This is a genomic window from Methylomonas sp. EFPC1, assembly GCF_016925515.1.
In the GTDB taxonomy this organism is placed as follows: domain Bacteria; phylum Pseudomonadota; class Gammaproteobacteria; order Methylococcales; family Methylomonadaceae; genus Methylomonas; species Methylomonas defluvii.
In genome coordinates, this window is sequence record NZ_CP070494.1 from 1,203,312 (window position 1) to 1,259,478 (window position 56,167).

57 protein-coding genes, 3 tRNA genes and 1 pseudogene (2 of these 61 only partly in view) are annotated in these 56,167 nt (G+C 48.6%); 36 read left to right on the forward strand and 25 right to left on the reverse strand.

From position 1 onward, the window contains the following. The 7 genes from JWZ98_RS05685 to JWZ98_RS05715 form a co-directional block, all read left to right on the forward strand. Positions 1-13: the end of a DUF2282 domain-containing protein gene (locus JWZ98_RS05685; protein WP_205453588.1), read on the forward strand. Its footprint begins 266 nt before the window's first position; the window shows 13 of its 279 coding nt (coding positions 267-279); its start codon lies off the left edge, out of view; it ends in the stop codon at positions 11-13. A gap of 134 nt (positions 14-147) precedes the next feature. Beyond that, complete coding sequence (locus tag JWZ98_RS05690) at positions 148-1,029, forward strand: DUF692 domain-containing protein (protein ID WP_205453589.1); 882 nt, start codon at positions 148-150, stop codon at positions 1,027-1,029. Beyond that, positions 1,013-1,789: a putative DNA-binding domain-containing protein gene (locus JWZ98_RS05695; RefSeq protein ID WP_205453590.1), complete on the forward strand. Its 777-nt coding sequence runs from the start codon at positions 1,013-1,015 to the stop codon at positions 1,787-1,789. Before JWZ98_RS05690 ends, JWZ98_RS05695 begins: the two co-directional genes overlap by 17 nt. 3 nt (positions 1,790-1,792) lie before the next feature. Beyond that, positions 1,793-2,314: a DoxX family protein gene (locus JWZ98_RS05700; protein WP_205453591.1), complete on the forward strand. Its 522-nt coding sequence runs from the start codon at positions 1,793-1,795 to the stop codon at positions 2,312-2,314. Further along, entirely contained in the window at positions 2,311-3,033 is a 723-nt protein-coding gene (locus tag JWZ98_RS05705; protein WP_205453592.1) for an SDR family NAD(P)-dependent oxidoreductase, read from the forward strand. The genes JWZ98_RS05700 and JWZ98_RS05705 overlap by 4 nt, the downstream gene beginning before the upstream one ends. Before the next feature lie 46 nt (positions 3,034-3,079). Beyond that, positions 3,080-4,012, forward strand: a complete 933-nt coding sequence (msrP, locus tag JWZ98_RS05710) for a protein-methionine-sulfoxide reductase catalytic subunit MsrP (protein ID WP_205453593.1) — start codon at positions 3,080-3,082, stop codon at positions 4,010-4,012. A 3-nt stretch (positions 4,013-4,015) separates the two neighbouring features. Beyond that, entirely contained in the window at positions 4,016-4,645 is a 630-nt protein-coding gene (locus JWZ98_RS05715; protein ID WP_205453594.1) for a protein-methionine-sulfoxide reductase heme-binding subunit MsrQ, read from the forward strand. Between the two features lie 438 nt (positions 4,646-5,083). On the opposite strand, the gene JWZ98_RS05720 is transcribed toward JWZ98_RS05715, so the two are convergent. The 5 genes from JWZ98_RS05720 to JWZ98_RS05740 form a co-directional block, all read right to left on the reverse strand. Next, positions 5,084-5,785, reverse strand: a complete 702-nt coding sequence (locus JWZ98_RS05720; protein ID WP_240348232.1) for a hypothetical protein — start codon at positions 5,783-5,785, stop codon at positions 5,084-5,086. A 138-nt stretch (positions 5,786-5,923) separates the two neighbouring features. Continuing rightward, entirely contained in the window at positions 5,924-6,229 is a 306-nt protein-coding gene (locus tag JWZ98_RS05725; RefSeq protein ID WP_033157960.1) for a hypothetical protein, read from the reverse strand. Positions 6,230-6,255: 26 nt separating this feature from the next. Next, positions 6,256-7,137 carry an HAD-IC family P-type ATPase gene (locus tag JWZ98_RS05730; protein WP_205453595.1) on the reverse strand — a complete coding sequence of 294 codons (882 nt, stop codon included), beginning with the start codon at positions 7,135-7,137 and terminating at the stop codon, positions 6,256-6,258. A gap of 297 nt (positions 7,138-7,434) precedes the next feature. Next, entirely contained in the window at positions 7,435-8,148 is a 714-nt protein-coding gene (locus tag JWZ98_RS05735) for a DUF2490 domain-containing protein (protein ID WP_033157958.1), read from the reverse strand. A gap of 150 nt (positions 8,149-8,298) precedes the next feature. Further along, a complete protein-coding gene (locus JWZ98_RS05740) occupies positions 8,299-9,945 on the reverse strand; it encodes a SulP family inorganic anion transporter (protein ID WP_205453596.1) in 1,647 nt (548 codons plus the stop codon). A 326-nt stretch (positions 9,946-10,271) separates the two neighbouring features. Between JWZ98_RS05740 and JWZ98_RS05745 the strand changes: the two genes are divergently transcribed. Together JWZ98_RS05745 and JWZ98_RS05750 are read left to right on the forward strand one after the other, a co-directional pair. Further along, positions 10,272-12,845: a DUF2309 domain-containing protein gene (locus JWZ98_RS05745; protein WP_205453597.1), complete on the forward strand. Its 2,574-nt coding sequence runs from the start codon at positions 10,272-10,274 to the stop codon at positions 12,843-12,845. Continuing rightward, the gene (locus JWZ98_RS05750; protein ID WP_205453598.1) at positions 12,842-14,719 is read left to right on the forward strand and encodes a proton-conducting transporter membrane subunit; all 1,878 of its coding nucleotides are present in this window, start codon (positions 12,842-12,844) and stop codon (positions 14,717-14,719) included. The genes JWZ98_RS05745 and JWZ98_RS05750 overlap by 4 nt, the downstream gene beginning before the upstream one ends. 469 nt (positions 14,720-15,188) lie before the next feature. Here the strand turns inward: JWZ98_RS05750 and JWZ98_RS05755 are convergent, their stop codons facing one another. The 5 genes from JWZ98_RS05755 to JWZ98_RS05775 all read right to left on the reverse strand — a co-directional run bounded on the left by JWZ98_RS05755 (position 15,189) and on the right by JWZ98_RS05775 (position 20,459). After that, complete coding sequence (locus JWZ98_RS05755) at positions 15,189-15,656, reverse strand: hypothetical protein (protein ID WP_205453599.1); 468 nt, start codon at positions 15,654-15,656, stop codon at positions 15,189-15,191. Between the two features lie 246 nt (positions 15,657-15,902). Then, positions 15,903-17,630 (reverse strand): bifunctional protein-serine/threonine kinase/phosphatase, encoded by a 1,728-nt coding sequence (locus JWZ98_RS05760; RefSeq protein ID WP_205453600.1) that lies wholly within the window; start codon positions 17,628-17,630, stop codon positions 15,903-15,905. Between the two features lie 28 nt (positions 17,631-17,658). Beyond that, entirely contained in the window at positions 17,659-17,958 is a 300-nt protein-coding gene (locus JWZ98_RS05765; RefSeq protein WP_205453601.1) for a hypothetical protein, read from the reverse strand. 78 nt (positions 17,959-18,036) lie between these two features. Further along, positions 18,037-19,512 carry a NarK family nitrate/nitrite MFS transporter gene (locus JWZ98_RS05770; protein ID WP_205453602.1) on the reverse strand — a complete coding sequence of 492 codons (1,476 nt, stop codon included), beginning with the start codon at positions 19,510-19,512 and terminating at the stop codon, positions 18,037-18,039. Between the two features lie 605 nt (positions 19,513-20,117). Then, positions 20,118-20,459 carry a zinc ribbon domain-containing protein YjdM gene (locus JWZ98_RS05775; RefSeq protein ID WP_033157951.1) on the reverse strand — a complete coding sequence of 114 codons (342 nt, stop codon included), beginning with the start codon at positions 20,457-20,459 and terminating at the stop codon, positions 20,118-20,120. A gap of 858 nt (positions 20,460-21,317) precedes the next feature. Between JWZ98_RS05775 and JWZ98_RS05780 the strand changes: the two genes are divergently transcribed. Beyond that, positions 21,318-21,509, forward strand: a complete 192-nt coding sequence (locus JWZ98_RS05780) for a hypothetical protein (protein WP_033157950.1) — start codon at positions 21,318-21,320, stop codon at positions 21,507-21,509. 100 nt (positions 21,510-21,609) lie between these two features. Here the strand turns inward: JWZ98_RS05780 and JWZ98_RS05785 are convergent, their stop codons facing one another. Beyond that, the gene (locus JWZ98_RS05785) at positions 21,610-22,785 is read right to left on the reverse strand and encodes an integrase (protein WP_205450356.1); all 1,176 of its coding nucleotides are present in this window, start codon (positions 22,783-22,785) and stop codon (positions 21,610-21,612) included. Positions 22,786-22,977: 192 nt separating this feature from the next. On the opposite strand from JWZ98_RS05785, the gene csrA reads away from it, so the two are divergent. The 4 genes from csrA to JWZ98_RS05805 all read left to right on the forward strand — a co-directional run bounded on the left by csrA (position 22,978) and on the right by JWZ98_RS05805 (position 23,502). Continuing rightward, positions 22,978-23,169: a carbon storage regulator CsrA gene (gene csrA, locus JWZ98_RS05790; RefSeq protein ID WP_020482891.1), complete on the forward strand. Its 192-nt coding sequence runs from the start codon at positions 22,978-22,980 to the stop codon at positions 23,167-23,169. Positions 23,170-23,179: 10 nt separating this feature from the next. After that, positions 23,180-23,270 (forward strand) — tRNA-Ser (locus JWZ98_RS05795). Positions 23,271-23,326: 56 nt separating this feature from the next. Continuing rightward, positions 23,327-23,403, forward strand: a tRNA-Arg gene (locus tag JWZ98_RS05800). Positions 23,404-23,426: 23 nt separating this feature from the next. Next, positions 23,427-23,502: transfer RNA gene (locus JWZ98_RS05805), tRNA-Asn, on the forward strand. Positions 23,503-23,664: 162 nt separating this feature from the next. On the opposite strand, the gene JWZ98_RS05810 is transcribed toward JWZ98_RS05805, so the two are convergent. The 4 genes from JWZ98_RS05810 to JWZ98_RS05825 all read right to left on the reverse strand — a co-directional run bounded on the left by JWZ98_RS05810 (position 23,665) and on the right by JWZ98_RS05825 (position 25,406). Further along, a complete protein-coding gene (locus tag JWZ98_RS05810; RefSeq protein ID WP_205453603.1) occupies positions 23,665-23,889 on the reverse strand; it encodes a hypothetical protein in 225 nt (74 codons plus the stop codon). A gap of 65 nt (positions 23,890-23,954) precedes the next feature. Beyond that, entirely contained in the window at positions 23,955-24,488 is a 534-nt protein-coding gene (locus JWZ98_RS05815; RefSeq protein ID WP_240348234.1) for an STAS-like domain-containing protein, read from the reverse strand. A 50-nt stretch (positions 24,489-24,538) separates the two neighbouring features. Continuing rightward, on the reverse strand, positions 24,539-25,132 hold the full coding sequence (locus JWZ98_RS05820; protein ID WP_205453604.1) for a FlhC family transcriptional regulator: 594 nt from the start codon (positions 25,130-25,132) through the stop codon (positions 24,539-24,541). Further along, positions 25,113-25,406, reverse strand: coding sequence for a flagellar transcriptional regulator FlhD (locus JWZ98_RS05825; protein ID WP_205453605.1), 294 nt, complete (start codon positions 25,404-25,406; stop codon positions 25,113-25,115). Before JWZ98_RS05825 ends, JWZ98_RS05820 begins: the two co-directional genes overlap by 20 nt. 426 nt (positions 25,407-25,832) lie before the next feature. Here JWZ98_RS05825 and JWZ98_RS05830 point away from each other — a divergent pair, with 426 nt between their 5' ends. The 4 genes from JWZ98_RS05830 (at position 25,833) to JWZ98_RS05845 (ending at position 29,401) form a co-directional block, all read left to right on the forward strand. Then, the gene (locus JWZ98_RS05830) at positions 25,833-26,819 is read left to right on the forward strand and encodes a hypothetical protein (protein WP_205453606.1); all 987 of its coding nucleotides are present in this window, start codon (positions 25,833-25,835) and stop codon (positions 26,817-26,819) included. A gap of 965 nt (positions 26,820-27,784) precedes the next feature. Further along, on the forward strand, positions 27,785-28,459 hold the full coding sequence (locus tag JWZ98_RS05835; protein WP_205453607.1) for a SpvB/TcaC N-terminal domain-containing protein: 675 nt from the start codon (positions 27,785-27,787) through the stop codon (positions 28,457-28,459). Further along, positions 28,456-28,719: a hypothetical protein gene (locus JWZ98_RS05840; protein ID WP_205453608.1), complete on the forward strand. Its 264-nt coding sequence runs from the start codon at positions 28,456-28,458 to the stop codon at positions 28,717-28,719. Before JWZ98_RS05835 ends, JWZ98_RS05840 begins: the two co-directional genes overlap by 4 nt. After that, entirely contained in the window at positions 28,694-29,401 is a 708-nt protein-coding gene (locus tag JWZ98_RS05845; protein ID WP_205453609.1) for a DNA-binding domain-containing protein, read from the forward strand. Before JWZ98_RS05840 ends, JWZ98_RS05845 begins: the two co-directional genes overlap by 26 nt. A gap of 127 nt (positions 29,402-29,528) precedes the next feature. Here JWZ98_RS05845 and JWZ98_RS05850 read toward each other — a convergent pair whose 3' ends face one another. After that, a complete protein-coding gene (locus JWZ98_RS05850; RefSeq protein WP_205453610.1) occupies positions 29,529-29,840 on the reverse strand; it encodes an integration host factor subunit beta in 312 nt (103 codons plus the stop codon). A 510-nt stretch (positions 29,841-30,350) separates the two neighbouring features. Here JWZ98_RS05850 and JWZ98_RS05855 point away from each other — a divergent pair. The 7 genes from JWZ98_RS05855 (at position 30,351) to JWZ98_RS05885 (ending at position 35,577) form a co-directional block, all read left to right on the forward strand. Further along, positions 30,351-30,971, forward strand: coding sequence for a recombinase family protein (locus tag JWZ98_RS05855; RefSeq protein ID WP_205453611.1), 621 nt, complete (start codon positions 30,351-30,353; stop codon positions 30,969-30,971). 3 nt (positions 30,972-30,974) lie between these two features. Next, positions 30,975-31,217, forward strand: a complete 243-nt coding sequence (locus JWZ98_RS05860) for a WGR domain-containing protein (RefSeq protein WP_205453612.1) — start codon at positions 30,975-30,977, stop codon at positions 31,215-31,217. A gap of 49 nt (positions 31,218-31,266) precedes the next feature. Beyond that, on the forward strand, positions 31,267-31,524 hold the full coding sequence (locus JWZ98_RS05865) for a ribbon-helix-helix protein, CopG family (protein ID WP_205453613.1): 258 nt from the start codon (positions 31,267-31,269) through the stop codon (positions 31,522-31,524). After that, positions 31,521-31,805, forward strand: a complete 285-nt coding sequence (locus tag JWZ98_RS05870; protein WP_205453614.1) for a type II toxin-antitoxin system RelE/ParE family toxin — start codon at positions 31,521-31,523, stop codon at positions 31,803-31,805. The genes JWZ98_RS05865 and JWZ98_RS05870 overlap by 4 nt, the downstream gene beginning before the upstream one ends. Before the next feature lie 316 nt (positions 31,806-32,121). Further along, a complete protein-coding gene (locus tag JWZ98_RS05875) occupies positions 32,122-33,150 on the forward strand; it encodes a DUF2806 domain-containing protein (protein WP_205453615.1) in 1,029 nt (342 codons plus the stop codon). A 266-nt stretch (positions 33,151-33,416) separates the two neighbouring features. Then, positions 33,417-34,592 carry an integrase gene (locus JWZ98_RS05880; RefSeq protein WP_205450356.1) on the forward strand — a complete coding sequence of 392 codons (1,176 nt, stop codon included), beginning with the start codon at positions 33,417-33,419 and terminating at the stop codon, positions 34,590-34,592. A 28-nt stretch (positions 34,593-34,620) separates the two neighbouring features. After that, positions 34,621-35,577: an IS481 family transposase gene (locus JWZ98_RS05885; protein ID WP_275899217.1), complete on the forward strand. Its 957-nt coding sequence runs from the start codon at positions 34,621-34,623 to the stop codon at positions 35,575-35,577. Between the two features lie 31 nt (positions 35,578-35,608). On the opposite strand, the gene JWZ98_RS05890 is transcribed toward JWZ98_RS05885, so the two are convergent. Continuing rightward, positions 35,609-36,340, reverse strand: a complete 732-nt coding sequence (locus JWZ98_RS05890) for a hypothetical protein (protein ID WP_205453617.1) — start codon at positions 36,338-36,340, stop codon at positions 35,609-35,611. A gap of 472 nt (positions 36,341-36,812) precedes the next feature. On the opposite strand from JWZ98_RS05890, the gene JWZ98_RS05895 reads away from it, so the two are divergent. The 3 genes and pseudogenes from JWZ98_RS05895 (at position 36,813) to JWZ98_RS05905 (ending at position 38,743) form a co-directional block, all read left to right on the forward strand. Next, a complete protein-coding gene (locus tag JWZ98_RS05895) occupies positions 36,813-36,965 on the forward strand; it encodes a hypothetical protein (protein WP_205453618.1) in 153 nt (50 codons plus the stop codon). A gap of 174 nt (positions 36,966-37,139) precedes the next feature. Then, positions 37,140-37,610 (forward strand): annotated as a pseudogene (rplJ, locus tag JWZ98_RS23135) (50S ribosomal protein L10); the annotation flags it as partial. A 503-nt stretch (positions 37,611-38,113) separates the two neighbouring features. Next, the gene (locus tag JWZ98_RS05905; RefSeq protein ID WP_205453620.1) at positions 38,114-38,743 is read left to right on the forward strand and encodes an RES family NAD+ phosphorylase; all 630 of its coding nucleotides are present in this window, start codon (positions 38,114-38,116) and stop codon (positions 38,741-38,743) included. Positions 38,744-39,219: 476 nt separating this feature from the next. Here the strand turns inward: JWZ98_RS05905 and JWZ98_RS05910 are convergent, their stop codons facing one another. The 4 genes from JWZ98_RS05910 to JWZ98_RS05925 form a co-directional block, all read right to left on the reverse strand. Next, a complete protein-coding gene (locus JWZ98_RS05910) occupies positions 39,220-39,981 on the reverse strand; it encodes a retropepsin-like aspartic protease (protein WP_240348236.1) in 762 nt (253 codons plus the stop codon). Between the two features lie 165 nt (positions 39,982-40,146). Next, entirely contained in the window at positions 40,147-40,560 is a 414-nt protein-coding gene (locus JWZ98_RS05915; RefSeq protein WP_205453621.1) for a hypothetical protein, read from the reverse strand. Positions 40,561-40,692: 132 nt separating this feature from the next. Then, complete coding sequence (locus JWZ98_RS05920; RefSeq protein ID WP_205453622.1) at positions 40,693-41,004, reverse strand: FlhC family transcriptional regulator; 312 nt, start codon at positions 41,002-41,004, stop codon at positions 40,693-40,695. Then, the gene (locus tag JWZ98_RS05925) at positions 40,985-41,278 is read right to left on the reverse strand and encodes a flagellar transcriptional regulator FlhD (RefSeq protein WP_205453623.1); all 294 of its coding nucleotides are present in this window, start codon (positions 41,276-41,278) and stop codon (positions 40,985-40,987) included. The genes JWZ98_RS05920 and JWZ98_RS05925 overlap by 20 nt, the downstream gene beginning before the upstream one ends. A 411-nt stretch (positions 41,279-41,689) precedes the next feature. On the opposite strand from JWZ98_RS05925, the gene JWZ98_RS05930 reads away from it, so the two are divergent. From JWZ98_RS05930 to JWZ98_RS05950, 5 genes are all read left to right on the forward strand, one after another. Further along, on the forward strand, positions 41,690-42,676 hold the full coding sequence (locus JWZ98_RS05930; protein ID WP_205453624.1) for a hypothetical protein: 987 nt from the start codon (positions 41,690-41,692) through the stop codon (positions 42,674-42,676). Between the two features lie 628 nt (positions 42,677-43,304). Continuing rightward, complete coding sequence (locus JWZ98_RS05935; RefSeq protein ID WP_205453625.1) at positions 43,305-44,222, forward strand: hypothetical protein; 918 nt, start codon at positions 43,305-43,307, stop codon at positions 44,220-44,222. 8 nt (positions 44,223-44,230) lie between these two features. Beyond that, positions 44,231-46,030, forward strand: coding sequence for a phage tail tape measure protein (locus JWZ98_RS05940; protein ID WP_205453626.1), 1,800 nt, complete (start codon positions 44,231-44,233; stop codon positions 46,028-46,030). Between the two features lie 6 nt (positions 46,031-46,036). Beyond that, positions 46,037-46,498 (forward strand): hypothetical protein, encoded by a 462-nt coding sequence (locus tag JWZ98_RS05945; protein ID WP_205453627.1) that lies wholly within the window; start codon positions 46,037-46,039, stop codon positions 46,496-46,498. Then, complete coding sequence (locus tag JWZ98_RS05950) at positions 46,495-47,187, forward strand: DUF4105 domain-containing protein (protein ID WP_205453628.1); 693 nt, start codon at positions 46,495-46,497, stop codon at positions 47,185-47,187. The genes JWZ98_RS05945 and JWZ98_RS05950 overlap by 4 nt, the downstream gene beginning before the upstream one ends. Positions 47,188-47,942: 755 nt before the next feature. On the opposite strand, the gene JWZ98_RS05955 is transcribed toward JWZ98_RS05950, so the two are convergent. From JWZ98_RS05955 to JWZ98_RS05965, 3 genes are all read right to left on the reverse strand, one after another. Next, positions 47,943-49,142: an IS91 family transposase gene (locus tag JWZ98_RS05955; protein ID WP_205453629.1), complete on the reverse strand. Its 1,200-nt coding sequence runs from the start codon at positions 49,140-49,142 to the stop codon at positions 47,943-47,945. 12 nt (positions 49,143-49,154) lie between these two features. Further along, entirely contained in the window at positions 49,155-49,370 is a 216-nt protein-coding gene (locus tag JWZ98_RS05960) for a tyrosine-type recombinase/integrase (protein ID WP_275899218.1), read from the reverse strand. 350 nt (positions 49,371-49,720) lie between these two features. Continuing rightward, entirely contained in the window at positions 49,721-50,305 is a 585-nt protein-coding gene (locus JWZ98_RS05965; protein ID WP_205453630.1) for a hypothetical protein, read from the reverse strand. A gap of 495 nt (positions 50,306-50,800) precedes the next feature. Here JWZ98_RS05965 and JWZ98_RS23485 point away from each other — a divergent pair, with 495 nt between their 5' ends. Both JWZ98_RS23485 and JWZ98_RS05975 read left to right on the forward strand, forming a co-directional pair. Further along, the gene (locus JWZ98_RS23485; protein ID WP_346015189.1) at positions 50,801-51,448 is read left to right on the forward strand and encodes a hypothetical protein; all 648 of its coding nucleotides are present in this window, start codon (positions 50,801-50,803) and stop codon (positions 51,446-51,448) included. 652 nt (positions 51,449-52,100) lie between these two features. After that, a complete protein-coding gene (locus JWZ98_RS05975) occupies positions 52,101-53,507 on the forward strand; it encodes a Fic family protein (RefSeq protein ID WP_205453632.1) in 1,407 nt (468 codons plus the stop codon). Positions 53,508-53,557: 50 nt separating this feature from the next. Here JWZ98_RS05975 and JWZ98_RS05980 read toward each other — a convergent pair whose 3' ends face one another. Continuing rightward, entirely contained in the window at positions 53,558-54,754 is a 1,197-nt protein-coding gene (locus tag JWZ98_RS05980) for a site-specific integrase (protein ID WP_205453633.1), read from the reverse strand. A gap of 465 nt (positions 54,755-55,219) precedes the next feature. Between JWZ98_RS05980 and JWZ98_RS05985 the strand changes: the two genes are divergently transcribed. Beyond that, positions 55,220-56,167, forward strand: the 5' end (the start) of a protein-coding gene (locus tag JWZ98_RS05985) for a DEAD/DEAH box helicase family protein (protein ID WP_205453634.1). The gene runs 1,473 nt beyond the window's last position; only the first 948 of its 2,421 coding nucleotides appear in the window; it begins with the start codon at positions 55,220-55,222; its stop codon lies beyond the right edge, outside the window.

Sequence of the window (56,167 nt, forward strand, 5' to 3'; positions counted from 1 at the left end):
GGACATGAAATAACGGCACAGGCGCCGGTTACTAGGCCGCGCGAACCGTTAAAGAGCGCAGTCATGCCGGCAGCGATTGCCGGCATCCCACTCACAAGGTTCTGCGCTGTTTAGATGACACCCTTTCACCATTAAATCGAGTACCACATGACTCTCACGAAGCCACTCGCTAAACAGGTATCAGTGAGCTCGGCGATTCCGGCGCAAGCCGGAATCGGCCTTCGCTCTCAGCATCACCGGGATTCCCTAAACCACCCCGTCCGGCCGGCATGGTTGGAAGTCCATAGCGAAAACTACTTCGGCAACGGCGGTATTCCGTTACGCGACTTGGAAGCCATCCGAGCCGATTATCCGATCAGCTTGCATGGGGTTGGTATGTCGCTGGGTTCTGTTGACCCGTTGAATCGGCAACACTTACGGCAACTGCGCGATCTGATTCGGCGGATCGAACCGGGACTGGTGTCCGAGCATTTAAGCTGGAGTGCCTTTGGCGGTAGGTACTTGAACGATCTGCTGCCTTTACCCTATACCGATGAGACATTGGCCCATTTAGTTGCGCGCATCTCGCAGGCACAAGATTTTTTAGGCAGACCGCTGTTGATCGAGAATCCTTCCAGTTATTTGGAATACGGCTTTTCCAGCTATACGGAAAGCGAATTTCTCAACGAACTTACCCGGCGTTGCGGCTGCGGGATTTTGTTGGACGTGAACAACCTTTACGTGTCTTGCGTAAATCACGGCTGGCAGGCGCTGGCGTATTTAAACGACATAGCTGCCGACAAGGTCGGCGAAATTCATTTGGCCGGGCATACCGTCAATCAATTCGGCGGGCAGAGCATTCTGATCGACACCCATAACGCGCCGGTCAGCGATGCGGTCTGGCAACTCTATCAAACAGCCATACAACGTTTCGGTTGCCGTCCGACTTTGATCGAGTGGGATGCCGATCTGCCGCCCTGGCCGGTGTTGGTGGCGGAAGCCGCGACAGCCGACAGGGTTATGGAGCAGGTTTATGCACAGGCTGCGTGAGTTACAGCGGGATTTTTCCCGCTTCGTGTTGCAAGAATCCCAACAGTTGCCGGCGGGCGTTAAGTCGAAGGGCCTGAGTGCCGAGCAACGGCTGGCCATTTATCGAAACAATACCCTGCTTGGTTTAACGGCGGCCTTGCGCAACAGCTATCCGGTCGTGAACCGTCTGGTCGGCGAGGGCTTTTTTGCCGGGCTGGCTGCTGCTTACATCAAAAGCTACCCACCGCAATCGGCTTGCCTGTTGACATTTGGCGCGCATTTTTCCGAGCTGATAAGCGGGTTTGCCGCCGCGCAAAGTTTGGCGTATTTAGCCGATGTCGCCAAGCTGGAGTGGCTGTGGCACGAAGCCTATCACGCTGCCGATGCGCCGATACTGTCCGCTACAGCGTTGGCGCAGATCGATCCCGCTGCCTACGGCCGCTTGGTTTTCAGGCTGCATCCCAGCGCACGCTTCATCGCCTCGGACTATCCGATAGCCCTGATCTGGGCCAGTAACCAGGCCGATGACGCCGGCAGGGAATACATCGATTTGCGTATCGGTGCTTGCCGTTTGCTGCTGTACCGTCCGGGTCGGCAAGTCGAAATCGATAGTCTGGATCAAGCGGAATATCAATTTCTACGGTTGTTGGCTGTTGGCACGACGCTAAACGGAACAGTCGAGACTGTGCTTACCGATCACCCCGATGCAAACGTGCCTGCCATGTTGCAACGCTGCTTGCTTAAAGGCCTGTTAACCGATTTTTATTTTGCGGATGCCTAACACATGCATACACACATCATTGCCAAATTATTAGCGCCGTTTTATCGGCCGCAAAGCTGGGGCCGTCGCTGCGGCCTGTTACTGGACAGTTTGACCCCGTTGAGTAGTTTGCTGCTGCGCTGCTGGGTTGCTTATGCGTTCTGGGTTTCTGGACTGCTGAAACTCCAAAGCTGGGACAGCACCTTATATCTCTTCGAAAACGAATACGCGGTGCCGCTATTGCCCGCCGGGCTGGCGGCGGTAATGGCCGCCGCAGTCGAGCTTATCGGTCCGGCATTATTGGCCGTGGGTTTTTGCGGGCGCGCCGCGGCAATAGTGCTGTTTTTATTCAATATCGTCGCGGTGATTTCCTACCCGGATTTGGGTAGCGCCGGCATTGAGCAACATAAACAATGGGGCGTCATGTTGTTGGTTTGTTGCTTGCAAGGGCCGGGCAAACTGTCGCTTGATGAATTAATCTGCCGCTACTTGTTCCCAGTGAATGTTGGCGCAGTCAGGTCGGCATTAAAACGGGAGAATGCATGAACGTCCCGAACGGCGGAGCGCCGCTATCGGGGCAAACCGCGTTGGTGGTTAGCGGTGATTGCGGCATTGGCGCCGTGGTAGCGGAGGCGTTTGCCGCTGCCGGTGCCAAGGTGTTGATCAATTATCTGCACGAAAACCCGGCAGCGGACCGCATTGCCCAGCGGATTCGGGCTAAGCAGGGACAAGCCATGATATTTCAGGCGGATGTTAGCCGGGAGAGCCAGGTTAGCAGTATGTTCGATGTACTTGCCGCCTATTGGGGTGGCTTGAATACATTAGTGACGAATGCCGATCTGGCGCTTGCTGTGCCGGCTGGCAATATGGATCGGGAGCAATGGCGGGAAATTTTGCGGCAAAACCTGGTCGGGCAGTTTTTATGCGTCAGACAGGCGCTGCGAGAGTTTGCCGGACGCGGCGCGCAAGCCGCTACAGCATTGGCACCGACCAACATCATCTGCGTATCCACTTTCCTGGGCGGCCCAGGCGATAACGCGCAACCCTACTATGCAGTCTGTAAGGCCGATATGGCCGGATTATACAAGGCTTGGGTTTCTGCGCATGGCCAAGAAAATGCGGACAAATCAGGCGGTTTGCCGACCGCGAAACGCTTTATTGAAATTTGGAACGGTCTGCCGGCGCCGGACTCGGTAGCGCTGTTATCAGCCGATCCGGAGCAAATAGCAAAAACCGCCGTCGGCTTGGCCGTGCCCGCAGCTTAAGTCCGCTGGCGAATTACCGTAATTAATAGAGCAGAGGCTCATCGAAATGAAACCCTATAAACCACCCGCTATCCCTTCCTCGGAAATCACGCCGCAAGCCCTGTTCCAGGCACGGCGAAAATTTATGCAAACGGCAGGCGGTGCCGCGCTGGCGGCCGTGTGGCCGCAGACACTATGGGCTATGGATAATTTAGGCGAGCTTGGAAAATCTAAATACAGCGTGACGGATGAGCTCACGCCACGGCGGGATGTTACCGAATACAACAACTTTTATGAGTTCGGCACCAGCAAAGATCAGCCGGCCATCAATGCCGGCAGCTTGCAAACCCGGCCCTGGACCATCACGGTAGAAGGCGAGGTGAAAAAACCCAAGGTGTTTGATATTGACGAGTTACTGAAAATGGCGGCGTTGGAAGAGCGGGTTTATCGTCTGCGCTGTGTAGAAGCCTGGTCGATGGTAGTGCCTTGGCTCGGCTATTCGCTGGCGGAATTGCTCAAGCGGGTGGAACCGACCGGCAATGCCAAGTTCGTCGAGTTTGTCAGCCTGCACGATCCGGCCCAAATGCCGGGACAAAAGTCCGCGGTGCTGGATTGGCCCTACCGCGAGGGCTTGCGGATGGACGAAGCCATGCATCCTTTGACGCTGTTGACCTTTGGTTTGTACGGGGAAGTGTTGCCCAAGCAAAACGGCGCGCCGGTCCGCATCGTCATGCCCTGGAAATATGGATTTAAAAGTGCCAAATCCATCGTCAAAATCCGGCTGGTCGAACAGCAACCTCTGACCAGTTGGATGAAAGCCGGGCCGGGTGAATACGGCTTTTACGCCAACGTTAATCCCGAGGTCGATCATCCGCGCTGGAGCCAGGCCAAGGAGCGGCGCATCGGCGAGTTTCTGAAACGCAAAACCCTGATGTTCAACGGTTATGCCGACGAAGTGGCGGTACTGTACGCCGGCATGGACTTGCAGCGGAATTTTTAAGCCATGACGATCAAAAATCTCGACAACCGTGTACTGCTCCGGGTGAAAGCGGCCGTATTTCTGACGGCTTTGCTGCCGTTCGCCAAATTGGCCGTCGCCGCTTATGCGGATGAATTGGGCGCCAATCCCATTGAAAAAATGACCCACGTTACCGGGTTTTGGGCTTTGAGTTTTTTGCTGATCACTTTGGCGGTCACGCCGCTGCGGCGTCTATCCGGCTGCTTATGGCTGATGCGCTTGCGGCGCATGCTGGGTTTGTTTGCGTTCTTTTATGCCGCATTGCACTTTGCTATCTACTTGGTTTTGGATCAATATTTCGATTGGCAGGCAATCGCAAAAGACATCCTGAAACGCCCTTACATTACTATCGGCTTTAGCGCATTTGTGGCGCTGATTCCGCTGGCATTTACTTCAAATGACGCCATTATCCGCCGCCTGGGCGGCAAACGCTGGCGGGCATTACATCGCTTAACTTATCCCTGCGCGATTGCCGGCGTGGTGCATTTCGGCTGGTTGGTGAAAAAAGATCTAAGCAGACCCATGATATTTGCGCTTGTACTGGCTTTGCTGCTGGGTATGCGCGTGGCTTACCGCTTGGCCGGTAACCGGACTGCACATCAAAAGGCTGTTTAGCGGGTCTTGAAGGCATGTGTTACACCAGTAATGAGTGACACTATTTGCAGGTTTGAAGCGTTGGGATTGACCCGCAGAAGAAGGCGGTTGGTTAAACGTCCAAATGACCTTTAATGAATAACAAGCTGAATCTGCGTTTGTGGACATAAGCTGGATTGAATGATAATGAAACCCAGCTTGGCACGGAAACCCTTAAATGACTTGCTGTTAGGTATATCGACGAATCAAGCAACGCTCGTCGCTATAGCAAGCGCCACCGTCCAATGTTATTAACCCGGCCCTTAAATACCTTTTATCCTGAGTTTATCGAAGGGTGCGCCAAATCAGGCTTCGACCAGCTCAGCCCGAACGGAATATCGGTGATAAATAGGACCGGGTTAATAGTGACGCCATGCTGTTACTGCCGGGACATTTACAGGGCATGGCGCTTATTCTGATTTACGGTAAGGTGCAAGTGCCGTTGCCGCCGTCTCTAATGTAGTAGTCGGTGGAAACCGTGCCATTGGCTGCCGAGATTACGTTCAAACCCGCCCCCAAAAACACGGGTACTGATTTTCGGGTGGTTCCGTTCAATTGGGTTAACGGCGTGCCATTGACAGATACGTTTAATAGGTAGCTGCCATTATCGAACAGGTTGACGAAGTACTGGGAATTACCGCTAGCCGGGTTTAAGGCACAGCCTGGGGTGACGGTGGTATAAGATTTTCTACTGGCAGCGTATTCGAGAACGCCGTCAGCGCTGAAAGTGTTAGCTGACGTATCGGGTAGATCGCAGAAGCCCGGTTGTACGGTGAAGGTGTAGGTATCAGCCGTTCTACTAGACATGGCGACCACAACAGAGTTATTACCATCAACAAGCCAGACCGCGACATCGGGTTGCGACGCGGTAACTTTGGTCACAATTCCGCCATTGAGAGTAATCGTTGCCTTATCTTTTGACCTTGGGTTGAAGAGGCCGGTTTGAACGGTTGCCGCTTGCAGGCCGGTGGCTGGATTTACCGCACACTGAACCATAGACGAGGCAAAGGTTTTTCCGCTTGGGCCGATTTGAATAGTCGTTGCAGCCTCAACCCTAGGGATTGCAGATAAGACCGAGAGAATTGCCAATAGCTGTATTGACAAGCTTTTTATCGTTTTCATATTCCAAATGCCTTTAGATTAATTAGAGCGGTCTAAATTACTATTTGGCGATGAATTGAATGTTAATTCCACATTAGGGTTAAGTTAAATTTCGCTTCGAAGCGAGTCTGCCGCATTCGCAGGGAAAGCGAAAATCAATCATACAATTTCGAAAGAAAAAATGAGGGCAATGACTGTCATCGACACCAGCCCAATGATAAAAAGCACTTCCGCCCAGCGTTCCAAACCTATGGTTGAGCGCTCCAGCCGAATCGATAAGAACGATAGCAACGCACTGATGGTGAATAGCAAACTGTCTATTGCCAACGCCTTGTCGATCACGTAACCGACCATGCCTGAAGGCTGACTTTTGACGATGCTGATGACCATAATGCAAACACCTACCATCGTGGCCGAATTGGGCAAAATGTGGTGGGAAAGGTCGTTATTGAGAGCGTGTTTCATTGAATGTTTTTTAAGCACTATGGTGGCTATAGGTTTACGTGGCGATAGAAAATCCGTTTCGCCAGTTCCGCAGTCAGGATGTAAAGCAATACGATCAAACTCAGCCAACCGATAATCGCCGCCGGCAGCGGTTGAAAGCCTATGAACGGCGCCAAAGGCATATAAGGCAATGCCGATGTCAGTGCGACGATGGTGGCGGTGGTGATCATCAAATACTTGCCCGGGCGATTGCTGAATAAGCTGTTTTGGCTGCGCACCACGAACACGATCAGCGCAGCGGAAATCACCGATTCGCAAAACCAGCCGGTGCGGAATTGCTCGACCGGCACTTGCAGCCACAACAACACGCCGAAGGTCAGGTAATCGAACACAGAGCTGATAATGCCGAAAATAATCATGAATTTACGGATAAAGGCTATATCCCAGCGGTGCGGCTTGCCGAGCATTTGCAGATCGACGTTGTCGGAAGCGATGGTCATTTCCGGAAAATCGGTCAGTAGATTGGTCAGCAAAATTTGCTTGGGCAATAGCGGCAGGAAAGGTAAGAACAGCGACGCGCCGGCCATACTGAACATATTGCCGAAGTTGACGCTGGTAGCCATGAACACATACTTAAGGGTGTTGGCAAAAGTCGTGCGGCCCTCGCGTATCCCTGCCAGCAAGACCCGCAGATTTTTTTCCAGCAACACGATTTGCGCGGTTTGCTTGGCGACGTCGGCGGCGCTGTCCACCGAAATCCCCACATCCGCGGCGTGCAGCGCCGAGACATCGTTAATGCCGTCGCCCATGTAACCGACCACGAAGCCGGCTTTCTTTAGCGCTACGATGATGCGTTCTTTCTGATTGGGTTCGATTTCGGCGAACAAGTTGACTTGCGCAACCCGATGAATCAGGGCTGTTTCGCTCATCCCGGCCAGATCGGCCGGTGGCAAACAGCAGGATCAGAATAATCGAACTTTTGAATTGCCCGAAAAACAAGCTGAAGGTGCTGGGCGGCTTGTGATTTTGTAAACGGTTATCGCCGTAGTGTTTTAGCCGCGCTGCGGCTTTCGGCTGGGTTAGGCCGCGTTCGTCTGTTTGCAACTGCTGGAATAGTTCCGAAATCTGGTGATGCCAAAATGCTTTTACTTGTTTGGGGACGATTTTGCTGGGCATCTGCGACCTCGATAATCGGTTGAGCGGACCTTGTGTTTAACGTCCGCTGCTTAAAAATTAACAAACACCGACGCCATGCCCAAATGCCGCATCGTCGCCGCACTGTGATTGGCGTTATCGACATATTGGTTCATGTAACCCAATTCGGTTCTGACGTTTTTGTTGAAGCTCCAGCCAAAACCGGCAAACGCGCGGTTTTGATCAAACCCTGATTTGCCGCCGAAGGTGGTGGAATTGACCCGGTAAAAGGCTTCATCCCAAGCAATCAGGCTCAAGCGCGGCTCGAACTCGAGGGGATGCATGAATTTGATCATTTGCCGGGGACGTTCGCGTAATTGGCTGCCGTTTAAAAAGTTGGTTTCCCACATCGTGCGGAAGGTAAAAGTGCCGATCTCCGTGGGCAATACATAACGAAACGCCGGCCAAATATCCTGTTGCGAGACATAAGATTTACCGATGTTTTGAGTCGGTAGCCAAGTGTAACCGGCCCAGAGTGTGGCTCGGTCGCTTAGGGCATAACCGGCCGCTGTACGCACCATGCCTTGATACCAATGACCCCAATCGCCATCGAAGCGCGATTGGCCTTCCAGCCAGACCCGGCCGTTTTTCAGGCTGGGATCGATAAAGCCCATGCTGCCTTCGGCCACGGCTTGTAACCAAGCGCCGGAGTCTTCAAGCAATTCGGCAGCGTTTACAACGGTCGAAATAGCCAGTAGCGAGCATACGCAGCAGGAATACCATAATGTTCGCGATAGTGTGTGCATGACGATTCTCCAAAATTTAAGCAAAAGCGTCTGTATCTCCCGGTGTTATCGGGAGAGGAACGGGCTTTTGGCGGGGTTGTTAAGGTGTGGTGCCGAGGACGGCTGGGGCGTCACGCGACTGCTGTTGCCGTCGCGTGCGCCTGAGCCGGGTCAGAGTGCAATTTTGCGCCGCGCCGCGAGATGGTGGTCGGAATAGCTTTCGTGATCGTCCAAGCCGACAATTTGGCAACGGCCGCCGGCTTGGTTGTAATCTTCGGCAAAATGGTGGATGAATTCCATGACCGTATGGTCGATTAAATTGGCTTCGGTCAAATCAAAAAATACGGTTTTGCGTTGCGGAAAATCGGCCAGCAAGCTTTTCAAGGTGATGAAGTTGGAAAACACCGCCGCGCCGGATACCGCAATGTGATGGGTATCGGCATCGGTTTGACGCACATGAAAAGCCATCGAAAAGGCGTTGCGCAGCTTGAGGCCACGGCTGACATGTATTGCCAGTTCCACGGCGATGCCGATCGCCACGCCAACCAGCAAGTCGGTCGCCAACACACCGAGAATCGTGATGACGAAGACGGCAAAATTATCCACACCGACGGCCAGGGTTTTCGCAAATTCTTTGGGTGAGGCCAAGCGAAAACCGGTGAACACTAACAGTGCGGCCAGAGCCGACAACGGGATTTCGTGAATCAGTTTGGGAAACAGCGCCACGAAGATCAGCAGAAATAAGCCATGAAAGAAGTTGGCCCAGCCGGTTTTTGCGCCGTTATTGATGTTGGCGGAGCTACGGACGATCTCGGCAATCATCGGCAAACCGCCGCACATGCCGGCAATCACATTGCCGATACCGACTGCGGTTAAATCGCGATTCAGGTTGGAACTGCGCTTATACGGGTCCAGTTTGTCCACGGCCGAGGCGCTTAACAGGCTTTCCAAACTGCCCACCAGCCAGATGGTTAACACCGCAAGCCAAAATTCGCCGGTGGTGATTTTGGAAAAGTCGGGCAGATAAAATCCGGCCAGAAAATGTTCCGGTACCGCTACCAAAAATGACGGGCCGACGCTGAATTCATGGTGCGGCAGAATCGCGGCATCCGGCAAAAACAGGTATTGGTGGATATGGTCCAAATCAAAATACTGACCCAAGGCCAAGCCGAGTAATACCACCAGCAGCGGGGCGGGGATCATTTTTAAAGTGGGATGTTTGATCACTGACCAAAGTATCAACAGCAACAAGCCAAGCAAGCCGATCAGCGACACTTCCGGATTCATGTCCATCAGCGAGTGCGGGATTTCGGCGATGGTCCCCAACAGGCTTTTCGCTTCCGGTTTAACCCCCAGCAAGGTATGAATCTGCTTAGCCATGATGATGATGCCGATGGCGGCCAGCATGCCGTGTACCACGGATGAGGGGAAAAAGGCACTGAGCTTACCGGCCTTGAACACGCCCAGCAGCACTTGCAACACGCTGGCGATAACGATGGCGGCGAGAGTGTAACGATAACCGGCCATCGCATCGCCTTGTCCCAAGGATTGTACGGCATCAACGATCACCACGATCAAACCGGCCGCCGGACCGTTGATCGTGACATACGAGCCATTGATTCGGGAAACCACCACGCCGCCGATAATCGCGGTGATGATGCCGGACATGGGCGGAAAGCCCGACGCCATGGCGATACCCAGGCACAAAGGCAGGGCAATCAAAAATACTAAAAACCCGGATAGCAGATCGCTACGCCAGTTTTCGATTAAACCGGGGAGCCCGGATTTAGGCAAGGTGGCCGAAGAGGATGTGGTCATGGTCTTTCTCAAGTAGCCTAGGAAAACCAAAGTGCAGCGAGAAACATGCCAGTTTTGCATGAACTGCGTCAGTGCAGATATATCAAGGGTTGTGGACGTGCTTGCCCGGAAAATGGTTGTCGATTTGATGGATTGGCCTGGTTGATTCGTCAGCTTCAACCAATTGGGTGGTTTATTTGCACCGATGGGGCTTAGCTTGGGGTTTAAATAATAAGCTGGAAACGTTGATATGCCAGGGTTTAGGGATTTGGCACGCACTATGCTGTGTGAAGCATAAGAGGCTGTTGGCCTCAACTTCTGTTTGACTAGCGAGGTTTAAGTTACAGATGTCTGCTTCCGCCCATCACAATATTCACAAAGCTGCGTTCGATCTCAATGCGGCTATCGACCACATCGCCCATTGGCTGCCCAGCCAGGGGCCGATCAAGGATTTTATTCACCACAACACCTTGCATGCCGTGCAGGATTATCCGTTTCACGAAGGGGTGGCGGTGGCGGCGCAGATATATGGCGCGAAAAGCTATTTGCCTTTGGCCGATTACTTGAAACGCTATGACGAAGGCCGGATCAGCGATCAAGCGCTGGAATGGGCGATTGCTCAGGCCAATTGCAGTGTCTATCAAGAGCAGTCGTTGCGGGCATCTTTGTTTGAGCCGGATGATCATAGCCACTATCCGCCGCAGTCGTTGGCTAACCACGGTATCCGCACTGCTTGGCTCAATCACCTGGAAATCGACTTGAATGGGATGGTGCATCCGGTGATGTTCAGATTGTTAAGTAACTTTCTGGATCAGGGCATCAGCCGTTGGGCCATGCCGAAACCGGACGAGCGCTTCTGGGATTGCGTGTTACGTTTGGTGCAAAACAGCCTGTTACCTCTGTATCCGTTTCATCAGCCGGTGGTGCGGCAAATGCTGGACACCGGGCCGGACCAGGTGATTTTGAATTGTTTAAGCAAAATCGTCGGTGACGAAACCTTATACGGCCAATATCTGTTGGAAGTATTGCTGGCCCATCCTGGTTGGTCGGGGATGGTGCGGATTATCGAAACCCAGCCGAATGTGTTGCTGGCGCCACGGGCTATTTCGCTGAAAGAATTGTTAGCGGTGGAGCTGGCGTGCGAGTTGGCGTTTATCGATAAAAAGCACGGACATCGGTTTTTACAGATCGCCCAGCTACCGAATTTACACGCTATTCCGTTACTGGAGCGCGATGCCACCCAGCCGCAGGTACCGCTGAAAATGCGGGTGTGGCACGAGGCAATGGAATGGTCCCTGCATTCTGAATTGCTCATAGCCTTGCGCGAGCAAGCGCCCATTAACCCGTCAGCGGAGCAAGCGCCCAAAGTGCAGGCACTATTTTGCATTGATGACAGAGAATGCTCGCTGCGCCGCTATCTGGAAGAAATGGATCCGGGTATCGAAACCTTCGGCGCACCCGGTTTTTTTGGTATCGATTTTCTCTACCAAGGTTTGGACGATGCGTATCCGGTGGCGCAGTGTCCGGTGGTGATCAAACCCAAACATCTGATTTTGGAATCGACAGATACGCCGCAGTCCGATAAACCGGAGAAGGGCGAATCGCTGTCGACCCTGCATTTTGGCGCGCATTCCATGTTGCGCGGCTGGTTGTATACGCAAACCTTGGGCTTGGCCTACGCCTTAAGGTTGGGTTGGAGCGTGTTGCGCCCAGGCGGCCAGTTGCCGGGCATCCAAAGCTTGAGCGAAGTAGAAGCCCATGGCCATTTACACTTATTGCGGGAGAGCGATGAGCCCAACGCAGACGGCTACTTACTGGGTTTTTCGTTAACGGAAATGGCGGATAGGGTGGGCGGTTTGTTGCGGAATATCGGGTTGACCAAACGGTTTGCGCCCTTAATTGTCGTGGTCGCACACGGCTCCAGCAGCGTCAACAATCCGCATTTCGCCGCTTACGATTGCGGTGCTTGCTCCGGTAAGCCCGGCGCGCCCAATGCGCGGGCCTTTGCCTGGATGGCTAATCATCCACAGGTTCGCGATATTTTGCGGGAGCGGGGGATAGACATTCCTGCCCGTACTTATTTTGTCCCTGCTTTGCACAACACCAGCCGTGACGAGATCACATACTTCGATCAGCAACAGCTGGATAAAGCCGCGCGTCACGAGTTTCACAGTTTCCAACACAGCATGCAGCATGCCTTGCAGCGCAACGCGCGCGAACGCTGTCGCTGGTTTGAGTTGGGGCCAAAATCTCATAGCAACGCCGAAGCGCATAGTCATGTGGTGGCGCGGGCCTCGTCGATTTTCGAGCCGCGTCCGGAATTGAATCATTCCAATAATCTGTATTGTGTGGTGGGGCGGCGCGATTTGACCCGGCATCTATTCTTGGATAGAAGGGCGTTTTTGCAATCCTACGATCCCAACAGCGATAGCGACGGCTCAATCTTAGTGAAAGTGTTGTCAGCGGTCATTCCCGTGTGCGGCGGTATCAATCTGGAGTACCTGTTTTCGCGCATCGACAATTCCGTCTACGGTGCCGGCACCAAACTGCCGCATAACGTGATCGGCTTGCTGGGTGTGGCGAATGGTGTCGAGGGGGATTTACGCACTGGCTTGCCGTCGCAAATGGTCGAGGTCCACGAGCCGGCGCGCTTGTTAATGGTCGTGGAGCAAACGACCGCGATTGCCGATCAGGCCATTGCTATGTTGGGCGGCTGGCGGGAATGGCTGGACAACGAGTGGATACGCCTGGTGGCTTGCGATCCGGTGAGCCGCGCCCTGTATTTGCACAGCAGCGATGGCTGGAAAGTGGCCGAACCCGCGGCTGGCAGACCGTTGCCGGTTGCCAGCCATTCGGAAAAAATTATTGTCGGACAAACCCGGACTATTCCGGTCCACGCATTAGAAAGGAGACAGGCGTGAGTGCTTTATTATTGGCGTGTGTATTATTGCCATTGCTTGGATTTTTGCTGATTTTTTTCAGCCCGGACAACGAACATCGAATTGCCGCGATTAGTCTGTGGATGACCCGAATCAAAGGGGTGGCTGTGCTAGGTTTACTGGCTGCATGGGCCGCCCATGGCTTTGCCAACTTTGAATATCAATGGCTGGTGTTGTATCAACACGACGATTACCAATTCCCTTTGCTGTTTTTTCTGGATCGAGTCGGCGCCGTGTATTTATTTGTGGTGTGGGCGGTGTTTTCGGCCATTGTCAAATATTGCCGGGTATATTTGCACCGGGAAGCGGGATATAAGCGCTTCTTTCAGGCTATTTTTGGGTTTGCGTTTGGCTTGAATCTGATCGTGCTGTCCGGCAGTATCGATATGCTGTTTGCGGGTTGGGAGATCGTCGGCATCTCCTCATTCTTGCTGATTGCCTTTTACCGCCATCGGCCGCAGCCCGTGCGCAATGCCTTACGCGCCTACACCATTTATCGTTTTTGCGATGTTGGTTTGCTGGTCGGTACCTGGATGAGCCATCTGCTGTTTCACGAAAGCCAGCATTTTAGCCAGTTGTTGACCATGTTCGATCCTAACAACATTCCTCCCGCAGGGTATGCCTCCTTGTCGATTTTATCCTGGCTGATTATTTTGGCTGCTTCCGGTAAGTCAGCGCAGTTTCCGTTTAGCTTCTGGTTGCCGCGGGCCATGGAAGGGCCAACGCCGTCCAGCGCCATATTCTACGGAGCGCTATCGATTCATCTCGGGGTGTTTTTGTTATTGCGGACCATGCCGATCTGGAGTTATCACTACCTGCCGCGCTTGATTGTGCTCAGCATCGGCGTTCTGACGGTGTTTGTCGCCACCTTGGCGGAGAAAACCCAATCCAATATCAAAGGGCAGGTGGCTTATGCCTCCATCGCGCAAGTGGGGATTATGTTTGTCGAGTTGGCATTGGGTCTGGAAGACCTGGTGTTGCTGCACTTTATGGGTAATGCCTTTTTGCGCTGCTATCAGTTGTTGGTATCGCCATCCATTGTGGCGCATTTACTGCGGGTGGAAGGCAATGTCGATAGCGATTTTTATATTAAAAACAATGAACAACTGATGTTTTTGCCGGCGTCGATTCGCGATTCCTTGCCTGACGTATTGCAAAATACCTTGTATGTCTTTGCCTTGCAGGAAGGGCAGTTGGAATTGTTGGTGAAGAAGATTTTGTGGGAACCGCTGAAAAACCTGGGCCGGCAATTGAACGGGGTGAGTCTGTGGATCAAAATTTTGGCGGGCCTCGCGCTGTTGGCGATCATTGGCATCGCCGCTTCCGGCGTCAGCAGCGTGGCCAGAATCTATTTGTCCATGCCGATCTCCCTGGCGATGGCGGTCGTGTCTTTAAGCGCATTCAGTAACAAACGCAGCCCGTTTCAGGTTTGGCACAGTGTGGCCTTGAGCAGCATCTTGGCGGGTGTGGCCGTGTGGCTGATGGTGCCTGCCGCTTGGTACGACGTAGCCTTGTTCTTCAGCGGCATCATTCCCTCCTGGGCTTTGGGTATTGTGACGCTTAGCGTTTTGCTGAGACATTACCATTTCGCCGACGAACCTTTTGTATTTCGCGCCTTTGCCGAAACCCGTCCCGGTTGGTCGCTGATGCTATTTTTGAGTTTCTTAGGTCTGGTGGGCTTTCCCATCACGCCGGCATTTTTAGGCGAGGATTTACTCTTGTCGCATGCCAGCAGCCAACATCCCTGGTTTGCCGCGCCGATTACCGTGTCCTTTGTGATCAACGGTATCGCCATCGCCAGAGTGTATTTAAGGCTTTGCATGGGGCGGCCGGTGGAGCTAAGAGGGGCGGTTTGAGGTTTGTTGGTTCTCAACATTTACGAAGGTGGACCGACGAGAGTGGTCAGAACTGGGCTGTTGGGCTTCCTTCCTTTCTGTCTGTCCGGTTCGGAGCCTATAACGCTCGATCAAATGCTAATTGCATATCAGATGTAGGGTATGCACTGCGTACCATTTAATGGCTTTTTTGGCAGCCAAAAGGTACGCGGTGCGTACCCTACCGGGCTTCGGCTTTAGTGATCGCAGTGGAATGGATAGCCTCTGAGATTGCAAGTCCGGGGTAGGTTTTGTGTAGCCTTGATGCAGCGTTAGCGGAATCGAGGGTGTCGGCCATCCATCATCAGACTAACATAGGCAAATTTTAAGGGTGGTGGCCTTCGAACCCTCGATTTCATCGAGGCTACTGACTGACTTGGAAAGACCCACTGCGCGCTAACCTAGAGCTAACCGGCGCGGGCGACCAGAGGGAGCGAGTTTGAGAGCCGGGTTAGCGATTATCGTCACCCATTCCGTTCATATCCAGCCACTTGGTGCTTTTGCTGTCAATTGACAGGTTGCTATCAAGCCAAACTTCAGCTTCCCAGAACTGTCTGTCATACCACTTCATGTAGGCCCTTGATGCGTCCTTTATCAGATGAAGCAGCCTTGTTCTTTGGTACTCTGGGATCGCCTGAGTAGATGAAACACGCTGAAGTTGCCAAGATGCTGAGCTAGGGCCAACGTGACCTGATGTCCGTAAGCTCAGCGCAACCGAGTCGACAAAAAAGAGCCATTCAAAGGAAGCGATACCGTGTGCGACGTCCTCTTTCGATAGCAGATACAACACCGAATTTGACTGAGCATCGACCCATCTCGTATTTCGCTCTCCTTTCTCGGTGATCAAGGCTCGAGCGTGCTCGTGCTCTGATACGAAGCTGCTGACAGTCGATGCCAGTGATTCTGAAACGAATGCCATGAATGTCTTATGGATGAACGCTAACTATTGATTATCAGGCAATTTTGCCTGCCTATTGATGTGCCACTGACTTTATCAGGTAGGGGTTTTATGTCAAGCCCGCTCCGATTGGCGATGCGCATGGAGGACGATGGCTTTGAAATGTGCGATTACGCAAGCTAACAGTATCTACATTTTGAATGCCAGCAGGAACAGACTACGACATGCACGCCAATTGCCAGCCGTTCATTCTTTTTATGCAGGCCGCTATTTCCGGCTCAACAAGAACAGTAAAACCACGCTGATCAGAAAGAACAGCGCTGTTGTGCTTTTCCAGAACAACAGTGGATTGCGTTCTATAAGCGGAATCTTGTCTTCCGCTTTCAGGAATTGCGGGTTGGGGGTGGAAAGGTCGTGCAGGAATTCGGACAATTCGTCGTAGCGGGATCGTGGCGAAACGGTCGTGGCCTTTTTCAGGGCGCCGTCTATCCAGATCGGCACCATTTCGTTGCGGCGGATACTGGGAATGTAAACCAGGCGCTCGAGATTGTGGCGGTTGGGTTTTTCCGGCATGTTGGCGAACGGCAGACTGCCGTTGAGCATTTCGTAACAGATGACGCCTAAGGAGAACAAATCCGACTTCACCGTGCCGGTTTGCCCCAGGTGATACTCCGGCGCGGTGTAGTTCAGTGTGCCGAGAATATTCTCGGTCTGATGCCGGTCAAGCGGGGTGATCTCGGCGATGCCGGCGATTTTCACCGAACCGAAATCGATGATCTTAACGCTGCCTTGGTTGGTGATCATGATGTTTTCCGGCTTCAAATCCTGATGTAGCATTTCCATGCGATGAAAAGCCCGTAGCCCTTTGGCGATTTGTTCGATCAGGGCGCGAACCCGCTTGATCTCCGGCTTGGGGTTCTGAGTGATCCATTCTCTTAAGGTTTGCCCCTCGATAAATTCGGTTACATAGTAAAGACAGCTTTTAGCACGGTCGGATTCGAGCACCGTCAAGACGTTGGGATGGTTAAGGCGTTTGCCGGCCCATTCTTCGTGCAAAAAATGCTCGATATAATGGGTGTCGTCGTTATACAGCACCGATGGTGTTTTCAAAATCACCCGGCGGTTATGCAGCGTATCGAAGGCTTGGTAAATTTGCGTGCGTTTGCTGGCATGCAATTCCGCTTCGACCCGGTAGCCATCCAGCAGCATGCCGGGTGACAGCGGCGGCGGGAAGGGCAGGTGCCCATGGTGCCGCAATATTTCGTCTTCGCGTAGCTGCGGCAAGTCGTCGATGCGAACCAGTTGGCAGGTTACATTATCGTCGCTGCCGTTAGCCAAGGCGGCTTTTACCAAGATTTCGGCAAGGGCTTGCAGATCGGAATCCTGCGCGAGCAGGGCTTTTAGGTGGTGCTCGCTAATAAAATCGTGGAGCCCGTCCGAAGTCATTATGAACAAGTCGTTTTTTTCGACGGTCAGCGATTTGTAATCCACCTCCAAATGTGGCTCGATACCCATCGCCCGATTCAGATAGCTTTTGTCGTTGGACACCCAAAGTCTGTGGTCGCGCGTGAGTTGCTCCAAGCCATGTTGCCGCCATAAATAAATCCGCGAATCACCGACGTGCAGAATATGGGCGGTGTTGGATTTAAGTACCAGCACACTGAGCGTGCTCACCATGCCTTTAACCGAGGCATAGCGGATTTGTCCCTGGCTGTGCAGCCAGGAGTTGGTGGCAGAGAGGATTTTTTGTCCGGCCTTGGCCACCGACCAGGAATCCGGCGTGCTGTAATAATCTTCCAAAAACGCGGTAATGCAGCAATGGCTGGCTTCCTTGCCGGCTTCACTGCCGCTCATGCCGTCCGCAATGCCCGCCACGATGCCTTTTAGGGTGAGTTGCGGTTCCTCGGGGACGACTGCCCCCCAGCAATCTTCGTTTTCGGGTTTCACACCTTTGTCGCTGTGCGAACCGAGCTTGACTGATAAGGTTTTGCCCATAGTCTGCGGATAATGGATGTTGCGCGGCTTAGCAGGTGCGGTAATGGCGCAATTCCGCCAAGCGCTGGTCCAGTTTAGTCATCAGCAAAGCTTGGTGATGGCGCAGTAACACCGAGTCGCTGGGGCGAGGAGGCAGGGTGGCTTCGATTTCGTGGTGGACCAGGGAAATGACATGTCGCCTCAGAACGGCATCTTCAGGCAAGAAGTGGTTGATTTTGGCCTGGGCGAGCTGCTGATCCGCGTGGCGTTCGCCGCCGGATGCCTGGCAAACGCCGCGCCAGCAAACAATTAAAGTCAAGGCTAGGACGGCTAATAATGCTTCGATCATGGGTATTCCTCTAAATAACTCAATATTAAAAATTACTGAAACGATACTTCGGCGGATGACGCCGGAATGCTTTGCCGGTTAAACCACTTCGATCATGGCCACGCTGCCGTCTTCCATGACTTCTGCCATGTGGCCGGCGGGTTCCTCGATAAATTGCACCGCCAGTGCAACCACGACAGCCGTACCGGCGATGGTCAGAAAAAAGGCTTCCGGTGTGACGAACGACAAGACTGTTAGAAAGGTAACGCCGCCCACATTGCCGTAAGCGCCTACCATGCCAGCAATTTGCCCGGTCATGCGGCGCTTGATCAAGGGCACCATCGCGTACACTGCACCGCATCCGGCCTGGACGAAAAATGAGCATAAGAAGGTCACGGCAAACGCCAGGGCAATCGGCCATGCCGAATTGATTTGCGACATAGCGGCATAGCCCAGTGCGCAACCGATTACGCAAACGCTCAACGACAATTTGCGACCGTACTTATCGCTCAGCCAGCCACCGCCAGGCCGGGCGACCAGGTTCATGAATGCGAAGCTGGATGCCAATAGGCCGGCTTGCACCGGGGTAATGCCGGTGTGCTTGAAGGTTTCGTGGAAAAACAGCGGCAGCATCGACACGACGGCGAGTTCGGAGCCGAAGGTCACCAGGTATGCTAGATCCAGAATGGCGACCTGCTTAAACTTGTATTGGTGTATCGGTTCAATGGGTTGGGTGAGATGTTCCTGATTAACGTGCACGATTTTGTACAAGTTGTAGAGAAACAATAGCCAAATCCCGATGTAAAGGCCGATGGTAGTGTCACCGGATAACAGCTGCATGCCGGTTGGCGACAGTTTCCAGGTCAGCAAGCTTAACGCTGCATACAAGGGAATGGTCATCAGGATGTAGAAGAACAGATCCCAGATGCTGGTGACTTCCATGGCGCCGGCTTTCTTGGGTTTGAAATACGTCGAACCTTTGGGTGTATCGCTGACGCTGAAAAAATAAATCACTGAATAGAGCAAAGCCACGATGCCGGTGCAGGCAATCGCATAGCGCCAGCCGTTTTCGCCGCCGAATGCCAAGGCCAATGACGGTAAGGCGATGGCCGCAGCGGCTGAGCCGAAGTTGCCCCAGCCGCCGTAGATGCCTTCGGCAACACCCAGTTGTCTGGCTGGGAACCACTCGCCGACCATCCGGATTCCGATGACAAAGCCGGCGCCGACGAAACCCATTAAAAATCTCGCCAGCGCCAGTTGCTGAAAGTCGTCGGCAGCGGCAAACATGAAGCAGGGAATGCTGCTGATCGCCAACAAGCTTGAGTAGGTGCGTTTGGGGCCGAATTTATCCACCAAAATACCGATGGCAATCCGCGAAGGGATGGTCAACGCCACGTTTAATATCAAGATGGTTTTAATTTCGGCTTGGTTGAGCTTAAGGCTCTCGGCAATCGCCAACATCAGCGGTGCATGGTTGAACCACACCACAAAGCTGATGAAAAACGCCAGCCAGCTCATGTGCAAAATCTGCATTTTGCCGGTAAAGCTAAAAAGATTGAGTTTGCTCGAGGACATAACTTACCTTTGAAAAGTGGAGGATAAAATGAATTCCGCTGGCCGGATCGAGCGTCGGAAATTCGTATCAAGTAGCTTGTGTGTACAAGCTATTGCTCCCCTTGAAAAGGGCTTATTTACTCATGAAGTGTGGGTGTCCTGAAACGAGCGAAGGCAAGGCACAACAGACGAATAAACAGCTTGGCTGAAGTTGATCAGCCTATTTTCAACGTCGTTGTTGAAGGGAGCAGAAGGTGCAGCGTTGCACGGGCTATATGATAGCACCCATTATGTGAAAGTATTCAATCCGGCTGTTGTCTGGAATGCGGAATGAGCCGGCGAAGCAGTTTCGAAGCCCCTAATTGTTGAGGGGGGTGGCTGCGGATATCAAAATGCCGAAGCGGGTTCAGGCCGCTTCGGCAGGTGTCTGTGAGTCGCGGGTGGCAGGGGTTCAATCAGCTTGGTAATCCGGCCCTTTTTACCACGGATATTCCGTTTGGGCCGAGCTCGTCGAAGCCGAGGTTGGTGCGGCCTTTGGTAAACTCTATATCTTCAACGGCGTTGAGGCGAACGGTATTTAGGGCCGGGTGAATGAGCTGCACACGTTTTGCGATTATTAGCTGGGATCAGACTTTTTTCACAAATTCAGATTTCAACTTCATCGCGCCGATGCCGTCGATTTTGCAGTCGATGTCGTGGTCGCCGTCCACCAGGCGAATGTTTTTAACGCGGGTGCCGACTTTGACAACGAGTGAAGAGCCTTTCACTTTCAGGTCTTTAATCACCGTGATGGTATCGCCGTCTTGCAGCAGGTTGCCGTTGGCGTCCTTGACTACTTTCGTCTCCTCTTCGCTGTCACCAGCGGCATCGGCTGACCATTCGTGGGCGCAGTCCGGGCAAATATTCATGGTGCCGTCGTTATAAGTGTATTCAGAGCCGCATTTTGGACAGTTAGGTAAATCGTTCATGGTTGTTCCGTTGTTTTGATTAGCTGCGAGACAGCAGGTTTAATGTAAAAAATCCAGATTAGCCGCATCCTTTAAACCATAAACTCCATCATGCCAGCCGGGAATAAGAGCATCGACAGGCAGTGATCACTATTTTCGAGCTATTTTAGGTTTGGCTATCAACCTTTCCGGCACCCGGCTGAAAGGTTGATTTATAAAGCAAGCGACTGTAACGAGTTCGCTGCTCGGTCTAGCGGCTGCCATTTTCTGGAATGACGAATCCTGGGTATTTAAGCTAAAGCGACGAGTATCCGGACGTTCAGTCCGGTATTGGAACCCGCTGGCTTTGTTTAGTCGAATATGTACTGTGCTTAATACCGGGATTCGACGACAAATCATAACCCGGCTTTAGGAATTATTGGTATCTCGCGCGGATTTAGTGTTGGGAAGCCGGATGCAAGCTATGTTGCTTTTTTGGCGGAACCATAACTCATCGAAACGCGACTGGCCGACCAGCCAGGAGCTGGCGGCGCGGAGAATGATAACGGTAAAAACGCATCTGTTTGGCCCATTGCCGAAAGTCTTGCATGTCGGTGTTTTAAGGTTGCGACAAATCGTCGCACTTTTTCTGGACAAAGCGATTTAAGTGCACTAGAATGCGCCCACCTTGACTTAGGTCAATACGAGCCGAAAAGCTTCGTATCTATTGGGGGAGGGAATGCGACCGTGTAACGGTACAACAATAATAAAAGCGCAAGCTATTAACCTGCTATCACAGATATCAGGCGTCCAAAAAACATAAAAATAACACCGGACGAAGCCCACTTAATCGTGGGCTTTTTTATGCGCCAATTACCATAAACCTGTTTGTTATTTCAGATGGCCGAAAAATCAGATTCGCTTCCACAAGATATTATGGAGGCAGAGCGTTTCATTGATGAACTAATGAACGACACCAAGCACCCTGTTCACAATCATGCTCATCCTTTGCACAAGGAATCGGTTAAAGCATTAGATGAGTTGATGCAGAGTCTGGATGCAATGCGCCATGAGTGGTTGTCTAAGGGATAGTTCAGAAAAACGCACGGATTTGTTTATTCTGACGTCCTAGCTGTTCGTATGCTTTTCTTTATGGCTACGTATTGCCTCATAGAAAAAGGTAACCGAAGTATCAGAGTCGTTGCCTCACATTAGAGGTAACCTGGACTTGTGAAAAAATGAGTTTCAATTGTTGCTCAATGGCGGCCTTAAGAGCAAATGGATTGAGTTTGGCATGATGTTCCTGGAGAGTCTGTTTGGTGGTTTCCGGAATGTCAGGATGATTGATCACCCGTTGGTAAGGGGTTTGCGGGGCATGGTATTTTTTCACGACTTTGGCGCCGTCTCGGTGTTTTTTCCGCAGTTTCAGACTGGGACAGAAATGATTCTGCAAAGGGCACCAAAGCGTGCTGTAGACCGCGTTCATCAACGGCACCAGCGCGGCATTATCCAGCCGGTCGTAGCCGAATAATTGCCTGGCGTGAGTCCAGTTTTTCTGCTCGACGTGGGCATTGTCGTTTTTCTTGTAAGGCCTGGAGCGGGTAAACGCCGGCTTTTGCGGGTGGTCGGTGAAATAGCGAACCAGGTGATGATTGAGAAATTCAGAACCATTGTCGCAATCGAAGCCTTTCAAAGGGAATGGCAACAGGTTCTCGATGGCCTGAATCTGTTCCAGGATACCTTGCGAGCCTTTATTCCAGGTGGCCCGGCATTCGGTCCAGCCGGTGACAATGTCCGTCATCGTCAGGCTCCAGACGAAATCGCCGGCCAGCGAATTGCCACAGTGAGCGACAGTATCGGCTTCGACAAAACCGGGCTGGGTCTCGTCCCAGTGATGAGTGCGGATGGGAATCTGGGTTTTCAACAGAGACCCGGGTTTGGTGCCGGACAAGCCTTTGGGGTGCTGGACGCGCAAGGGTTTGAGCAAGCGATCCAAGGTCGCCGCCGACACCTTGAGCAAGTCGGCGCGCACGCCATCCGCCAAGGGGCCGTATTGATCTTCGTAATGAGGCAGCCAGATCGGTATCGCGGCTTTCAGGCGCTTGCCGCACAGTTGATCGCTAGCAAACCAGATGCGCTTCAATGGCTCCAGCAACACCTCGGCTTGATATTTCCGCTTGGGGCCGGGCCGTTTGCTAGGCGAAGCGGTTGGCTTGGCTTTTCGATTCAGCAAACGGATCGCGTACTTACGGGCGTAGCCGCAGACTTCGCAAAACTCGTTTAGGATCGTTTGTTTCGTGGCCCTATCGCTTTGTCGATAGCGCTTTTGGATAGCCTGTAAATAGGCTCGTCGTTCGTGTTTTCCCATGGTGGTAACCCGCTTGATTTCGGTTACACACAATGTGAGGCAACGACCCGTTTTTAATGACCCCTTGGGTTACTTTTAATTTGAGGCAATTCGGGCTAGCAAATATATCTTTATTTTTTCTCAGAAACGGATATAATCGTCGGTTCGAGTATGTTGCAGTAACAAAGCGCATTAATAGTGTAGGGAGATAGTATGCTTATCTTGACTCGTAGAGTAGGAGAGACCTTGATGATTGGTGACGATGTGACTGTTACAGTTCTCGGGGTAAAAGGAAATCAAGTTAGAATTGGCGTAAACGCACCAAAAGATATATCTGTTCATAGGGAAGAAATCTACGAGAGAATTAAGAAAGAGCAGTCTGAAGCAGGGAGTACGGAAGGCTGAATAAGTTATAGGAGAGATGGCCGAGAGGCCGAAGGCGCTCCCCTGCTAAGGGAGTATGTGCCAAAAGCGCATCGAGGGTTCGAATCCCTCTCTCTCCGCCACTAAATTTAAGTTTGACAAAGAATAACAAAAATAAGATAATAAGCGGCTCAGATAAGCGCCCGTAGCTCAGCTGGATAGAGTACACGGCTACGAACCGTGCGGTCGGGAGTTCGAATCTCTCCGGGCGCGCCATTTGAGTAAATTACCGAAATTAATCCCCTGTAGCTCAGTCGGTAGAGCGGGTGACTGTTAATCACTAGGTCGGCGGTTCGAGCCCGTCCGGGGGAGCCAAATAAATCAAGGGCTTAGACAAAAATGTCTAAGCCCTTTTTTATTGCGTGGTCACTTTTATGGTCACTTTGTTTTTCACTCAAATCCGAAAAAAATTTCGTGTTTGATCGAAAAATATACGGCACCAAACGACAAATAAGGTTTGAATGCAGTTGTAAAGCATCAAAGTGTTCCGGCATCGTCTTTTTTTACCCTCCTTTCATAAAATTCTTTAATTTGGCTTGCAAGCCACATTTGTGGATTTCGAATTACCGGTGGAGGAACCTCACCTGCCTTCCTCATTCGCCAAAATTGGGTCCGAGTCACGCCCAATTTTTCAACCATGTCGTTGATTTTCAGGAATTCCTTTTCTTTTGCCGTCGAATTTTGCTCGGATTCAATATTCACTGGATAACCTGATTACAAATAGTTGTTACATACGCCGCATCGTTCAACCAGGTCTTCTCTTGCATTCAACAGAACCCAAGCACGACAATGTGGACATATTGAGATCTGCACTTTTTTATCCTTGATGTCCTCAGACACAACCCATGCCGCTGAAAAATCAAGGTTTCCGAATGGGTAGGAATGTTTATCCCCAGCACTAACTCTGTCAATACTGGATTTTCCCGCGCGATTTCTCTGGCCTTGATCAACCAAGTTTGATTCATCGTGTAAATCTCTTCGTCGCAGCCTTGGTGACTGATCGCTGAAAGTTTATCGAAATAGTCGTCCAAGCTTTTGAATGCAGATTGCATTTGGATTTTATTGGTGTCACTCAAGTTAATGACTATAAGTTTCGATTTCAAATAATCGGCGCCAAACTCAGTAATCAAAGGAAAAAATAATTCCTGAAAGAATCCCTGGGTAATTGTCTTGACGTCCTTAAAATCAATGGTCAATATCTGCTGATTGGCAAAGCACTCGCGTGCGAGCCGAGCCAGATTTTTGCCATGAACGGGCTGAGGTATTTGGGATTCAGTGGCTGTAATGACAGCAATATGCATGCGACTTCTCCTTAGTAGCGTATGGATGGTCTCCAGGCTGAGTGATGTAATCAAATCGGTTTTTTTGACTTTGCAGAAACCCAGCGTCGTCGTCCCGAACGATCAGTCCAAACAGTGCAGATTGGGCACTGGCTAAAGGTTGCATTAGGGTGAATCATGCTGAGAAAGCGTGCTCTGCAACATGCGCAAACAGTGAATATCAAATCGCCGGCCAAGAGCATGCTGATTAAAGACCATGCTCTGTTTATGTCTAACGAGAACTGTTTTGCTCCAAGAGATATTCCTTTAGGCTCGATGAATATGTTTGTTGCGATGTTTTTATAAATGCTAAAGGCATCAACTAATACCTGAGCTGAAGAATGCTGAATAGATAATCGCCGCCGAATATCATCGAGAATGCCTAAAAATAGCGACGCGTGAATATTGCGGCCGGTGGACTGAATGACCCATTGGTGATCATGAGGTAGCATGCCTTGTTTGGGTGGGCATCCTTTTACTGATTTATACAAGTCGATACTTTGTTGCCGTGACAACCGACAAAGTTGACTGACGATGGGAGGGCGAGCGCCAAGCTGGATCAATTGCTCAGCTAAAACCAAGTGGTTGGCAAAATTTGAGGCTTTTTTAAATGGCACTGTTTTCATCGGTCCACTCCGGAATGAAGGGTTGAAGTAAATCCACGTAGATGCCCATGGAAACGCCACTTGGAACGAAGACCGGCAACAGCTGAATAACCGCTCTGCTACTTTCAGCTTGATTTCGAAGATGCTCCAGTGTCATGTCTGCGAGTTTTTCTATATGGTTTTTATCCAAGCCAAATCGCCATGCTGTTTCTGCCGGGTTGCTACGGGCGCATTCCCGAGCTAGCATGAGATATTCGAAATTTAACCGGGCAAGATCTTCATCCAGTGTTGACATAGACGCCTCTTAGTTGATTAATGGCTGTTGTCGGTATGCTAGGAGGTCAAAGCAGAAAAGTCCCGTTCGCAAGGTGACCTGTTTTGGGTCACAAACCTCTGGAAGCCTTGATGGCTCTTCATTGCAGCTGTTATTGATTAATGGTCGTAACGTTCTTTTCTCGGAACTTGACCGCCAGATGAATGCGGAAACGCGAAACGTGTACATGAATCCATTTAATGATTTGGATACTCCTCTGCTCTCGCTCCGGCTTCCAGCGTTGCTTGCTGTTGCGGAATGTGCTTTTTCAGGTACGCCAACTAAATTCAAATAGTTAAAAATCATTTCGGTATTACCCAAACCTTGAATTGTTATGGAGGACATTGTTATGAATCGGCTATTCGCTAACCAGACCGCAACTACCGGTTACCTGGTTTGGGGTGGTTTATGCGTGGGGTAATTCAATGCTTGATCGATTGGTTGGATAGCGAGCCAAGCGATGAAAAAGGCCACCGCATATTGCGTGCGTTAGCCCAGGAATCGTTAAAGAAGGCGGATTTCGATGAGTCGAAGCGACGGTTCACAGCCGAAGAAATCGTCGCCGCTGTTGGTGAAACTTTAGAAAGTGCCGAACCTAAAAAATGGATCGACTGGCCGGGTTCATTGAGGAAATATTGCGAAACCCGAGAGCCGCAAATCTTAGAGTTTGCCCGTAAACGTGGGTTGTCTTGTTATCCAAAACCCGACCGTAAAAGCACAAAGGGAGGTCCGGGGCGACTCACGACGTTCTATATCAAAGCCGAGCTGCTTCCAGAGATCATGGAAGAAGATCAAGCTATCGAGGAGGTTCGGGTAGACGGTAGCAATGCAGCCGAGTTGAAAGCCGACTATCAAATGACTGAACTGGGTGAAGTCAAACCCAGTTGGATCGCGAGTTGGTTATTTCGGCATGGACAAATTGAATTAAGACAATGGCATGTCTGGGGTATATTGGGTTGGCTAGCAATCATAGCTGGGTTCGCGGTGTTAATTGCTTATGCTGGATGGCTTTCGTTATCCGTTCCCAGGCCGGTGACAACGCAAGATTTGACATTACTGGTCAGTATTTTCGCGATTCCCTATGGTTCCTGGGTCACTATTATCAAGCCTTGGATATTATTGTTGGATGATCGAATCGTCGTAGCCCATGAACTATTCACAAATTTTCATGAACAGTCTGCGCAGTTCGAACTGCTTCGAGACGGAGATTTAAGAGTGATTCGGTTAGTTCGGTATTCGGCGGCATGCCCAATTTGTGGCGCCACCATTTATCTCGAAAAAGGCGAGCCGGATTACAGACGAAGATTGGTGGGACGTTGCTACGAAAGCCCGAGAGAGCATGTGTTTAGTTTCGATCGAATCACGCGTTGCGGGCGACTACTGGTTGATCGTTAATTTTTTGAAAGTGCAACAACGACCCAAACCAGCCTATCGAGATTCTCCAAACCGGTCGTTCAGCGAAATACAGATTCCATGAGCGCAGGACTACAAAGCTGACGTTGGCGACCTCAACCAAGCGGCCAAAACCGGCCACTGAGGATGCTCGCGAAATTTTCCATGCCTAAGTTCAGTGAATGGCAGCTTTTCGGCAAGCAACCTTTCGTCCGCTTTGGCTCGACCCGGCCACTTTGCGACATTCAGGTAGTTGAAAAACATAGGTCACGGGCGTCTGGTTTTGGATAGTGAGCAGACTTCACGTCTACAAAACTTTCCGCCGCTCAATAAAGAGCCTTGATACAAACCAAGAACGACATAGGCTTTTTCGCAAATATGAGCTTGGCGCTGATGCGCCAGCCAACTGGCTGATGCATGGTGGGTAACTGTTTTTCAGAACATTCGCCGCATGGCCGTTCGGCTAGCATTCAAGATTCCACACCAAAAATAGACAACTCCAACGCAAAAAAAACTCTGCTGGCATTTTTTGGACTTGCGCCACCAACCTGTTCCGGAAAGCAGTGGCGTCAATCATCAGATTGACGCGAAGTTTCATAAGCGTTTCTCGAATAAGCCTACAAATAACAGCCGTGAAAAATCTCGTTCGCCCGAAGTTTATCGAATGATGTTTCTGGCGTTTTAAATTCCCTTCGTTAAATACCCTCCTTGTGGAGGGCGAAATCTCCAAGGTCGTTGGGTACTCTAAGCCCTAAATAACGCATCGCTTTTATTTTGACGCCGGTTAAGCAATAACGATTACACCAAACTCCGTGCCCTGGCTATCCATCGAAATTCAAGGAGAATTTAATGCTCAATATCGAAAATTGTTTACCTGACAAGGGAATCTCAAAACCGAACCGGGCGCTATTAATACATGTTTTCCCCTCCATCGGTCATAAACCGGTTCGTTGCTTGGGTGATTTGGTATGAGTAACAAATCCGGCACCTCCAGTCAGATCATCGGCCTGCCGCAAGGCGGCGGGGCCTTGCACGGCATCGGCGAGAAGTTTTCGCCAGACCTGCACACCGGCACCGGTAATTTTAGCGTGCCGATTGCGTTACCGGCTGGCCGCAACGACTTCCAACCTGATCTAAGCCTGGTTTACAGCACCGGCAACGGTAACGGCCCATTCGGTCTGGGCTGGAGTTTGAGCGTACCGGGCGTGATGCGCAAAACGTCGGACGGCCTCCCCCGCTACGACGACCAACAAGATACCTTCGTATTGTCCGGCGCCGAGGATTTGGTGGCGGTCGATGTACAGACTACCTTAACTCGCTACCGCCCGCGCACCGAAGGTCTGTTCGCGCGCATCGTTCATCACCGCGATGCAACGCAAAACTACTGGAAAGTGGAAAGCAAGGATGGTCTTAGCAGTTTTTACGGCACGCCGGCAACTGCCGGTCGTGATCCAGCGACACTCGCCGATCCGGACCATGTCGATCGCGTATTTGCCTGGAAACTTATACCTACCATCAAGGCTATTGGGACGGCGCCGAACGCGAGTTTCGCGGCTTTGGCCGGGTCGACCAGCGCGATACCCAAACCTTTGCCGACTTTCACGGCAGCGGCCTGCACAACCAGCAGTTGTTCAATGCCGTGACAGACCAACAGTTTTCTCCACCCCTGGAAACCCGCACCTGGTTTCATCAGGGTCCGGTTGGCGACGAATTCGGCGATTGGGCGGAGCTGGATTATAGCCAGGAATATTGGCCCGGCGATCCTGTGGCCTTATCCCGTCCGGGCGCGATGACTGCACAGATCAATGCCCTGCCGCGCCGCCGTAAGCGCGATGCTTTGCGAACTTTGCGCGGCAGCGTGATGCGCACCGAGTTGTATGCGCTGGACGGTAACCTTAATTAAAATCCCGCTGACCAAAATCTGGAGCAATCCGGAACGACGGCCGGAACCCTTTGCAGGTAGTATCAGTGTCATTGAAAGAGAATCGTCAGTAGTCAACGACGCCGCCGATGCAAAATTAGATCCGTCACAACCCGCATCAGCTACATGCTTGACCTCGAAGAACATCGAAAACGACAGCACCGAAATCGATACGGACGATACGACTATTTTGCCTTTGATGGTTGATAGCGGTATTGATGAGTGCCCTGAAATTCCGCACGATGCCAATCTTGATGAGCAATCCAGTAACCCAGATAAATCAGCAAAAGAACCTATCGATCCCGTCGATGGCTTTTTTGCATGGCTACAAAACGGGATTCGCCAAGGCATTATCAAAAGCAATCAACCCAAAGCCCGCGTGCATGTGGTTAACGAAGGGGTTGCCCTGATGACCCCCGGCATTTTTCAAGATTACGCTGTGTTTCAGGACGGCAACCCTGGAAATTGGTCCGTCATCCAGAAAAAAGTCTTGAAAAAGAACTGGCATGTAAGGGGAGAAAACGGCTTGAATGTAGTGAAATATCAAGTCAGTGGCGCCAGCAAATCAACTACCGTCAATGCCATTCTATTTGAAGAGCTTTCAACTGTATTCGGTGCAAGGTCTGCACCAGCCATTAATCCACATTTACAAAAAGTACCTTAACGACAAAATGAGAGAGGTAAGGTGCGTTGATCTCAACAAGCCTAACTATCGCGCATTTAACTATGCATTGGAGCGGCAATGGCTTGGCTGTGGAAAGCAAAGAATGACAGCTGATTTAATGGTGCCATTAAAGGTCTTTGATCTTCGGATAGATCTCTCTCGAATGATTAACGCGTTCGCGCAAATCCAACCCTGGTTTAAAGTGGGTGGCATAACGGCTTGGTAAACTTACTCGTTCACCCGTTTTAGGGTTGTGGCCCATGCGGGCGGCTCGCCGGGTAATTGAGAACCCACCGAAACCGCGAATTTCAATGCGTCCGCCCGTCGCTAAGTTATGAGTCATACTGTGAATCAGGCTATTGATGGCCAGTTCGACATCCCCTCGCAATAAATGTGGTAATTTTGTTGCCAGTTGTTCAATCAATTCGGATTTGGTCATCTTGGTACAGCGAGTGCTATAAGTGCGTGTATTTATTGTCTACGGCTGCCGCTGCATTGATTGGCAAAACCAGCAGCATGCGGGCCACTTGTGCATAGCGGTTGTGGTCTCTGGCTTTAAGTAAGTTTAGCAAAAAAAAGGTTTGGGATGCATTCACTAAGGAATCGATAGTAGTGATGTGATGTTGGAGTCATCGATCCTGTGCTGTGTTCCGGTGCCTGCGGTTCGGTTGTTAAGATGTCGAGCTCATTCGAGCAATCCGAAAATCTTTATCAGCGGTTGGAATCCCGGCGAAAAAGCGTTACATCAAAGCAATTTAATGATCTTTGTAAATCATAGAATATGTTACGGGTTATATGATAATTTTTTTGATGGCACAAGCGAAGTCTTTTGGGTTGTCACATAAAGGACCGGTTTCGGACAGGACTTAAAAAATATGTACTAAAGTAGTCAAAACGACTTTCGTACACGTGTTATAATTCGTACATCCCTTTCGGACGGAATTAGCGCATGTCACGCGTCTTTGCTTACTGTCGAGTGTCGACCACAGACCAGACTACCCAAAATCAAAGTTTGGAAATTCATTCAGCTGGTTTTGCGATTCAGTCCCATCGTTTGATTGAAGAAAGCATCAGTGGTTCAGTCGCGGCTAAAGAACGCCCCGGTTTTAATAAACTGATCGAACGGCTGGAAGCGGGCGATGTGTTGGTGGTGACCAAGTTGGATCGCCTCGGTCGCAACGCCATGGATGTCAGAGCCACGGTGGAGCACCTTTCTGATTCCGGGGTGCGGGTTCATTGTCTGGCGTTAGGCGGGGTTGATCTGACCAGTTCTGCCGGCAAGATGACCATGCAGGTCATTGCAGCGGTCGCTGAATTTGAGCGTGACTTGCTAATTGAGCGAACCCAAGCGGGCATTAGTTGCGCGAAGGCGGCGGGTAAACAGTTCGGACGGCCGCCGGCACTTAATGCGGAAGCGCGTGCTGACGTTGTCAAACGCTTGGCCGCTGGCAGCAACGTTTCGGAGTTGGCTCGGGAATTCAAAACCACTCGGCAAACCATTATGCGGATTCGGGAAGCGGCGATGAAATCACCGCAAAATGAGAAGTCCGTCAACCACTCTGGAGAGTAAGCAATGAATCATCTATATATGGAACGACACGATGACAAAGACAACATGCATCGTTTTTATCAGATGTTTGTGACACCGGGTCTATTTGATGATTGGTCGCTGATCAAGGAGTGGGGCAGGGTAGGTTCACCCGGTACCGTCAGAAAGGAGTGGTTCGATACCCAGGAGGAAGCCATCGTCGCCGGGAAGAAGTTGAGCGCGGCCAAATGCAAAAAAGGCTATCAATCTATTCCGGCAGTACGTTAAGTTATGCGATATGATTACAAATGAACCACAATTAACCGGAGCGGCAACCATGGCAACCGAAGCATTTACCGTTAGGGCTGAATCAGACATCGTGCATCAACTCGATTTTATTGCCGGGGCATTAGATCGATCACGCAATTACCTAGTGAATCAAGCTTTACGGGAATACTTGAAAACCCATGCCTGGCAGGTCGAGAAAATCACCCAAGGTATAGCGGCCGCCGACCGTGGTGAGCTGGTTGATCATGACGATGTCATGCGTGAAATGGAAGAACTGATCGAACAAAAAGCCAAGGGTAGGGCGTGAAACTCGTCTGGACCGAACCCGCCCGGCAAGATTTACGCGAAATCTTCACCTACATCGCCGAAGAAAATCCCAACGCGGCCCGCAGACTCTTAGCCGAAATCAAGGAACGAGCCATCTTGCTGCAAGACAATCCTCAAATTGGCCGCGCCGGCCGCGTCGATGGAACGAGAGAGCTGGTCATTACCGGCACGCAATACATTTTGCCCTATCGATTGAAAGAACTGCAGATTCAAATCTTGGCAGTTTTTCATGGCGCAAGACTTTGGCCAGATAATTTTTAGCTTATTGGGGTTGTAAGTGCAAAATTGCATGCGACTTGCACACTAATTGACGGTACCAAAAGCAGCCACAGACAATGAATAAATGACGGTTGGTTGCCGGCAAAAACCGACCCTTTGCTGGCTATCGTTTCATATGATTCAATGGCGGATAACCTATCATTACCAGCCATAACTATACTGGCACCAATGATATACATAAGGAAAAATTATCCACTAATCAACAGATTAGTATGTCAAAAGTCGTTTTTAGGTGGTCATACTGTTAGCACCTTAATAACTTGTTAGGAATTTAGTGCTTACTTGAGTGGATTAAAATATGGAAGAACACATAGTCAAGGCTATCGCATCTCTGCTGACACCCGTAGCAAATGAAGGGGTTAAGAAGCTATTTCAATCAAATGCGAAAGCGGGTGACGCACTTACAGCAGCGTTGACCGAAAATCTAGCAAATGTCATCAAGGAAGCGGACTCTACAGAAATAGCCCGAAGGATGCTCGCAAAAGAGCAGCAAGTTAAACTTCGGAAGCAATTTAATTTCGAAAACGTGGCAGCCCTTGCCATTGAACTTGCTAGTACACGTCCTGCGGAAACCAGGAGACCAATAGATGAAGATTGGTTCCTTCGTTGGTTCGAAGCAGCAGAGGAGGTCTCAGATTCAACGGTTCAGATGTTATGGGCAAGGGCATTCGACCAGCAAGCAGATGAAAACAAGAGAAAAATATCCCTGCGGGCTATTGAAACGCTTAGGCTTATGGAACGCGAAGATGTCTTGAATTTTCGAAGGGCGGTTGATGTTTTTGAACGGTTTGGGGTCGTCGCCGTATCTTCTATCAAGATATTGCAAGGTTTAATGCGGGGCCACGACTTGGATAGCTTAGTAGATCAAAATCTACTAACTGTGGAAGAGTACCAACTGAGCAATATTGCCGTACCGGGTGGATTCTCAGTTTATTTTAAGCTTCCCGAAGGTTTGTGGGCGCCTGATCCAATAAGACAGTATCGTTTATCTGCTAGGGCCCGAGAGTTGGCGACTACGTTGCCAGATTCAATTGTATTTGATGGGCTTACTGAAGAAATGTTCGATGTGTCTGACCCACTAGTCACCGCGCGATATATAAATATTTTTGCTGATGGCCTAGATAATCGGTATGAGGTGATGCTTGCTATTCATCCGTACGAGGGTAAAAGACCCCCACCAGCAGGCATCAAGAGAACTCATATATGGGAGCATATAGAAAAACGTTGGATCAGAGTCATTGAGCCACAATGTGCAATTAATCCTAACTTACTGGCTGCATTTGAAGATGGGTATGGGATTAATTGTATTAGTCACGACTTGATCTGACACATCGACTTGAAAAGATGAGAGTTACCGGTTTTGATAGGGGTGTCGAATCCTTACACAAAACACAAAAGGTAACTCTCATGATCCATACAAACAATCCGATCATTAAACACAAAGCGGGGCTGTTAAATTTAGCCCAAGAACTGAATAACGTCTCCAGAGCCTGCAAGGTGCGAATTGCCTCAAATTAAAAGTAACCCAAGGGGTCATTAAAAACGGGTCGTTGCCTCACATTGTGTGTAACCGAAATCAAGCGGGTTACCACCATGGGAAAACACGAACGACGAGCCTATTTACAGGCTATCCAAAAGCGCTATCGACAAAGCGATAGGGCCACGAAACAAACGATCCTAAACGAGTTTTGCGAAGTCTGCGGCTACGCCCGTAAGTACGCGATCCGTTTGCTGAATCGAAAAGCCAAGCCAACCGCTTCGCCTAGCAAACGGCCCGGCCCCAAGCGGAAATATCAAGCCGAGGTGTTGCTGGAGCCATTGAAGCGCATCTGGTTTGCTAGCGATCAACTGTGCGGCAAGCGCCTGAAAGCCGCGATACCGATCTGGCTGCCTCATTACGAAGATCAATACGGCCCCTTGGCGGATGGCGTGCGCGCCGACTTGCTCAAGGTGTCGGCGGCGACCTTGGATCGCTTGCTCAAACCCTTGCGCGTCCAGCACCCCAAAGGCTTGTCCGGCACCAAACCCGGGTCTCTGTTGAAAACCCAGATTCCCATCCGCACTCATCACTGGGACGAGACCCAGCCCGGTTTTGTCGAAGCCGATACTGTCGCTCACTGTGGCAATTCGCTGGCCGGCGATTTCGTCTGGAGCCTGACGATGACGGACATTGTCACCGGCTGGACCGAATGCCGGGCCACCTGGAATAAAGGCTCGCAAGGTATCCTGGAACAGATTCAGGCCATCGAGAACCTGTTGCCATTCCCTTTGAAAGGCTTCGATTGCGACAATGGTTCTGAATTTCTCAATCATCACCTGGTTCGCTATTTCACCGACCACCCGCAAAAGCCGGCGTTTACCCGCTCCAGGCCTTACAAGAAAAACGACAATGCCCACGTCGAGCAGAAAAACTGGACTCACGCCAGGCAATTATTCGGCTACGACCGGCTGGATAATGCCGCGCTGGTGCCGTTGATGAACGCGGTCTACAGCACGCTTTGGTGCCCTTTGCAGAATCATTTCTGTCCCAGTCTGAAACTGCGGAAAAAACACCGAGACGGCGCCAAAGTCGTGAAAAAATACCATGCCCCGCAAACCCCTTACCAACGGGTGATCAATCATCCTGACATTCCGGAAACCACCAAACAGACTCTCCAGGAACATCATGCCAAACTCAATCCATTTGCTCTTAAGGCCGCCATTGAGCAACAATTGAAACTCATTTTTTCACAAGTCCAGGTTACCTCTAATGTGAGGCAACGACTCTGATACTTCGGTTACCTTTTTCTATGAGGCAATACGGGTGATGGGTGTCTCGCGCGATACGTTTTATCGTTATCAAGAGCTGGTAGCCGAAGGTGGCATTGATGCCTTAATCGACAAAAACCGCCGGTCTCCGAATCTGAAGAATCGCGTCGATGAAAGCATTGAGCTGGCAGTGAAAGCCTATGCGGTTGAGTGGCCAGCGCATGGACAGCATCGAACCAGTAATGAACTGCGTAAACAAGGGGTATTCGTATCCGGCAGCGGCGTTCGCTCCATCTGGTTACGGCATGACCTGGAGAACTTTAAAAAGAGGCTTAAAGCACTGGAAGCCAAGGTAGCCGCCGAAGGGTTAATGCTGAGCGATGCGCAGATTGCGGCGTTGGAGAAAAAGCAGCAGGATGATCAAGCCTGCGGCGAAATCGAAACAGCCCATCCCGGTTACCTGGGTTCGCAGGATACCTTTTACGTTGGCAACCTCAAAGGGGTTGGGCGGATTTACCAGCAGACTTACGTGGACACCTACAGCAAAGTCGCTCACTGCAAACTGTACACCACCAAAACGCCGATTACTGCCGCGGACATCCTGAATGACAAAGTATTGCCGTTCTATGAAGCCAACGCATTACCCGTTCTACGCATTCTGACGGATCGCGGCACAGAATATTGTGGCAAGGTCGAACAGCATGATTATCAGCTATACCTGGCGATCAACGACATCGACCATACCAAAACCAAGGCCATGTCGCCGCAAACCAATGGGATTTGCGAACGCTTCCACAAGACCATCTTGCAGGAGTTCTATCAGGTCACGTTCCGCAAAAAGCTCTATAGCGACCTGGATGAACTCCAAAAAGATCTGGACGAATGGCTGGTTTATTACAACAATGACCGAACTCATCAGGGCAGAATGTGCAACGGCAGAACGCCGATGGATACCTTGCTGGATGGAAAACAGATTTGGGCTCAAAAAAATCTGAACCAAATCTAATCTGACAGACACCCCGCAAAAACGGTAACTGTCAGATCAGGTCTGAGCTAATACACATTGCTAAGTTCCTTCCAAACCTGGCAAATTCTTCTTGGGTGAAGCCGATTGGTACATGCGCTCCATCGCTTATAAATGTATAGGTAGAAGCAATAGCGGTTTCTTCTTTACTTGTGATAATCCCTTTTGTCTTGATGTGCGTCAAGGATGTTCCCCATGCTTTGGAACTCCCGTCTACAACCAAACCTTCTTGCTTTGCAATTGACCGTACTAATGTTTCAAGAGCAATGCGGGAATGGGATAAACAGGCATTATAGTCTGGGGACGATAGCCTAAATGAATCCGCTGAAAGTTTGATATGCCGCGCAATATCATCAATCGGATGCAAAATGGATTTGGTTAACTCGTTGCTTAAATCATCTTCTATGGGGTCACAGGATTCAATAAGCGGCTCAATTCTAATAATTTCGTTATTCTCAACCTTAAACCCATCAAGCAGTAAACATTTGACAAGGTCTTTCCACCGTTCATCAAATCGGTAACGTGGGCTAACTCTGTTACGCAAATCGCCATTTGTTCGTACTACTTCATCTATCAGTGTCTCTAGCGAACTTTGATTAGCTTCATAAAATGCATCGCGAATTTCTATCTGGCTAAATCCCCAAATATTAATTTCATGCTTTTCCAGAAGAATACTTAACACATCCTGTCCAAATAAGCCTAGGAACTGGCATAAAGATAATTTTGTTCGTTTCGTGATGATCATGTGTTTGAATGCTTACGTATCTGGCTATTCTTCAACGAAGTGCGCCGGCTTTGGCTGCGCCGTATTAGAAGACGCAGCCAGAAGGATTTTATGACTTGGGATCGGTTCATGCGCATTACCTCGCGCTTCTTCCCCAGGATTAGATTACTACATCCCCATCCTTGTTACCGCTTTGACGTTCGTACTCGAGGGAGGAGCCCAGTGCGTTAGTAGCGCACGCTGGGATCTGTGCGGGGGGTACCGGGCAACCGGTATTCCTATTGCGACCAGTCGAGCCAGTTTGCTAATGCCAGCAAACTTACTATAAGCCGACGTTGGATTTGCGGAAGTAGGCTGGCTTAAATGATAATGAAACCCAGCTTTGAAGCCAAAAGGTTTTGGAATTCAAAAAAACATTTTGGACGCAAAGAAACTTTGATATTTCCAAAGCATTCGCTGGGTTTCGCGTTGCTCTACCCAGCCTACGGCCCTCATGGTGGCGGCACTGTTCAACGAACAGCCAGACCTGCCGCCATTGGATGCAGAGCAACAGTTTGGCATTGCCCAGGCCGAACAGCAACAGGTGTTTGCCCGGTTGCAAACGCTGTATCAGGAAACCGTGGAGATAGCCAAGCTGATTTTCTAGCCACCAGCCATCGCAAACCTGTTCCGATTTGATGTAGGCCGTTGACTCCGACAGAGTTTCTGCGACTGAATAGATGTGCCTTATCGCGTTAAATTTCCGCGACATATAATATGAGAAAATTTATATGGCTAATAAAATGATGTATGTTTTTACTTATCAGCGTAGGAATTAGAAATGGACATTGAAACTAAAAAGTCCTTTAAATTATCCTTGATTGAAGAAGAAGTTGCTGGATTTGCCGCTAAAGCCCATTCCGCCGTTGCAGCGGAATATCGGGGCTTGACAGTTACCGAACTAACGCAGCTGCGCAGGACCGCGAGAGAAACGGGCGTTTATTTGCGCGTAGTCAAAAATACACTGGCTAAACGTGCTGTCGCTGGGACTGAGTTTGAATCTATGCAGGATGGGCTGGTTGGCCCTTTAATTCTGGCATTTTCCATGGAAGATCCAGGTAGTGCAGCAAGACTCATCAGGGAATTCTCCAAAGGCCATAATAAACTGATCGCAAAAGTAATTGCGATTGGCGGACAGGCTTTTGACGGATTGGAGTTAGATCGTCTGGCAAGATTGCCAACGCGTGATGACGGTATTAACATGCTTATCTCAGTCTTGAAGGCTCCATTGGGAAAGCTTATATCAACTTTACATGCAGTTAAGGTAAGGAAAAAAGAACAATATGAGTTAAGTGTTTCGGAAGCAGAAGCTCGCGGACTTTTAATTATGCAACAATTATTGAGAAGCAGTGAAATGATGCCGTTCGCGGAGGCTGTAAAATTTCTTGATATTGACCCTACTCAGCTGTATCAAAAATGCATGAGAAAAGAGTTCCTATGGTTATCAACAACAAGTCCGGCCGATCTCGATAACTTGTTTTTGCCTAAATGGCAATTTCATAGCTCCATATTGCCTAGACTGCCTGAGCTTTTATGCGTTCTCGATATTTTAGATAACTGGGCAATATGGGTTTTCTTTAAATCGCCTTCACCAATTCTTAGGGAACTTTCCCCTTTGGAAGTTTTAGGTATTGAAAATTCAAATCCAACAGACTCAAGCACAAGCTTTATTAACCATGACTACACTAGTTCGGATGATGAAAATATAAATTTAATTTTTCTTGCCGCTCGTGATTTGCTATGGGAGTATGATTGATGCCGATACCTGCTGACTTCGCGACAAGAACATTAAAGTGGAAGCATGTAAATGCAGCTGAGCTTATGCGAATTTATAAAACCCCGAGCGGATACCATCCCCTACCTGTTTACTATGGAAAAAAAGGGGTATACAGATTCGATTGCCCAGCTGTTGGAACGGGATATAATTTCGGAGTGTTATATGCGGCTTTTGATCTAGAAACATGTTTTGCCGAAGCAATAACGCGTGAAAAAAATTATAAAAATTTTCAACATGGCGGCATTTACCTGAGTAAAAGCACTGATATTATGAATCGTTCAGTAGCGAATCTTAAAGCCGAAATAGAGTTAAAACTTGCCGATCTCACTGACGTAGGACTTTACCAACTTGGTGCCGAAGCCGGTGAGTTCCATTCAAAAGATTATGTGACGAATACTCAGCCGTGGGCTCTTGAAATTTATCGTCGGCCAGAAAATGTAGATGGAATTTTATACGTTTCTCGATTTCTAAATGGTCGAAAAGCTGTTGCCATATTTGATCGAGGTGGCGCGCGCACATCTCTGGAAGTATCTTCTTCAAAACATCTAATTGATCATGAGGGTTATAGGAATACTTTAGATTGCTTGAGCATTTCGTTATTCCCATAGATTACAATTAAATTTATTTAAACTACCATAGAGCATTAACTAAAATATTTCAACTCAACGAATAACTCACTATGCAGGGCCGTTGTATGTGCTGAACACCGTGAAGCGCATCGCTCTCGATTAGTGCGGTTCGTAAACTCACCACAGCCTACGTCTGCTTTTGACTGGACATTTGCCATTGGCACTTTTGTTTCGTCCGGCGGTTTTTGGCCGGGTCGAGCCGAATACAGCCCAAGGTTGCTTGCCATAAAGCCGCCATTCGTTGTAGATAGAGATTAAAAATTTCGCCGGTATCACCACCGGCAGGTTTTGGCCGGTCGGCGCCACTGGCGGGTTTCGATTGGAATTCCTGGTGGTTTTGATATTGGAATCGGTGGTGGATTTAATTGGAATACGCAATGACCAAGAATAAGGTATTAGATACTTATGTCAGCGGTCGCTGTATTTCGTGGTGCATACTTTGCTAGCATCACAACTTACAGTTTTTTTATGGTTGTCGGTCGCTTAATTTCTTGTATTGCAATTGGTTGTTCTACAGCCAAAATATTTGGTCGAACAGGGGAGGGCGGCATGATTGGAGCCCTGGTAATTTGTTCTGGCGAAGAACCATTGGCCACCAGTGTCATGGTGTTGCCGCTTTGGGTGATATTGAAATACTTCAAGGTATTCATGCCGATCAGCACTTCTTCCAGATGCTCGTTGATGACCGCATCAAGATTTTGGATTTCCGCATTGCCGATTTTCAGGTGGCTTATTTTAGTAAGCCGGTCTACAACTTGGCCTCCGGCCGTATGTGCGTTTATTTTGCCACCAACGGGCAGATGAGCGGCATAGGCTAAGCTGGCAGGAATTGAGGTTATGGTTGCGCCGGTATCAATCAAGAAAGGCATTTGAACGTCATTGATATATGCCGTCCCTCGGAAATGTCCTTGCCGGTCGGCCGTTATTTCAAGACCGCCTGAAATGGGAATAGCAACAGGATCAGAACCACCAGGAATGGAAATGGTTGGAGATGTTGGGCGATGCTCTGCTCTTTGTTTCAGCAACCTATCTGCACCTTGCCAAAGCCCGAACAGCATCAGTGCCGGCATCAAAAGATATTTAAAACCGCCAGAGTTCTGTTTGGAGGATTTCTTGATGTCTTTATTGCGCTTGAGCAATTGGTCAAAGTCACTGACATTCGATTTTGACGCTGATTTATGTTTTTCCCAGTAGTAATCTCTATCCTGAATGCCCACGCTGCGCTCTCACGGTTGTAACGTTCGCCATAATTCGCTGATTATCACATGAGAGGCGTCGTCAGGATGATAAGTACCGCACACTGCACGCAAATAGCTAACAAGCCGATTAAGTTAGGAGTTCAGGAACATTAGAGTCCCGGACGTATAACCTGGAATGCTAAATTATTTTTCCCAACAATCTGATTCTTGCCAGGCTCTGATGCTTGCCTGATTACGGCGTTCGGCTCTAGCGCACGCTCTTTCTGAAATTCGTTCTAGGCGCTGATCGTTAGGTGTTGAGCTAAGTCTGGATAGTAAATAACCGGCTAGTTCCTCAGCTCTTTCATGTAATTTATCCAGGTACTTTAATTTAGCTATGGTCAATCCTGCTGGTTTTTCCTCTACTTTTCGTTTGCTGTGCTTTTCAATGATTAGTTTTATTTCGGCATCAAGTGCCGCTTGCTCGTTTTCTTGTTTTGCTCTGGCGGCTGCCCTAGCCATGTTAATTGCTGCGCCATTTGGATGGTAATGTCCATCAACTTGGTTGGCAGGGTTTTCTTCAGGGAAATCTTCGAAATAATCGGACCAGTCACCCATGTTCAGCGCCTCGGAAAAGGTGTATCAATTAAATCTATAATAAAAACCAGAATAGGTAAAATTTGCTTTTAAGATATGTGAGTGTGGCTACAGCAATGGTCAATTCTTATTTAATTTAAGTTCTCTTCTTATCTAGGCCGAAGCTACCTGTGCTGAAGATTGCTGAATTGATAATCGCCGCCGAATATCATCGAGAATGCCTAAAAATAGCGACGCGTGAATATTACGGCAGGTGGACTGAATAACCCATTGGTGATCATGAGGAAGCATGCCTTGTTTGGGTGGGCATCCTTTTACTGATTTATACAAGTCGATACTCTGCTGCCGAGACAATCGACAAAGTTGACTCACAATAGGAGGGCGAGCGCCAAGCTGGATCAATTGCTCAGCTAAAACCAAGTGGTTGGCAAAATTCGATGCCTTTTTAAATCGCACTGTTTTCATCGATCCACTCCGGAATGAAGGGTTGAAGTAAATCCACGTAGGAGCTCATGGAGACGCCACTTGGAACGAAGACCGGCAACAGTTGAATAATCGCTCGGCTACTTTCAGCTTGATCCCGAAGATGTTCCAGTGTCATGTCCGCCAGTTTTTCTATACGGTTTTTATCCAAGCCAAATCGCCATGCTGTTTCTGCCGGGTTGCTACGGGCGCATTCCCGGGCTAGCATGAGATATTCGAAATTTAACCGGGCAAGATCTTCATCCAGTGTTGACATAGACGCCTCTTAGTTGATTAATGGCTGTTGTCGATATGCTAGGAGGTCAAAGCACAAATGTCCCGTTCGCAAGGTGACCTGTTTTGGGTCACAAACCTCTGGAAGCCTTGATGGCATTTTATTGCAGCAGTTAATGATTAATGGTCGTAGCGTTCTTTTTTCCGAACTGGACCGCCAGATCAATGCGGAAACGTAAAACGAGTACATGAATCCATTGAATGATTCCGAAACTCTTATACTCTCGTTCCGGCTTCCAGCGTTGCTTGCTGTTGCGGAAGGTGCTTTTTCTGGTACACCAATAAAATTCAGATAGTTAAAAATCATTTCGGTATTACCCAAAGCTTGAATTGTTATGAATCGACAAAGCGCAAACCAGACTGCAACTACCGGTTACCTGGTTTGGGGTGGTTTATGCGCGAGGTAATTCAATGCTTGATCGATTGGTTGGATAGCGAGCCAAGCGATGAAAAAGGCCACCGCATATTGCGTGCGTTAGCTGATGAATCCTTAAAGAAAGCGGATTTCGATGAGTCGAAGCGACGGTTCACAGCTGAAGAAATCGTCGCTGCAGTTGGAGACTCGATAGGAAGTGCAGATCCGAAAAAGTGGATTGATTGGCCGGGTTCACTGAAAAAATATTGCGAAACTCGCGAGGGGCAAATTGTAGAGTTTGCTCGTAAACGCGGGCTGCCGCATTACCCGAAACCGGAACGAAAAAGTACTAAGGGCGGTCCAGGAAAGCTCACGACGTTTTATATCAAAGCCGAGCGGGTACCAGAAGTCATGGAAGATGATAGCGCTATCGATGAGGATCGGGTAGACAACAGCATCGTAGCGGAGTTGAAAGCCAACTATCAGATGACTGAATTGGGTGAGGTACAACCTAGTTGGATAGTGAGGTGGTTGTTTCGGAGCGGACAAATCGAATTGCGTCGGTGGCATGTATGGGTTGTATTGGGGTGGTTGCTGACAATAGGCGGACTCGCTGTGTTAATTGCCTATGCGGGATGGCTATCGTTATCGGTACACAGGTCTGTGACAACGCGCGATTTGACATTACTGATTAGTGTTTTCGTCATTCCTTATGGTGCTTGGGTAACTATCATCAAGCCTTGGATATTGTTGTTCGATGATCGAATTGTTTTGGCGCATGAATTGTTCATAAAAATTCATGAGCAATCAGCTCAGTTCGAGTTGCTGCGTGACGGGGATTTACGAGTGGTGCGGTTAGTTCGGTATTCAGCGGTATGCCCAATTTGTGGTGCCACCGTTTATCTTGAAAAAGGCGAACCGGATTATCGACGAAGGTTGGTGGGACGGTGTTATGAAAGCCCTAGAGAGCATGTGTTTAGTTTCGATCGAATCACGCGTTGCGGGCGACTACTGGTTGATCGTTAATTTTTTGAAAGTGCAACAACGACCCACTCCTGCCGCTCGCAAATGTTAGGAAGCTATGTCTGCAATAATTCATTTAGCCGACATTTCATTCAGGAAAATTGATGATCACGAAAAAATAGATAATAGTTTCGTCAGTCGGTTGGTCAAGCTGACCCGCCAGTTGCCAGAAATTGCGACGTCCTTTTTCGGCGAAGAACTACCGAACCACATTATCCGATTTGAATTGGCAATTAGTTCTCCGCCATTGGGGGAAAGCATAAAAAGGAGGTTCGTAAAGAAGCAATTTTGACCAGCGAGAATAGCCAAGCTACAACATCTAATTTCTGACAAAATCCACATGGGGTAAGCGTAAGACGAATGACTTGCAGCGTACTCACTTTGAGTCACTTCGACTCATTCATCTGGATATGAATTAAACCTGTGTGCCCTATCGGAAAAAATATCTTGGCGCAGTAAATAAGCCTTGACTATCAAAGATTTGTCTAGTCTGCTCAGCAAAACTTTGAACACTAAGGGGGTGAAAAATTCAAATGTTCTTGTGTTTACGAGCTTTTAACAATCAACTATACTCGGTCAGGAATAAGTTGGTATCTCAATTTTATTTTAATCTCATGCTGAGGATAACGTAATGGCGGATGATAGCAATACCACTCCTCAATTTCCTCCAGCTGAGGAGTATCCTCCACCACCACCTGGCCCAATTGAAATACCAAAGGTACCAACTATACCTGGTACTGCCCCAAGAATTACAGAGATAACCAGAGAGGTCCTGCTGGCGCAGCTTTTACGAGATATATTACTTCCGCTCGAACAGCTTAAGAACCCTTCAAATCAAATTAATGAAGCCCACAATTTTGTTTTAAAAGAACAATCTGCAACCGTCAGTAATGGTGCTACTAAGGCAGAAATTTCATTAAATGGCCGAATTGACCCGGTGGTAGCTCGCAATGTTTTTTTTGACGCGACAGCAAATGAAATTAGGTCATTTACTAACACCTTATCTTTAACAAAAGATGTAAATCCACTTGGAAGTTTTGGCTTTAATGGCCGATTTTTTCAATTTGGTGATAACAATAGCGAGAATCAATATACAAATAAACCAAAATTACGAATTCCTTATTTAGAAATGACGAATATAAATTTGTCATTTTTTGCGTGGCGTCGAGGTTTTACGGTTACAGGAGGATATGAACAGACTGGTCATAATCCGAATTCTTTACATTATGTCGGAAGAGCGATTGATATTCGAGTGTGGCACATGGCTGACGTGCAAGATAAAAAAGGTCATGTAACAAAGGGAAGAGTCAACATACCTAATCAAGCTCTGATGGATTTTAAAAATGAAGCAATTAGCCTGGGTATTAGAGTAAGGGATGAAAGAACCCGTCCACCTAAACAGAAAGTTTGGGGTGCTCCTCACTTTCACATGGATGTGCCAAAAGGTAAGTCGGCCCTTTTAAATGATTTAAGTTCTTATGGAGACAATAGCAATTCTAATCCACTTAGTGAATTCAAACCTTGGTGGCAAAATAAAGATAATAAATAGGTGTGCTAATGGACGAAAATAACGACGATGTGAAACGATTAGAAAGAAGAGAGTTATTACTTGCTGGTGCGGCTCTTTTAGCTGCATCAAGTACAGCAAGTGCATTTGACAGACCAGAGGGAAAACCAAAACCAACGAATGGTAGCAGAAATAGTTTTGTACCAAAACAACTTGGCGAAGACCTCGCTAGTAAGAGAAAAAAACCAATTTCGCCAACAGTAAATGAAAAAACTTCAGAAATCGAGAAAGATTCAGGAAATAAGATTGACTTCGGCCGTGACCCAACGAAGGATAGGCAACTTAGAGCGTACTTCGGACTTGAGCTTAATGATAAAATAAAACCTGAAAGGTTATTAGATAGATTTTCAAAGATAGATTCACAATTTTCATTTATTCCGAATGAATGGCCTCTACCATTCAACCGATTTCATATTGAAGTATTATTATCCACAGCTGGTCAGGACATCGATAAAGGATTAAACGAGCTATCAATATGGCAGGAAAAAGCATCACTTGCTGCAAACCTTGGCTTAGAGATGCTACATTATTTGAAATTAGATGAAATTCACCGAGCTGAGGAGGCAGCTGGATTTTATGATGTATCAAGTGAGTTAGCTATATCAGATAGAGTTTCGGAAGAAATAACTGCGTCTTTATCAAAAGCTGCTTATGAAAATTTGGATAATCTATTAAAGCAATATCAAAGTCTAGAACAAATTAATAAACAACTTACACTATCCCAGTTTTCAGCATGGCTTGGAGCATTGCCACACAATGCAGAGCCTAATGTAGGTAACGACCTAACTCATAGCGGCAATGGTTTTGATGCTAAGCCTACCTTTGAACACATGAAGGATATTGCGTTTGACCAGGGAATACCGCACCATTTAGCCAGTCAAATTCAACTTGCTCTTCAAAGTGACCAGCAGGAGTTCCAAAATTTGGCCGCGGAAGCCCGACTCAAAGCAAAAATAAAAAAAGAAAATTGGGAATTAAAAGATAAAGAATTCAGATCCCAACGCACACAGATTGCTAGAAACCTTGCTCAGATAAAACTACAAGCAGCTACTGAAAAAGGAGGAGCCCTTAATTTTGTAGAACAAATGCTGCCTATTCAAGATAGATTCAACAGAAATCTAAGTGATGCAGTAATTAGAATTGATAGTGCTAATCAAGGATTGTGTGATTTATTCGATTTCCCAATAAACATCCCAAGGCAATTAAAATCAGTTATCTCTTCTGCTCGCAGTGGGGATAATGTAAATGGGGCTAAAGTAGGATTATTTGATGAAGCTTTAATTTGGGTTAGAAACGCTCAAACATGGTATGAAGCCTTGATGCAGAGGGAGCAGAGTTATATTTTCAGCTTATCAATTCGTTCGTTATTTGCAGAAGAGTCATGGAAACAAACTTTAGCTTCCGGTAACTGGAGTTTTGAATTAGAGGAAGATCATTTTCCTGAACAACATTGTATTAGACTTAAGGGAATTAGTTGTTCTGTGATTGGTGGAAAAAAAGATGATATTTGGCTTGCCAGAATACTTCCTCCTCGTCAAGCCAGACATACGACACCATCAGGTAAGAGAGTTAATTTAACGCAATCTCATATAAGTCCTATCAGAATCGGAAGAATACAAACTAGAGATTCTGTACGTGAACCGGATGTAGTTGGCATTATGTCATTACATAACGCATCGCCAATAGGCGAATGGGATTTATCATTTTCACCAGTCAGTAGAACTAATGAGCATTTGTCAGAATTAGAAGATATTGTTCTTGACTTGCATATTGGATACTTTTCAAGGTGAATGAAAATGAAAAATAATAGAATTACAGGTGTAGCTATAATTATTATATCTGTATCATGCAGTCAGAATCCTCCCTTAGATATTCCTACATTGAGCATTCCACAAAGTATTAATGAGAAATCGGGATCTATAGAATTACTATCTGCTTCTGTGCAAATAAGTTGCTCGCTGAAAGATATTACAAACGAATATCAGAAAAAAATTAATGAATTCTCGAATTGGGCAATAAGTAACGGAAATAATTGCCTGTTAGAAAATCCAATAAAAGAGTGCGTTGACAGCATAAATTCTTGCATTTTAGATTACAATAACACTATCAATAGCACTCTGCACAAGATTTGTTTTTGGCAAACAGCATACGACCAAAAATTGTACATAGATAAAATAAGTCTCGCTAATTTTAAAGAAAATCATACGTGCAATAATGCTGCTGAGCATCCCAAAGCGATTGATTATATAAAACATTGAGCAAAACATTTAATTTTTTCATTGCAATCCTGTTTTACCTTCATCAAACATATGGGGTGTGTGGTGGCAATAATCACATTAACACATTGCCTCCTGGGGTTTATATTATCACTATAGGGTCTGGCGAGAGCATTTATGAAAAACTGGGCCATACCGCGCTTGCAGTAGTAAAGACAAATAATCCTCCCTATGTCTTTGATTATATGGTTGGCGATCCAACGATATGGATTGGGCTTCGATACTTTATATCCCGAATTGAGTTAATTCCTAGACGTAGAGATGGGTTAAATAGCCTATATGAATATATGGCAAACAATAGAGCCTTGAGTCTCGATAAACTTAATCTAGAATTAATAAATGAAGAGCGAATTATTGAGGCAATAGAATACGCAATAAAAGATAACAAGCATACGTATTTTAATATCTTTTATAACAATTGTACAACAAGGGTCATGAAATTGATATTTGACTCTAGCATTGAAAGCAGACATTTAACCAAAAATAAAGATAACGAGTCGTCATTATTTTTGAAAATATACAAAAATATGGTATTAATAGCATATCCTGGTGAAGCAAAGAGCCAAGATGATTTATTCACCCCAGAATCTCTGCATTCATTTTTAATAGAAAAAAAACTCGCAAGAAATTATATAGCTATTAATCCAGATATCGAAAAAAACAAAAATTGATATGCTTTAATCTTATATCGCATAAGTACTCATACAAAATTATCCAGGTGTTTTTAGATGAAGATATGAATATCGCTTTGCCTATACCTTATATCACTTCTAATGTTGCACAGGTATTGCTGTAGTTCGCTTGCGGAAGCTGACCACCATTTTGCAGGGTTATTAATGTACGAGTACTTAAATCTTAATAGAATAATTACTTTCTCGAACCTGCAGCAACAATCAATAAAAATCCCATCTGTTCTCGGTGGAGTACTGATACTTGGTTGATCCGGGGGCTGGTTGTAAAATCAAGTCCACATATTTACTGACCTGGATACGAACATCTCAGTCAGTTTCGCAACCTAAACCTGTCTATGGCGAGCAGTGTTTTTCAGTTTCCTGAATGTCGCATAATGTTAAGGGTTGTCGGATGCCTGCCCTTCACCGCATGACGATGCCGCTGCGAATGCCGCCGAGGGCAGGCGTCGGACAAGCCCCGAGGGAGGAAACCGCGGGCCACGCAGTGGAGAGTTAGATTGGGTAACAGTCTATGGGGATTTGAGGAGGGGCTGGGTCGCTGATGCGGTTAAAAGTCCCAGGAGTCGTAAGCCTAAGTCGAGCAAATGTCCCGACTTTACTCCAAAGTGGGCAATTTTTAGCGTACACACTGAGGGTGAACTTAGGTTTTTCCGCAAGCAGGCCAAGCGGTCCCGAGGTTGGCAAAAACCGACGAAGTAAGGATGTCGTGTTTCGCATTCGCCAAGTGGGTGTCATCATGGTACGCCTCCCAGTGGAGGTGGTGCCCGAATCAACGGCTTGCGCGCCAAGATTTCAATGATCATCATTGCCGCCCCGCAATCCGGGCAGACGAAGGTTGGCGGAGTTGTGTTTTCGGGCGCCTCAGCCATAGGATTCTTAGAGTCCACTTGAGCAGGCGCCGCTTTTAGCCGTTCACGTACCTGGGCCAGATGATTGCGACGCCCGCCATTGGCCAGCAAGCCAACATGGCGAATGCGGTGAAAGCCACTGGGCAGGACATGCAGCAAAAATCGCCGGATGAACTCATCCGGGCTGAGGGTCATGGTTTTATGCCGCGTCTTGCCTTTGGTCCGGTAGTCTTTCCAGCGGAAGGTGATGCCGCGTTCGTCCATGGTCAGCAGTCGTGAATTGGCAATGGCCACCCGATGGGTGTAGCGCGACAGATAGGCTAAGACGGCTTCGGGACCGGCAAACGGGCGTTTGGCATAAACCACCCATTCGCATTTGCGTAGCGGCTTGAGCCAGCCGGCAAAGACCGCCACGTCAGTCAGATGGGCGTACTCACCGAAGAACTGCAATTGTCCTGCCGCATGTGCTTTGCTCAGTTCTTCGAGAAACCGGCGTCGAAACAGCCGTGACAGCACTCTTACCGATAAAAAGAAGCCGCGCTTGCAGTTAATCCAGCGCTCACTGTCCAGCGACAACCCGCCGCCGGGTACGATGCCGTGCACGTGCGGATGATGGGTTAAGGCCGAACCCCAGGTATGCAATACCAGAGTGGCGCCGATCTGCGCGCCCAGATGTTTCGGATCGGCGGCAATGGTGCGTAAGGTTTCCGCCGCGATCTCAAACAGCAAGCCATAGATCACCGCTTTGTTGTAATAAGCGATGGCGCTGATCGGCGCCGGCAAGGTAAACACCACGTGGTAATACTCGACCGGCAACAGATCGGCCTGGCGGGCTTCGAGCCAGCGTTTGGCCGCGCTGGCCTGGCACTTCGGGCAATGTCGGTTACGGCACGAGTTGTAGGCGATATCTTGATGCTGGCAGGCCGGGCAACACAGCACATGACCACCCAATGTCGCGGTACGACACTGTTCGATGGCGGACATGACTTTCAGTTGGCCCAGGCTCAAGTGGCCATGCTGAGCCTCCCGCCAAGCCGATCCGTGGGCGCGGAAAATATCCGCCACCTCGAGCGCGGGGCGCCCCACGGGCGTACTCGACTACATTGACGGCAAAGTCTCGATCGGACTGACCACCTCCCGCAGAATATCGGTGGCCACCTGCGCATATAATGCCGTGGTCTCCAGCTTCTTGTGACCGAGCAATACCTGTATCACCCGGATGTCGACCTTCTGCTCCAGCAAGTGGGTTGCAAAGCTATGCCTCAGCGTATGCATCGATACCCGCTTGTCTAAGCCACACTTCGCCTTTTGAATTAATTGGTTCTATTGAGATTATTCTCCAAACACACGCAAAATTTGTATGACTTAAGTGAATCAGCATTCCTCGGTGCAGTTGTCCTACAGGAATGGGTTGACCTACATTGTGACGATTTTTGTAAAAACCACTTGCCATGCGATAACCTTTTTCTGTGTAGATAAAAGTAATTAAGCAATTTCGGTATATCTCCCAACTAAATGTAACGGCTCTCATATGAAAACGGTCGGCATCGCATTTATCGTTAATTCCAGCTCGAATTAACCGCAGACGAAGCTCGATAGGTGCCGTACGAAGCAAGGCGCATCTATTTGGCGCACCTTATCGCGTTAATGCGACTATTCTCCGGTCATTTATTTCGAGAATATGCAACACCCGCGAACGCCAATAGCCCAATCCCCAAGAACCACGCTATATTACCGCTGGCTTCTGCTGAGGCTTTTTGGTTTTTGAAATCATAGCTCGCCTTAAGTTTATCGGCTTCGTGTGATTGAGAACGCGGGATATAATACGCGTCACGATCCTGGTTTCTAGGTCTGTGTTCTGCTACCGTTCTTCTTGATTCAGAGTTTGGAATATCTCGTTTTAATCTGGCGATCTCTAGCTGAAATTCACGCATTCGATTTTCATGCTGTAATCGCTGAAGCTCAGCTTGTTGCCGAAGTTCAAGCATTTGATTTTCATGCTGTAATCGCTGAATTTCAGCTTGTCGCAGTATATCGTCTCTTTGTCGCCTCAATACTAGCTGTTGATATTCATTTGCTAACATCGTTGTTTGTAATTGTGAGGTTACAACCGATTGGTCATTGTTATCGATTAAAGCACTGTTCTGGGCACTCTCAAGCGCTGGCTCAGTGCTGCGATAAAAGCGCTGTTTTCGGATATGTGTTGCAGATGCTGTATAAGTAACAGGCACGCCATCCTGTCTGATCATAAATTACCCCAAATTGTAATTCCCCCCCCATGATTAATGATTTAGATACTTTTTGGAGGTAGAAAAGCATCTAAATGTAATACGAAAATTGATATCAAACGCCGGCGTAAAGTCGGCGGATATCACGCTCCAAATTTTTAAGTCCTCGCCAGTCGCTTCCGGAAGTGGGGGCAATAACGAATCGGCCCGTGTCGGGGTTGCCAAGTCGAATATGCCGTTTCGTCCGCGAAATGGTCAACCGCGCATACTTACGCAAAAGTTGACGCAGCTCTTTGTCAGGGATCGATGTCTTCATATGTTTGCGAACCTTTGCATTGTCGTTGGAGTTAGTGGATGAAACTCTGGCTGCGCCTTTTGTTCAGCGATTGGTCTGCACGATAAACCGATGTGAATAAATTTGCAACTCAATGCGATTAATTGCAACGATTGCAATACAGTTGCATAGATATAAAAAATGCATACAATAGCCATCATTCCAATCATGGCGGAGCTATCGTGAGCAAACCAATCACATCATCCAAGAAGTTCGGGGAGTCCGAGGAGTTCACATCCTTCGACAAGATCGCCTCCAAGCTGCAAGAGAAATGGCCGGACGTATTCAAAGGGCCAAATGAGGAAAATGGCATTACGAAACGTTCGTTGGCCGCCAAGATAAGCGAACTGGATCGCGGTAAGTCCACGTGGTGGCGGAAACGTGAAGCCGAAACTGATTGTCTTGTCGAATTGCTGGGCTTAGATCGCGACGAGTTGGGCCTAGATCAAAAAACCGGCCGGCATATTTTCGCCTTGTCGGCGCTCCCCGACTGCCCGCCGTTGGATCTGATGCGCGAAGACGGCTGGGACATTGCTAAGGCAGTACTGCTGTCGGAGGATTACCCACAAAACGAGCCCGTTGCCTCTGCCCTCTATACCAAGCCAACGCTTGATGCTTGGTTGTCTTCCCAAGGCAGCCTTTATCCCAGTAAAAAAGTCGAATCGTTGTATGTGCCAGACGAAACGGAGTATCAGTTGTTGACGCGTACACTTGCACCGATTTCGAGATTGGTGCTTGGTATCAAGAGTTGCTCTGGTTTCGCAACACGGTGGCCATGCCACCGAAGATTGACTTGCATCATGCCAACGTCGATATTGCGTTTACCTTGATCCATCAATTGATTGAGCAATGCTTCGGCTTCCTGCTGGCTGCCAGGAATATAGGCGTTGCCAGCGTTATTGATGGCCCAGGGCGAGGGTATGACTTTATTCTGGTCATCGTTTTTTCGCGATTCGGTGAGCGCAACGGCATAGAGAATGTAGGGGTCAATGCCATGTCTCCGAGCAACTTGGCCCCACAGCGTGTTCCGTAATGTGGTTTTTGAACCAGGAGACTGTTGGTTGCTGCTGTTTATTTGAATGGCTCCATTAGCCATTGATTCCATGGGTTGGCTGATGATGCAAAAGCCGACAATCATGCCAATCCGAAAATGCTTAACAACATTTTGAAATGGAAACTGAAGCTTAAGATTTTTTGAAGGAATATTGCACATCGCAAGCTCGCCGTAATGGTTTTGATGCGAGTTTACGACGTTGCCAAAAATTCTATACGCTCGAAAAACCGCTCTTTTCGCGGTTTTTCGCTGGTCCTCTGAATTTGGCCTTGCTTGATCTTGCGGTCGGTACGGAGCGTGATGACTGGAGCGGACTGAAGTTGGATTAAGTTTAAATGTGCAACCAGGATGTTTTTATGGCGCGATTTTTGGTTTAATGACATATTAAATGGCGCATTAAAACTAATCGCGACACCAAAAATTAAATCATGCCAAAAATAGTCCCATCAGAAGAGCTGGAACGAATCGAAAAGCTGATTGCTCAATATCCCGAAGGTATTGGCGCGAAAGACATTGCGCAATGGCTAGATTTCGAAATTAAGGGCCGCACTTTACAACGTCGATTGGCCACATTGGTGGCAGAGCGTCGCATTGTTAGCGAAGGCGATGGACGAGCACTGAAGTATAAAGTCGTAAAGCCTGGTACGGGTATCGCCACAGTTGATGGTGTGGATGACTCAAACCGGCATGGCGTTGACGAAGTTTACATTCCCATTTCGCTTGAAGGCGAAGAGATCAAGTTCTTTATTCGTCAACCACGAACTCAAAGGCCTCCCGTCAGCTACCAACCGGATTTCCTGGGGCAGTACTATCCAAACCACACCTATTACTTATCAGCTGGTTTACGCGAACAATTACATACCTTGGGCAGGTCGCCGTCTGAGCAAACCCCGGCAGGAACGTTTGCCCGTGACATTCTGAATCGCCTGCTCATCGACCTTTCTTGGGCTTCGTCCCGCTTGGAAGGCAATACCTACAGTCGACTGGATACTGAACGCTTGATTGAGTTCGGTCAGGCGGCTGAAGGCAAGGATGTTATGGAAACCCAGATGATCCTCAATCACAAGTCGGCCATTGAATATTTGGTACGGGATACCGAGCATGCCGGCGTTACGGCCGAAACCATTGTTGCCTTACATGCTTTTTTATCGGATGGTTTGTTGGCGGACCCGATGAGTTGTGGTCGCCTGCGTAATCGGGCGGTCGATATTGGGGGTAGTGTATATTTGCCTATTGCGATGCCGCAACGGATTGAAGAGTTGTTCGGGATTGTCATGACCATGGCGGCGGAAATCGCCGATCCGTTTGAACAATCGTTTTTCCTGATGGTGCATTTGCCCTACTTGCAGCCTTTCGAAGACGTCAACAAACGGGTTTCGCGGTTGGCGGCCAATATCCCGCTGATTCAACACAATCTTTGTCCACTGTCCTTTATCGATGTGCCTCAACAGGCTTACGTGGACGCGGTCCTCGGTGTCTATGAGCTGAATCGAATTGAATTGTTGAGAGATGTCTATATTTGGGCTTACGAGCGTTCCTGTCAGCAATACGTCGCCGTGCAACAGCAGCTCGTGCCGCCGGACATCGTTAGATTACGTTACCGAAACGAACTGGCCGAGGTTATAAGAGCCATTGTCCGGGATGGACTGGCGACAGATGCAGCATCAATCTCGGCAGGCATTCCAAATTCTGTGTCCCAGGAAGACAAGCAGAAATTCATTATTTTGATACAAAACGAACTCAAAACGTTACATGCAGGAAATGCTATCCGTTTCGGCTTGCGTCCTCTGGAGTTTTCGGTATGGCAGGAAAAAGGAATAAAACTCATTGATTGAATTAAATCAAAAAATAATTAATGGCTAATTTATTGTTGATCTAATAAAAATCAACTGAACGTATTTTTATGAGCATTCAACTCGATTAAGTGATTTTCCCATTTTAATAAAGCGCTTCGTTTTTCTTGTAGATAATCATATCTATCATAATGTTTTGAGCTTACGTCATTTAGAGCATGATTTTGTATCCTATCTCTAATGCTTTTTTCTATGCCAATTTCTCCCATACGAGTTTTTACTGTTCTTCTTAAATCTCTCGGTGTAAAAGTATCTATGCTGTTTATTCGAGTTATTGCGTGCGCCAAAGATGTTTTGTGTATCGGTTTTTCTTCATTATATCGGCTTGGAAAAAGATAGTCAGAGTTTCCAGAATATGGCCATAATTCATTAAGTAATTTTTTAGCCAACGGAGTAATAGGCAATATCAGCCAGCGTTCGTTTTTCACGCGTTCTGGCGGGGCGCTCCAAATCATGGCTTCAAAATCAAACTCATGTTTCATTGCGCCGCAGAGTTCCCAAGAACGGCAGCCATATAGGAGTAGTAATTTTGTAGCTAGATGGAATTGCTCATGAAGGCATGTTTCGTTCCAAAGCACTTTGATTTCGGCAAATGATAATGCTCTTTCTCCAGCAACTTCGGCATTGGTATCTTTTGGAATTGCATCAACAGGGTTGGCTTGTATTTGAAAGGTAAAATCATTTGATAGGTTTTTGGGGTCGTTATCATGATAAACGCCTAATTCAAATGCTCTTCTTAAGTAGGACCGAATCCGATTAGCCTGAACATTCGAGCCTCGCGAAATAATGGTGTAAAGTATTTTCCTTATATGGGCTGGAGTTACGTCTTTAGCTTGTAAGTCCAAAATGTCTTTACAGTTGTAATGAAGATCGGCCTCGACTTTTTCAAAAGTTCGCTTTCCTGAATCAACCATGTGCTTGATGTAGTAATCAAACAAATCAGCTACGCTGCCAAGTCTCAGCTCAATGCGGGATTGTGGGTCAACTCCGCGATCGATCTCCCGTCTCAGTTCACGACACTTATCTCTTGCCTCAGATAGACTAATCGATGGATACCGGCCCAGGTTTGCGAATTTTTGTTTACCATCTGGACCTGCATACTGAATAAAAAAGGTTACGCTTCCAGCTGGCGTCACTTTGACGCCCAAGCCTTTATCGGGCCCTTTTTCATAAAGTCTATATGCCGACGGTTTTGCCTTAAGTCCTTTGATCGATTTGTCAGTAAACATAATTTCGTGGTCACTTTGTGGTCACTTGAATTCCGCAACATAAGGTCACAGAATGAAACAACCATAAACGGAAGATGTTATAAAGTTCAATATAATCGGGCATTTAGGAATGTTCTGCAACCTGCAGAAATACGTGGTAACATGGTCTTTAGCGACTGTTAATCACTAGGTCGGCGGTTCGAGCCCGTCCGGGGGAGCCAAATAATTAAGGCCTCACATGTAAATGTGGGGCTTTTTTTTTGCCCGCTCCGGACCTCCGCTGATCCGAGGGGCGTCTAGCTTCATCCAGTTCTGTCTATCTGATTCGAATATCCAAATTCGGTTTGGAATCAGATCAGCAACCCATTCAACGTGAAATCGACCTACTGATAAAATCCAGGGCAAGGATTTTTTAATGGGTTTGATAGACTATTACCCATCGGACGCCGTTTCCAATTAATTCTAAGATAGGGAAAGTCACCAAAAATGAGCTACAACGAAGCTGAAACCCGTTATTGGTTGATCGATCCCGTTCTGCGCGATAAAGGCTACGACGACGCCGGCAAGCTAAAATTGGAAACACCTGCACCGGTGGAAGCCATCGGCCACAAAGGCCGAAGACGCCCCGGCGGCGGTCGCACTGATTATCTACTTTGCGTACAAACGCCCGATGCCACCAAACCGCTCCCCGTCGGTGTGCTGGAAGCCAAAAAGGAAGAGGCCGACCCGCTGCAAGGCATGCAGCAAGCCAAGGCCTACGCGGAATGTAGTCGCTTTCATGTGCAATACGTATTTGCCACCAACGGCCATCGTTATGGTGAGTTTGATAAAACTACCGGCTTGCAAACCGGGCCGCATGTGTTCAAAGAACACTTTCCAACGCACACCGCGCTAACCCAGCGCTACCTCAACGACACCGGTATCGACCTGCATAAACCGGAAGCGGCGCTGTTATTCACCGCCGACAGCAAAGCCTATCCCAAGAGCCGCTATTACCAGGATGCCGCGATTCGCGCCGTGTTCGAGAAGATCCTGCATTGCGAACGGGCACAAAAGCCGTGTCGTGTTTTGCTGGCACTGGCCACCGGCGCCGGTAAAACGGTGATTGCCGCCAACTTGCTGTGGCGCCTGCAACAAGCCCAACGCCTGACCAAGCCTGCATTATTTTTGTGTGACCGCGACGAACTGCGCACCCAAGGCTATAACAAACTGAAAGCGGCCTTTGGCGATAGCGCCCGCATCGTCGAAACCGCCAGCGGACAAAACGCCGCCAAAAACGCCCGCGTGCATATCGCCACCTATCAAACCTTGGGTTTGGATGACGAAGAATCCGGCGCCAGCAGTTTTTTAACCGATCACTATCCGCCCGATGCCTTCAGCGTCATCATCATTGACGAATGCCATCGCTCCGCCTGGGGCCGTTGGTCGGAAGTC

What these genes read in the sequence shown, in the direction of transcription:
- JWZ98_RS05930 (WP_205453624.1), top strand. Translation starts at nt 41,690, where the DNA reads ATGCGCGAGGTAATTCAATGCTTGATCGATTGGTTGGATAGCGAGCCA.
- JWZ98_RS05725 (WP_033157960.1), bottom strand. Translation starts at nt 6,229, where the DNA reads ATGAAACACGCTCTCAATAACGACCTTTCCCACCACATTTTGCCCAAT.
- JWZ98_RS05945 (WP_205453627.1), top strand. Translation starts at nt 46,037, where the DNA reads ATGAAAAATAATAGAATTACAGGTGTAGCTATAATTATTATATCTGTA.
- JWZ98_RS05815 (WP_240348234.1), bottom strand. Translation starts at nt 24,488, where the DNA reads ATGCATATTGCTGTCATTACAGCCACTGAATCCCAAATACCTCAGCCC.
- JWZ98_RS05940 (WP_205453626.1), top strand. Translation starts at nt 44,231, where the DNA reads ATGGACGAAAATAACGACGATGTGAAACGATTAGAAAGAAGAGAGTTA.
- JWZ98_RS05895 (WP_205453618.1), top strand. Translation starts at nt 36,813, where the DNA reads ATGGTGGCGGCACTGTTCAACGAACAGCCAGACCTGCCGCCATTGGAT.
- JWZ98_RS05975 (WP_205453632.1), top strand. Translation starts at nt 52,101, where the DNA reads ATGCCAAAAATAGTCCCATCAGAAGAGCTGGAACGAATCGAAAAGCTG.
- JWZ98_RS05780 (WP_033157950.1), top strand. Translation starts at nt 21,318, where the DNA reads ATGGCCGAAAAATCAGATTCGCTTCCACAAGATATTATGGAGGCAGAG.
- JWZ98_RS05715 (WP_205453594.1), top strand. Translation starts at nt 4,016, where the DNA reads ATGACGATCAAAAATCTCGACAACCGTGTACTGCTCCGGGTGAAAGCG.
- JWZ98_RS05835 (WP_205453607.1), top strand. Translation starts at nt 27,785, where the DNA reads ATGAGTAACAAATCCGGCACCTCCAGTCAGATCATCGGCCTGCCGCAA.
- JWZ98_RS05695 (WP_205453590.1), top strand. Translation starts at nt 1,013, where the DNA reads ATGCACAGGCTGCGTGAGTTACAGCGGGATTTTTCCCGCTTCGTGTTG.
- JWZ98_RS05820 (WP_205453604.1), bottom strand. Translation starts at nt 25,132, where the DNA reads ATGAAAACAGTGCCATTTAAAAAAGCCTCAAATTTTGCCAACCACTTG.
- JWZ98_RS05845 (WP_205453609.1), top strand. Translation starts at nt 28,694, where the DNA reads ATGCGCTGGACGGTAACCTTAATTAAAATCCCGCTGACCAAAATCTGG.
- JWZ98_RS05920 (WP_205453622.1), bottom strand. Translation starts at nt 41,004, where the DNA reads ATGAAAACAGTGCGATTTAAAAAGGCATCGAATTTTGCCAACCACTTG.
- JWZ98_RS05735 (WP_033157958.1), bottom strand. Translation starts at nt 8,148, where the DNA reads ATGCACACACTATCGCGAACATTATGGTATTCCTGCTGCGTATGCTCG.
- JWZ98_RS05740 (WP_205453596.1), bottom strand. Translation starts at nt 9,945, where the DNA reads ATGACCACATCCTCTTCGGCCACCTTGCCTAAATCCGGGCTCCCCGGT.
- JWZ98_RS05890 (WP_205453617.1), bottom strand. Translation starts at nt 36,340, where the DNA reads ATGATCATCACGAAACGAACAAAATTATCTTTATGCCAGTTCCTAGGC.
- csrA (WP_020482891.1), top strand. Translation starts at nt 22,978, where the DNA reads ATGCTTATCTTGACTCGTAGAGTAGGAGAGACCTTGATGATTGGTGAC.
- JWZ98_RS05700 (WP_205453591.1), top strand. Translation starts at nt 1,793, where the DNA reads ATGCATACACACATCATTGCCAAATTATTAGCGCCGTTTTATCGGCCG.
- JWZ98_RS05865 (WP_205453613.1), top strand. Translation starts at nt 31,267, where the DNA reads ATGGCAACCGAAGCATTTACCGTTAGGGCTGAATCAGACATCGTGCAT.
- JWZ98_RS05720 (WP_240348232.1), bottom strand. Translation starts at nt 5,785, where the DNA reads ATGAAAACGATAAAAAGCTTGTCAATACAGCTATTGGCAATTCTCTCG.
- JWZ98_RS05855 (WP_205453611.1), top strand. Translation starts at nt 30,351, where the DNA reads ATGTCACGCGTCTTTGCTTACTGTCGAGTGTCGACCACAGACCAGACT.
- JWZ98_RS05745 (WP_205453597.1), top strand. Translation starts at nt 10,272, where the DNA reads ATGTCTGCTTCCGCCCATCACAATATTCACAAAGCTGCGTTCGATCTC.
- JWZ98_RS05905 (WP_205453620.1), top strand. Translation starts at nt 38,114, where the DNA reads ATGCCGATACCTGCTGACTTCGCGACAAGAACATTAAAGTGGAAGCAT.
- JWZ98_RS05860 (WP_205453612.1), top strand. Translation starts at nt 30,975, where the DNA reads ATGAATCATCTATATATGGAACGACACGATGACAAAGACAACATGCAT.
- JWZ98_RS05690 (WP_205453589.1), top strand. Translation starts at nt 148, where the DNA reads ATGACTCTCACGAAGCCACTCGCTAAACAGGTATCAGTGAGCTCGGCG.
- JWZ98_RS05755 (WP_205453599.1), bottom strand. Translation starts at nt 15,656, where the DNA reads ATGGCATTCGTTTCAGAATCACTGGCATCGACTGTCAGCAGCTTCGTA.
- JWZ98_RS05850 (WP_205453610.1), bottom strand. Translation starts at nt 29,840, where the DNA reads ATGACCAAATCCGAATTGATTGAACAACTGGCAACAAAATTACCACAT.
- JWZ98_RS05830 (WP_205453606.1), top strand. Translation starts at nt 25,833, where the DNA reads ATGCGTGGGGTAATTCAATGCTTGATCGATTGGTTGGATAGCGAGCCA.
- JWZ98_RS05935 (WP_205453625.1), top strand. Translation starts at nt 43,305, where the DNA reads ATGGCGGATGATAGCAATACCACTCCTCAATTTCCTCCAGCTGAGGAG.
- JWZ98_RS05760 (WP_205453600.1), bottom strand. Translation starts at nt 17,630, where the DNA reads ATGGGCAAAACCTTATCAGTCAAGCTCGGTTCGCACAGCGACAAAGGT.
- JWZ98_RS05825 (WP_205453605.1), bottom strand. Translation starts at nt 25,406, where the DNA reads ATGTCAACACTGGATGAAGATCTTGCCCGGTTAAATTTCGAATATCTC.
- JWZ98_RS05965 (WP_205453630.1), bottom strand. Translation starts at nt 50,305, where the DNA reads ATGATCAGACAGGATGGCGTGCCTGTTACTTATACAGCATCTGCAACA.
- JWZ98_RS05785 (WP_205450356.1), bottom strand. Translation starts at nt 22,785, where the DNA reads ATGGGAAAACACGAACGACGAGCCTATTTACAGGCTATCCAAAAGCGC.
- JWZ98_RS05925 (WP_205453623.1), bottom strand. Translation starts at nt 41,278, where the DNA reads ATGTCAACACTGGATGAAGATCTTGCCCGGTTAAATTTCGAATATCTC.
- JWZ98_RS05880 (WP_205450356.1), top strand. Translation starts at nt 33,417, where the DNA reads ATGGGAAAACACGAACGACGAGCCTATTTACAGGCTATCCAAAAGCGC.
- JWZ98_RS05705 (WP_205453592.1), top strand. Translation starts at nt 2,311, where the DNA reads ATGAACGTCCCGAACGGCGGAGCGCCGCTATCGGGGCAAACCGCGTTG.
- JWZ98_RS05980 (WP_205453633.1), bottom strand. Translation starts at nt 54,754, where the DNA reads ATGTTTACTGACAAATCGATCAAAGGACTTAAGGCAAAACCGTCGGCA.
- JWZ98_RS05765 (WP_205453601.1), bottom strand. Translation starts at nt 17,958, where the DNA reads ATGATCGAAGCATTATTAGCCGTCCTAGCCTTGACTTTAATTGTTTGC.
- JWZ98_RS05875 (WP_205453615.1), top strand. Translation starts at nt 32,122, where the DNA reads ATGGAAGAACACATAGTCAAGGCTATCGCATCTCTGCTGACACCCGTA.
- JWZ98_RS05915 (WP_205453621.1), bottom strand. Translation starts at nt 40,560, where the DNA reads ATGGGTGACTGGTCCGATTATTTCGAAGATTTCCCTGAAGAAAACCCT.
- msrP (WP_205453593.1), top strand. Translation starts at nt 3,080, where the DNA reads ATGAAACCCTATAAACCACCCGCTATCCCTTCCTCGGAAATCACGCCG.
- JWZ98_RS05770 (WP_205453602.1), bottom strand. Translation starts at nt 19,512, where the DNA reads ATGTCCTCGAGCAAACTCAATCTTTTTAGCTTTACCGGCAAAATGCAG.
- JWZ98_RS05730 (WP_205453595.1), bottom strand. Translation starts at nt 7,137, where the DNA reads ATGAGCGAAACAGCCCTGATTCATCGGGTTGCGCAAGTCAACTTGTTC.
- JWZ98_RS05775 (WP_033157951.1), bottom strand. Translation starts at nt 20,459, where the DNA reads ATGAACGATTTACCTAACTGTCCAAAATGCGGCTCTGAATACACTTAT.